We start from the raw sequence: 55,873 nt of genomic DNA, 5'->3' as shown, positions 1-55,873 counted from the left end.
CTGACATGCACGGGCGTGCGCTTGGACGAGTCCGAGGCCCGTAAGGCAAGAATTCTGGAAAGAGGGGACAAGGCCAATACGCCCTTTGTCTACAACCAAGAAGCTTGCATCAGCCCATTACTGCATTTCACCGAAGAAGACATTTTCACTTTCATTGCCACGGCCTCCCGGTTCGATGTGTACTCCGATATGCAGGATGTGTTTTCGCTTTACGCAGAAGCCTCTGGCAGCGGTTGCGCGGTCGTGGGTGACATCGTATTGGAACAAGACTCAAAGACCCGCCAAGGCTGTGGTGCGCGCTTCGGATGTGCATTTTGCACTCGAACGGGGCACAGTGACAAATCCATGGAGGAGATGATCAAGCTACCTGAAAACGGATTCATGGCTGAACTCAATGCTTTTAGAAACTACCTCCATGCAATTCGCTTTGACCCAACCAAGCGTCGTTACCTCGGCCGCACCATCGCGCCTGACGGCACCGTGAACATCGCCCCTGATACCTTCTCATCACAGACCCTTGAAGACCTCTGGCGTATGCTTTGCTCAATCCAGCATCAGGAGAACTTGCAATCTGATTCGCTTGGCATTGCCCCACGTTTCCAATACGTCACCGAAGAAATCGTGGCTGCAGTGTCACTTCAATGGGCACGCTATGGGTTTCACCCGGCCTACCATGGCTGGGTTGTTTACAAGGACGTCGTGGAAAATGGCAACACCTTGTTCCCCTCTGAGGTTCAAGCGCCCGTTCATCCGAGAGCCGCAGGCTTTGGCAAGTCCCTTGGTCGCTTGCCAGTAGGCATCCCTGAAGACGAGTTTTCGCCACTTCGAAATGTCATGGCCGAGGCCTTGTCCGAACTCAGCTGCGCTGAAATGGCTCCCATGCGGATCGGTAAAACCGACACCGTTGTGACCCAAATGGACATTGCTGACACCTACGAAATCAATCCCGAAGGCTTGGCCATGTTCATTGATTACGAGCTTGATCGTCACATTGGGATGTACCACGGTGCTTCATCCAGTCCAACCGCTGAGCTGAAAACAGCATTCCAGTTCGGTTACCTCAAGGCTTCAGCGCCTGGTGTTTTGGCAACCGACCGCATCGTGGCCACGACCGATCACTTCCACCGCCATGGATTGCTTACACAGGGTCTGGATCAGCTGCTAAGCGCCTGCATTCAACCTGAACAGTCCTACAGCCACATTCAGGAAGAATTTGCTTTTTAAAGCAGTCGGCTCACTCCACCTGACACAGGTACCAAAAGAATATATTCGGCCCACTGTACCCGGGCCACCCACGGCACGACCTACGCCGGTGACTTTCCAAATACTGTGCAAATAAACAGCACTCTGTTAAACTCCATTTCACTTATTTTCATTGTCTACAATGAGCGGGCTCATGCAGCCTGCAGGAGTCAGACAGATGTACTCTGCACCTACCCGAGTCGAAACAGTTTCACCCAAACCCGATCTGGAAAAGCTTTCTCAGGACTTTTCAGCCTGGTTTCACGAGTCTTTCACTCCCTACGTCATCGCTGACTACGCCAACGTGTGCCTGAAGGTGTTGCATGGGCAACCACCGGTCAATAGCATGCGGCCGGCCGGCGACGAAGAATCGCCGATCTCCGCCCAGAACCGCTTGCGCAATGTGCCACGAACCTACAAAAGGGAAATCCGCTTCAAGATCATTTCGCTGTACACCGAGCCCTTTTCTGTGCCCTGGACCCAGACCTTTGCACTTCACATGTTGCGCACCGTGTTCGGCACCTCTGGCTCAGCTGTATCACTGAACTCGGCATTCGCCAGCTCGTCGAGAACGAGCAAAGACAGGGTAGATTTCAAACCCGTACTGAACTCGCTGGACGAGGAGGGGATTCGCTTTCTCAATTCAATTTATGAGGAGGCCTGCCAAAGAATCGACACCGAGCTACTTCAAAAGGCAAGGGAGAAAGCACAAAGCATGGCCGGATCGAGCGCGTTGCGCGTTGGATCCAGAACTGCTCCAGAATCTCTGCCGCTCACCCAAAAGTCAGCACCCATTGCTGAATCTCAGTTTTCTTTGTTCTGATCAAATGCAGCTGGCGGTGGCTCAAGGAAGAAAGAATTTGCCAGCAATCAGGCCGCTTGAAAGCAGGGCGAATATATTCTTTAGGTATTTGCCATGAAACCCGCACTTGACGAAATCTACACCGTGAAGAAAAAACGCGCCGGTGGCCAGCCAATCGATCTTCGAAAGCTGTCTGTGGATCCGGGCATGCCTGGTCACCTGCGCCTGGCTGCCAAAACCATGCCCAATGGCAACAGCATCAAGAGTCTTGACCTTGTACACCCATCCGTCGTCAATGGCTGCGAACCGGGCAGCATACTGGGCACGCTTTTAAAGCCTGAACTCACCCAGATCGCCGCGGGCAAGCTGGTGTTTTGTGGCTTGGAGAAAGCGGGCAGAAGTGCCCTTGTGTTTCAGGAGTGGGAGTGCATTCGGCTGGAGAAGTAAGGCGCTGGTTTTGCCCAAGCCAGATTGGGTAATGTCATAAATCCACCCACACCAACAGACCTGCTGCTTGGTGCCGCTCGCCAACTCTGACTACTGCAAAAAACCGAGCGTAGCCAAACCGCTTGGATGAATCATCAAATCTGCTTTGTGACGCGACTATTCAACTTCTTGATTCCATCCTCCAACTCTGTACACGCGCATTGATAGTCATCGTTGTGGCAACGATCCCAGCCCATCTGAAATGCTAGTTGTGCGGACTGTCGATAGGCCTCACTCATGGCAATCAAAATCAGCTTTTTGATTTCATCGTAGCTACCCTGAAAAAGGGCATCATCCATCCCGCCGCTCTCGGTAATTCCCGCCTCATCACAAAACCTGATCAACCGTTCTCGATTAACGTCCATTACTCAACTCCCTCGCACTTTTCACAATAACTTCAGGAACAAAAAAATAATCCACCAAATTACTTTTTACTCAAGTTTTACGTCATCACACCGCCCCACATCCCGCTTTTTCAAAAGCGCCTGGCGGAATGAACCAGGGGTTCGCTGCATCGGCGGCAACCGGCAAGAAGTAATCACTTCGACTGGCTTGCTCAAGGGCCAAGGCATCATTCACACTCAATGCTTTTCCACGCTGTGCCCGCTGATCTACCCCAATTCTCTCCCGAGAAATGGTGGTTCCAAATTGTTTTTCGTAGCCACTGATCTTTGAAAGCGATTTAGGAAAATGCACCGCAATCGTGGCCCAGATATTGTCGTCGTTGTAGATGCACTGGCGGCACGAGCTGCGGCTCCAGCCCAAGCGATATGGAACTGGCGCAAGTATGTTGTGACGCTGCAGGATTTCCCAAACCTGCTGCTCATTCCAACCCAGCACCGCTCGCCAAGCATCGACGTGTCTGGCCAGCTTCCCATCGCGTCGGTCGCACGCGTGTCTCTCCATCTGAAAGTACTTCGAGCGATTTGCGCTTTCCTCCCGGCGCTCCCCAGTGACGAACAGCACCTTTTTCCCATTGAAGCGCGGTTGGTTGTTTAATGCCCGTCTGGCAACATCGATTTTCAGTGAGGAGCACCAACGGGTTGAAAGTGATGCAGATTGCTGTGGGAAACGCATCCGGGTGCCGGGCTTGGCCCGGGTGACATCGCGCTCAAGCTTAACCAGACCGTCCGGAGTCTCCATGTAATGCGCACGGCTATACGAATTGTTTTTCAGCATCTCTGCTTCAAACCCGCCATCGATCCATGAAAAGTACACCGGCAACCCAAAGTGGCGGCCAAGCGCCAGATTATAGGCGTGTGTAAAAGGCCAATCCATCAAATCACTTTGACCTGGTGCGCCATCAATGCACTGGTGCCACAGCTCGACCCGTGAAGTGTCCACGCCCAGTTCAAGCAGATAGAGCAAACAAGCAATGCTGTCCTTGCCACCTGACATGCAGACAATCACTCGGTCATAGGTATTTGGATCGACACTGTCCAAATTGAACCAGCGTCCGTCTTGGTTCAAACCAGATTCAAGTTCTGAAGATTCAAACAACCCCAACTGCTCGCCAAGAGAGGGGATCACAACCAGGTCATCAAAGCCGTCTCGATCGGCTATCAGTGGGCTTGATTCGAACATCTCAATTCACTCCAAAACTGGGTCATGAATTCATTGTCCAACACAAGCCCAATCACGCAAGTTTGCGAAATTCCTGCTTGGATATTTCCTATTGATGCGAAATTCCAACAGAACAATAATGATTTTTTATTAAAAATTGAGTTTTGAACACACAAGTCGAATTATCTTGCAAGCCGTGCTTAATTGTGCAAAATTGGTGTCGTGAAGGCCGCCAACTGCTTCCAGACCGATCTGTAAAAGGATCATATCGCGTCGGTCTTCACGTCTTGATCTCCATCTCAGGTACACCCACTCAGCCAGCCTTCACAAGCGGGTATCTTTTTCTCCAGACCTGCCCCATTCAATAAATTTACTTACTCAGTACTGTCTAAGCAAAAATGCAAATTTAATCCCAACAGATACCCAAATTTGCACCAAACAGAGCATCGTTGTAGAAGAATGAATTCACACAGTACAAAGGAGTGAAAACATGAGTCTGCAACTAATCCGCAAAATCAGTGAAGAATTCCAAGGGTTCGTGAAGTTGACTGGCCAGTCCACAACACCAACAAAAGATATTCACTTCATTGAACCCTTGCTTAAAATGCCTGGGGCCTATGGCTACATGGTCGAGGGAAAGTCTCCTACAACTCCCTGGATGGAAAACGACAAACATTACCCAACATTTGTGGCTGCGTTTGACTCAGGTAACCCCGCTGCCCGGGGCCTACCCAGCACGGCTGAGCACATCCTTGCGACTGGCTTTGTGAATACGAGATATGTCAACCAGTCTGGAGTCGATCTCTGCAAGAAGGTATTGATCGAGCACTTGGCCAAGAATCCCGCAAGCCTCAGATTGAACACCGCTGACCAACAAACCAAGTTGATGGAAATCGCCCAGCTCAAACCGCGTAACCTCAGACAAATGCTCAGCACAGAGCAGGGCGTTCGAACGTGGATGCCGCTTTTGCTCAAACTCATGCCCATTTATGGCATTCGTTGTGAGTTTAGTCTGGATGGCAATGAGCCCATCCGAAGCAGAACACAGTTTCTATTCTTGAATGAAATGGGAATGAAGGAAATGCGGGGATTTGTGATCTAGCCGATGGAACTGGATTACCGCTTAAAAATTATCTCTATCCAATAAAAAAAGGTGGGAACCTGCTACAAATTGGATCGCCATGCAGAACTCCGTACTCACCCCATCGACGTGCCTGGTTAATGTAAAACTCAACCAGTTTCGGGACGCTTCCAAATCCCAATGAACGAGCAAAAGCCTCAGCTTGGTCGTTCCATGTCAACAAACGATCTTCTTCAAGCGGACTACAAGGATGAAAAGCGACACCTAAAGTCGATACCTCCCCACTTTTTCTAATTGGGAGATTAACGATATAGGTGCTTTCGTCGTGGAATTGATTAAACAGCAGAATCCATGGAGAATCTGACTCCTTGGACTGCTCTAATGGATCAATGACAACATCCAATTCAACTTTCATCTTGCCGATTCCTACTCGGTTCTATACAAACAGATCATCATCCACTGACATTTTACCCGATGAATAAGAACAATGAAATCTGGCTGCGACAACACAATTAATCGGATCTTTTCGTGTCAGCGCTAGACGATCGACGGCGGTGGTCGTCACTCAAATATCGCGCCATTCGGCTCAGCGCGTTGATGCGCATGGTGAGGATTCGTTTCTCAACCCGACTGGAAGCCGAGGCCGCATCGATCACTTTGTCGGCCATCTCGATGATCTCGGCGCACCGTTTTTTGTAGTTTAGGGCTCTCATTGCTGTTCGCCCTCAATACTTGCTTCTCGGTTCAAAAACAATGCCGACCGATACAGTAGCCCAGCACACACTAAAAGCTCCCAGCCTAAGCCCACAAAGCTCACCACTTCTGTCATGAAAATTTCCTTGGTTGTTTCACTAGAACCATTGAAACAAAGAAATCGATTTGCGCAAGTTTAGTCACCGATCCTTCATATAGATGAGCTTGATCGATTGATCTATCTGATCCAGGAACATCGGGTTGATCTCAATTTCATAGCCACGCAATTCACTGAGAATGGGATTCATGCCTGTGAATGTATTCCCAACGCCACTGGACTTGATCCCTCCAGCAAATTTTCCGAGCCTTTGACCAAACCAATTCTTTCTCTGGGCATCAAGGCCATACAAGAAGACATCGAATTCGGCGAAATCACAAAACTCCATGGCTCTAGCAATTGCGCACAAATAAATCCCTGGATCCTTCTTACGGTCTGTAAACACCACAAACAGAACAAGCTTCTTGGCCTTCTCGTTCACGAGAATATTCACCACAGCGTCAGCTTCCTCGGCCGACCTGGCTGCTACCCACTGGCCATCGTTCATTTTCAATGAGCGTCTAAGCTCTTTCATACCAAAAATCCCTTCAGGTTCCGCTATTTACACCAGTTTGACTATTGACGAATCAACCCGGTCGAATTATCCTTTCATCGTGCTTAACGCACCTAGCCTCTCAGGCCCGCCGCAAGGCTCTCAACTCCACGTCCGGTTACACCCAGATCGTCAATCCATCAAAACCAATTGCTTCTGCTCTGGTCAAGACCACTTAACTGTCTTTTCTTATTTCCTATCAATAGGAAATATATACCACTGAACTAGATCTCAGCACGGTTTTCCAATCACGCAAGACCCTGGTCTGCAAATAATTTCAAAGATCTCGTCCGAAAGCAGGTCCACAACACGCATCTACAAAATTGACGTGTTCTCGATCGCTACAGATCTCCAGATTCACTACAACGCGTGCATTGGCGTTATGTACCTATATACCCAAAAACCAAGTCCATCGACCAATGCGGATGGACAACAATTAATGATTACGACCTTGACAGAGGTCACAGAGGTGAAGAAATGAACAAATTGAGCGTAATGCAGCGATTTAATCGAAGCATGAAAAAGCGAATTGCCGGTTTCACGCTTATTGAACTCGCTTTGGCAGGAACAATTGCCACAATTGGAACCAGCGCGGCACTTTACTCGCAGCAACAAACACTACGAAGCGACATAGGTCGTGCTCAGGGTGAACAGCTTGTCAGGCTTGCAAATGCATTAGATATTTACATGCATGAGTATTACACTCAGATCTCAAACAACGTTGCAATCCCATACAACAATGGTACAGGTGCGGTAGCCAATCGACTCGCCCCTACCTTCGCAGATCTACAAGGACTTTCATTAGCCGATGCATCAAGCTCTCCAGTCAGCATGTTTGGCTCAAACTACGTCTTCTCAGTTCAAAGATCCCCGGCCGGTTGTGTAGCTGGAACTTGTATTCTCACCGCCACCGTTCACATCCCAACCCCAATCCTTGAACCAGTGAGTGGCGGAATAGATGGCGTTGTAATCGGTGAAGCTGTGATCACAGGCCAAGGTTTAATCGGAACTAATGACCCTAGTGACCCCACGACAATCCGCGGCTTTAGAAATGGTTGGACAATGCCAAATCCCGTCGCTGGTACTCCTGAAGGCCTTTTGATGGCACAAGTTTCCTATGGCGCTACCTTTGATGCATATCTACGTCGCGACGGATCCAACCGAATGATCGGGCAACTCGACATGAACGGTAACGAGATTCTTGGTGCTTCCACAATCACAGCAACAGGCACTGTCTCAGGAAGTCAACTAACAACCACAGGACAAGTCTCTGGAACAACCGGAGCTTTCTCCGGCGCGTTGACGGCAGGTTCTGCTCAAATCTCTGGAAATCTCTCAATGGCATCTGCGACTGTTGCAGGCAGCTTAGTTGTTTCAGGAAACATTACTGGCACCAACATCACTGCAACAGGTGGTAACGGCGTTGTTCGCGCCGCCAATCTTGTAGTGGATGGAGTAGCTAGCTCTGGTCAAGGATGTTCAACGCCCGGTCAAATCCGAAGAACAAGTACCGGAGACATTCTCGCATGTGAGTCCGGCACTTATAAAAAACAAGAAGCTGAACTTCCTCAAGGATCAATGTGCGGCATGCGCGTAACGGGCGATGGCCGAGGACCTGCCATGCGACCATGCATGGGTTCTGACCCTATTGTCAGCTGTCCTTCAGGATTCTCAAGGCACAGTTTTCCTGGGTTCGACTATGTATACCACCACACATGCATGAAACTCTAAGATTGAAAATCTCAATCAATACTAATCTTCAACCCGCGCCCAAGCCGGTAATCTGGCTTGGCGCACCAAAAACGGATAGTTCGGGTACTCATTCGTTTCTTGTGCCTTCTGCAATCTGCGAAGGTTTCTCCGGTACACCTCATTGCCATACTCCAGCGCGGGGCCATCGACCACATAGGGCAAAACCCCGTGCGGTGGTTCCAGCTCGGCAGCAACCAAGACAAACGGCAAGTCTTGACCAAGGAACTGGGACACACCATCCTTGTACATGGCAGCCGATACGTAGTAGCCCTTGTTGTAAGCGTCCTTGGTGAACGACTCCTCGCGGGCATCTCTCGTTGATTTCACGTCGTAGATGCCGTATTCCATGTTGAGCACATCTGGACGGACTTTGCACCAAATCCCGGTTTCCTGATCGCGCCAGAAAATCGAAAGCTCTTTTTCTGCCCCGTCGATGATCTCGCCAATAATCCCATTGCCTACGCTGCGGATTGCTTGGGCGCAACCCGTGATCTTCTTGTAGTCAGCAACTTTGAAGATGTTTTTGCCTTCTGCTGCTTTCACCAAGTCCTTGTAGCCGTCTTTCAGCAAAGTTTTGCTCTTTCCCAGCCACACCACTGACTCCGCATCAAAAAGATGTGGCTCAAGCGTGCAGGAATGAACACCCGTTCCAAGCCTCATGCACTCTTTCTCGGATTTGTCATCCTCATCGCTTTCGGCCTCTTCCTCGCCGATCAAGTAATGCGCTAGTGAACGCGAGATTGTCTTCAGGCGCGAGCTGGAGATGGCACTGGTGTTCGCGTGGTACATCTCCGCCGGAAGGCGAATGGCGAATGATTCGCTGCTCACACCCTGACGGAACTCAAAAGAAGGGTCTGCTTTCAAGAATTCAATTACTTCTTGGTCGATCACTTTCATGGCAATTTTTCTCCGCAAACAGTCTCAAGGGCATGATTCCAAGTTATCAGAGAAGCCCATTTGCGCAAGTTTTGACTCATTCACCCTCGAATACGAAAACACCAGCCAAACCCCCTTTTTTTGCCACTTTCGACAAACGGGGAAAATTTCCACACCACTTAATATGTCGTATGGAGATCAATTACAACAATGAATAGCAGCCCAATTTATTTAAACCATCTGGAAGACTTTATTGCTGCCATGCCGCCTTTGTGGGACAAGGGCCCAGACAATGGCCAGGCACAAATCTTCCTTTTCGGCGAGGTTGTTTGGGTTCTTTCATGCAAACAGATCAAACACAATGAATTCACTGGGGTTTTAGACAGTGACTCAAAGCATTATTCGCAACTTGGTCTGGTCAGTGGAGCAACTGTGTCTTTCCAGACCACGGGTTGAAAGCCCTTAAAAATGCCACTTTGAACTGATACGTTCAATGCGCGTTTTTAATAAAATGAATTGACTTCACAGCCTTGCGCAAAATCGGTTCACAGGCAGACTTTCCTTGTCCATTAAACGAAAAGGAATTGCCATGATCCGGTTCATCATAAAAATGCTTGTACGACGATACCTGCTCACCAAAGTCTTCACGCTGCTAGTGCTGGCCACCGGCCTGCATGAGGCTAGAGCAGATTTCTCCAAATGCGCTGAGCACTTCGCACCAAAGGCTGTTCCCAGTTTCCAAGCTCCCGAATTGTTCGAACTCTGTTTTGATGAATTCGCGGTGTTGTACTCCGGCTCAACCAAGACGCCACTGTTTACCGCGCAACGCTACACGCCACAGTCGCTTGGTCGGGCACAGGCCGTACCACGATCGGATCAGTTCTATGAAGAGGCTCGCCTGCCAAGGGCTGCCAGAGCCACACTGGACGATTATCGGGGATCGGGCTATCACCGCGGTCATCTTGGCCCATCGGCATCCATGCCCACTTATGCCTCTGAAGCTCAGAGCTTCAGCCTGGCCAACATCGTTCCACAAGCCGGTGAAATGAACAGTGGCGTTTGGGCCAAAAGCGTTGAGTCAGCCACACGGAAATATGTGTTTCGCACTCGCTCTACAGTTTTCGTGGTGACTGGTACCTTGTATGAAACCGCAAGAAAACCCAACTTCATTGGCAACCGCGTGCGCGTGCCCGATGCGCTTTACAAGCTGGTTTACGACCAAACCCTTAATAGATCATGGGTTTTCATTGTCCCCAACAACGACTATGAAACCAGACCCACACGAATTTCCTATTCTGAGTTCAAGACCAGATTCGGTCTGGACCTTTTGCCCGGATTAAATCCGCCCATTAAGTAGCACCTGATTTTCATCACGGATTGAGCCATGATTGCAAAGCTGTTTAAAAGAGCCCCCAAACAACCCGACCCAGCGCTGATTCAATTGGCTCAATCAAACCCTGTTTTGTACATGATGCAGCTTGACCGAGAAGAGAAAGCTCGATCAAAGCGACTTCGCTGGATTCTCGTCTCCTCCATCATCATCTTGTACATTCTGGTTCTTTTCGTCTCCACTGGGCACCCACGCGCGGCACTTCAGCGAGCCACACAGGGGTTTGGTAATCTTTTCGAAGAAAAGCCATACGCCTCCATGGTCAAGATCACGGGTCAGATTACGCCCGACGGACCGGCATCCTTCGCATCTCTGTTGCCCTCACTGGAAGGCGCGTTTGCCGATGCAAATGCAAAAGCGGTCGTTATTCAAATCAATTCGCCTGGTGGATCTGCCGTGCAGTCGATGATGATTCATGACCGGGTGCTGGCATTGAAATCGAAGTATGGAAAACCCGTGTACGCCGTGGCTGAAGATTCGATGACTTCTGGCGCCTATTTGATCGCACTGGCCGCCGATGAAATCTATGCCAATTCCTCAAGCCTTGTGGGCTCCATCGGCGTGGTGGCAAGCTCGTTTGGCTTCATCGATCTCATGGACAAGGTGGGCGTTGAGCGTCGTCTCTACACGTCAGGGCAATCCAAGGGCATGCTGGATCCTTTCTCGCCTGAATCACCGGAAAGCCGAAAACAAATGCTCTCCACCCTGTCAAACGTACACACCAACTTCATTGCTGCCGTGATTCAAAATCGGGCTGGCAAGTTGAACCCTGCTGAAGAACAGATCTTTGATGGCCGGTTCTGGGATGGGCAAACCGCCATGAAACTCGGTCTTGTTGATGGCTTGTCTGATTACCAAAGTCTTTTATTGAACAAACATGAAGTCGAGCGCGTGCGTTTATACCAGTCACAACAGCCTTTCTTGCAAAACTTGCTTGGCCTGGGGGTTCAATCCTTCAAAGACCAGGTCTCGATCAATACTTTTGGCTTGAGCATGCTGCCTCCCCAATCAACACCCACAATTCAGGCGCAATAAACACCATGCCCAAAAGAAAAACACATCTTAATTTAAAGCAACTCTCCAGCGAAAAGCTCACCGCACTTTTAATGGAGGTTGAGCAACAACTACATCAAAGGCGGCTCAAGGAACAAGCATTCAATGAATTTCTACGAGAAGCAAAGCAACGTGGATATGATCTACACTCTTTGATCGAAATCATGAGGCTAAATCAATAGCGAAATTCCAAGGCTGAAATCAATTGAGTATTCAGTGGCCCAAGCCGTTATTCTTCAATAAATCAAGTTAGTGTTAGAATCCACGCCATTGTTAAATGGATTTTCATGGTGTAGGAATAAAACAAGCCTTCAGATTCAAGGCTCAGCTTGATTTTTCCGTTTACCTACCACATTATAAAACGTCAACTTATATAATACTCGGGCGTTAATTATTCAGAATATTCAATTATTAGTCCTTTGAAAACTTCAGTTGTACCGGAGATTGGAACCAGATCATGGATGAAAGCGAAAAGAAAAAGTTCAAGCTGGAAAAGCTAAGAAAAAAGCACATGCATGAACTGGACAATGCCATTGAAAATTTGTCGGAGATTTTATCCATGTCCGACAAAGAACTTGAAGAGCAAAGACTTGAAGCGCTGAAACATCAAACCAAATCTGATTTAACTACCTCAAAAGCCGAGAACTGATTATTTAAAAACAGTGATGCTGTAGCTGCGGTCAACCTGGTCTTTGCAAACCCCTCTTGCGGAATTGTCCAAAGGGTTTTCGCTCAAAACCTGAGTAATCAACAAATTACAATTCACCGCTACCTTTTTAAAAGCAATTTCTCCCTGAACCCTGTAGGTTTCAATGCAATCCGAAGCGCCCTTGCAATCGGGCTCAAAGATGTAGAGTCGGTATTTTTCCGACTCCCCTTTGAATTTCACATCCCACATTGTTCCTGGCGTGACGAATTCGACTTCACCACGAACCCGCTCGCCGGTCCCAATTGAGATCACATCGACAAACCGGTATTGATCAAGGCCAGCCTGATGTTTTGCTTGCGATGGTGCCGCCGAGTTTTGTGCGGTCGTGGCACATCCTGATATGGCGATTGCCAAGGCGCTCAAAGCAATCTTCCGCGCAAAATTCTTGCTGTTTTTCATTTTGAATCCCGAAAATGACGACTTCCACAATTGGAACACGTAACCGACTCGGGCACTTTGGCTCAAAACCCCAAAAAAGGGCTGTTTTAAAGGACTCTTCACATTCCCAAAAAGCACACAATTAAGGCTGATAAACCCCTTCCGATCACCATGGCCATGCTCCTTCGATCACTTAGTCTGTTCCTTGCGCTTCTCACTATCGGCTGCACACCGGTCACAATCTACACAGGCGCACTGAACCCCAAACCAGAGCATCTTGCGAGCAAACCCTTGTGTACCCGCTACATCGAGCTTTCTGGCCAAGCATGGACGCGCTACTATCAATCCCTGCACGAAGAGCTGATCCGCCGCGGCCTAAATCGAGACGACTGCCGTTTAATTCTCCAAGATGCGCATCCTGAGTACTTGGGATCGCAATAAAGCGCTATGAACGAAATTTTTAATCCCGATCAGACCAACCAGCTTCCAAATCCGTTTGAGCTTGAGTCCGCTTACCTTCGCTCACCCATCTCACCCAGCAAACAAGAGATCGAGCTGTGCCGAGCCTGGCTATCCCGGCACCCGGATTATTTAAAACCCATTTATGCACGGGCAAGAATCCTTGCAAATGCCGGTAAGCACTTGGCCGCACGCGATGTGCTTGTTCACACGCTAAGAACCTGCAGGCAAGATTTCGGCGCGCTGTGGACCGCCACTCATTTGGCAAAACTTCTTTTTCAGAACAATAAATCAGCCCAATTAAGCTGGGTTTTGGATTTTGCCGAACAGATTAAAGACGACATTGACCCGGTGAAACATTCCTCACCCGGAGCCATGCTTGATGCGATTGCTGCACTGGCCAATCTGAGGGCAGGGCGCACCGACTCCGAAACTGCTCAATTGGCGATCCGAACAAGCTTGTCCAGAATCCGTGACCACGATCATGACAATGCTGAGCTTCACAGCTTACAAATTCTTCATCTCATCCTGTCTACGCCCGAGATGCGCAATTACCCTGCGATGGTTCAAGCCAATGATTACCGTTTGATCGATTACGTCGCACAGGCTGCAGCAATGCCGCCAGCCGCCCAGCACCTTTTTCTGGCATGCCTTCAGGTGCGGCTTTCTCATCCTTGCCAGCCAAGTTCCAGTTTTCTCAAATCACTGTTTCTTCATATTGAGAAAACGCCGATCTGGCCGGCAATTGACTGGTCACCTCGTTCATTGGGCCACGCCTGCAGCCTGGTGCTGTGGGCTGTTGCAAACCCACAAGCTGCACCGCAAGCCACCACACAATTTCGCCAGCCTTTCATGCGCGTGGCGGCCAAGGTCTATCAAGCCCAGAGCATGGTGGTCAATTACGAGCTGCTGGAAACAAAACAGATTCAGGAAAAAACCGAGTTTCACATTTACAAAGGGATGTCTTTGGGGCCTAACATTCAGCCCTTCTATGAAGCAAGATCTACGCTACTCAATGACTTGATCGTGAACCTGAAAAGTGAGATTTACCCCGATCGGACTCACGCTCTGGTACCGCTAAAATCACTGCTGTTGGCCAATGCTTTTTCAATCGACACCTACCCCTACATTGAAGAGGCATCGACCGAGATCCGCCAATTCCTGGATTCCATCAAATCGTCGAATTTTCGACTCTGGACTGAAGTTCTGCACAACTATGCTCACTATCAACACAGGACAGGCTCCGGCGATCTCGACACTTTGATTCTTGAACTCGTTGAGCACAAAGAGTTTAAAAAAACTGACCCAAGTATATTGGGCCGCCTGTCAAGAATCTGTCTGGACCAAGGGGTTTTCTCACTGGCCTTAACGCTCAAAATCACCGAACTACAGTCATTTAAGCAGTCCATCGATTCAAGCTCTGAATTGGCCGCGCACACCCTGTTCATTGGCTACGCCATGACCAATCAATTCGAGCAGGCTGCAACACAGCTGCTGCGCATCCAACAACCGAACCATCAGCCATACCTGATTGAAGCCATCACCAGGTTACTTAGCGACCCTGGGCAGCCGGATGAAGTCCGGGAGCATGCCGCTAAACTGCTTGAATCTCTACCAGCCCAAGGCCGCTTTGGTGACCTTCGCTTGAAAGACAAAGGGCCAGAGGTCGTCGAGGAGGTGCTAAAGAAGCTCAAAAATGACGAAAACCGTTTTCTACTAGATCCAAAGTACTGGCTCTCACAATCCGATCTCGACCTGGCTGTTCAAGCCTTTTCAGAGTTGTTTTCCCAAACACACGCAAAGACCCAGTTCATTTTGAACATGGTGAGTGACACCGCCCGCACACTGGACAACCCACTGAAAGCCGAGGTGCTTCGGCGAATAATTTGGCAATCACTGGAGATGGTGAGACTCGACCCGAAAAAAGAATCGATTAGCCAGATTCAAAATGTCCTGGTTCGCCTTCGTTTCCATCGCTTGTTTTTTGGCAACCCGCCACGCCGCCTCACAGCCGTTGCCGGGATGAAATACATTCAAGGCACACTGAACGACTCAAAACAGCCCTTGCCACCCAATTTCGAAGAGGTAGTCAGTGAAGTGTCTGCGCTTTGGCACGATCTCAGTGACATGGATTGGAGCGCCTTAAAACAGTTGTTTAGCAAATCGCTGACATTTAACCAATCACACCCATGTCTGCCCAGCATGCCGGAGCTTCGAGAACTCTTTCACTTCGCAAACGAAGGCATCAGCGAGCCTCGATCACCCAAGAAAAAAGCGCCCAAAAAGGGCGCTTTCGAGACTACTGCCGACAAAGCATCATGACATTAAACTTCCCAGTGTTTGACTGCGGCGAATGGAATGTCATCATCCATGAGTCCGCCGCCTGCCATGGCGGGTTGGCGTTGCTGGTTTGGCTTGTTTTGTGCCCGTGGGGCAGGGGCCTGTGCGCTACTTGCCGGGGCTTGACGACCAGACGCCGCTTGGCCGCCGCCACTGCTTGACTGACCCTCATTGCCATCGTCTGAGGCTTGGTCTGCCGACCTGCCGCCGTTGGAGCCCAGCAATTGCAGTGAATCGGCGATGATTTCGGTCGTGTATCGGTCTGCACCGGATTGATCCTGCCACTTGCGTGTTTTCAAGCGACCTTCGACGTAAACCAATCGGCTTTTTTTGACGTATTCACCGGCAATCTCGGCCAATTTCCCATAGACCACAACACGGTGCCATTCCGTGTCCTCACGACGCTCACCTGTGTTTTTATCCTTCCACGACGAATTGGTTGCAAGGCTGATGTTTGCTACACAGCCGCCGTCGGGCATGTATCGAACCTCTGGGTCTTTCCCAACCGAACCTACCAAAATTACCTTGTTGACTGAACTCATGATTTACCCCATTCATTGGAGGTTAAAAAAGACCGCGTCACCTAACAATTCATGACAGAAAACTGCGCTGAATCCAGAACCTCACCAAAATTCGATTGAAGCTCCAGAACCACTACTGGCCTGTCTTGTGGCGCGATACCCAATGAATTCATCCTCTCACAAAACCATTTTTGCGCAACTTTTTGCGCGGGCTCCATCTGTGTCCCCGGCAAGGGCTGTTTCAACACCACAAAAATACTTCTACCCCCTGTCTGTTCGTTTACAACGTAGCGATCCAACACATACGGAGCAAAGCCTCCCTGATCCAACCCTTGTTCCATAGTCAAAAGCGCCCGCCAGTCGATCTCAGAAACAACAGGGGTATTAGGTACTCCCGGATTTACATCTGCGGTCGGCCTGGCTGATTCAGAAGGTGTCTTCATTTCACTTTTCTTGCTCTCGTAGATGGTTTTCGCCTCGGTGACAATTTGCTGCGAAGTATCGACGATTCGACTCACCACTGGAGCAAACGCTGCGTTCGTCTCAGCCCGATTGACCCAGACACTGTGACCGATCCCTGCAAGGCTTATCAATCCACATAGAATGAAAACGTATTTCAATCGAGATCTCCACATTCAGGCGACAAAGGGGCAGCTACGCAATATTTTTTGTGAAATTGGGTAGCCCATTCAGAAGAACCGCACCGTACTTTGAGTTTACAAGCCTACTGTCCAAAATACTGATCTGACCCTGATCCGACTCTGTTCGAATCAATCGACCTGCATACTGATTCAGCTTGATTCCCGCCTTGGGTACTGTAATTTCCATGAACGGGTTTCTTTGTTGGGTTTGAAGCCATTCACTCAACGCTTCTTCAATGGGTGAGTCTGGTGGATCAAAAGGGACTTTGGCAATAATCACATGCTCACAATCCTGGCCAGCCAAATCCAACCCCTCCCCAAAACCCTGCAGGCCAAACAATGTACTTGCGTTTCCACGTTTGACCGAATCACGATGGGCATCCAAAATCTTGTGCCTGGGCATACAGCCCTGCACAAGCACCTGATGTCTAAACTTTGTCGGTAACCCGGCGTAAACCGCTTCCATTTGTTTTCGGCTTGCAAAAAGCACAAGCATCCCGTGTTGATTTTGCGCAATAGCCTTGCCACAAAACTCGATCACTTCAGCGGTGTGCGTAGACACCTCTTTGGGATTGAACCCTTTGGATGGCACAGTGCATGTGCCCTGTGAAGGGTAATCAAATGGGCTTTGTACACTTGTGAAATTCACATTGGGAAGGCGCATCAAACCGCTTAGTTTTGCAAAGTAATCGAAGCTTCCGCAGCTGGTGATCGTTGCTGAGCAAACCACGCCAGCACCGACTTTTCGCCACAACAATTTGTTCAAAATTGACGATGCTGTCATTGGGCTGCCGTGCAATACAAAATCGACATGGCCGGACTGCCCCTTGGTGGTGACCTTAAGCACCCATTTTGCATTCGGAATCTGCGATTCATGTGTCCAAATTGAGGCCAATTGCTCAAACTGTTCCAGTCTGTCTACATGCCCACCCAAAGCCATCAAAATTGTCTGAGCAAGCTCCTGGTCAGTCACAGACTCCATGACTTCATTAAAGCCCTCGATCGCTGTGTTTAACGCCTTTAACAAATCGCTGGTGATGTCCTTTGCCTTTTTGATGCAATCAAGCAATGGAGCAGGTACCACACCATGCTGGAAACGCCACAAACCGCGCTCACTTTCATTGAGTTCGCGTTGCTTGGCCAGTATTGAATACACTGTTCTTAGCTCGTCTCCCAACTGGCTTGTGTAACCGTCAATGGGCTGCTTGAGTTCTTTCATCACACCAAACAGGTTCATTGCGCTCGTATAAGGGCCCAACAATTTGGGAACGTCTGCTCTGAGCGCATCAACATGGCTTTTTTTCACACCATGGTTCAAAGCCCGATCGGGCAAGTGATGCCCCTCATCAAAAACCACCAGGCAGTTATCAAGGTCGGGCAAGGCATTGGACTCATTTTCTGACGTGCTCAAAATCAGATCGTGATTCGACACGATGATCTTGCAGCTCTTGGCCTCTGCTCTGGCGGTATAAAACGCGCACTTGCCAAATTCCTTACATGTGCGTCCAGTGCACATATTGCGATCCGCGTTCATACGCCTCCAAACCACGGGTGAAATTTTGGTGGTCATGCTGTCTTCATCGCCCGCCCACTTGCCTTTGGTGAAAAGCGTGAGCGAATCACGGACCAATTCGATTTCCTCAGTCTTAATCGCTGCATTGTTGTCCATGTCTTCAAGAAAGCTGGTCTGGGAAATATCACCGAGTAAACGCTTGGCGCGGGCCAAACACATGTACCGGCCACGCCCTTTAATCAGTCCGTAGTCCAGATCCAACCCAAGCGCCTTCTCAAGCATGGGAATGTCACGATTCACAAGCTGCTCCTGAAGTGCAACAGTGCCGGTACTTAGCACCAATGGCTTGTCAAGCTCAGAGGACACCGCAATACCGGGAATCAGGTATCCCAAGGTTTTGCCTACGCCGGTGGGCGCATCAATTACAGCGATATTTTTCCCTGTCCGTTCAGCACCTCGCGTCTCGGGCGAATAGTGGTCGAGCATTGCCTTGGCCACGCAAAACATCATTTCCTGTTGTCCAGAACGGACCTTGTAACCTGGCCAGCTTGTTTCAAGTTGCTTGATCATCCCTTTGATTGAATCAAAGACTTTCTGCTCTAGTTGATTGTTGTTCATTGTTTATGCCATGCCAGAGATCAAATTTTGGTACCGCATTCGGCGATGAAAATCGCCATTGCAGCACACCCTCCCACAGGCTAAAACAAAACTCGGATTGCGCAACTTTAGCCAAATTTATGCACTTCTCAGATTCAAGCATTGAACTCACTCGTTCACATCTCAAATCCACACCACCACTACCCGGCACGTACACACAAACTTGCAATTTTTCGGAAGTCTGGATAATCAAACGCTCCACTCACAGTCATTCGGAGCAGCACGATGAAATACGTCGCCAACATGCCATTGAAGCAAATCGTCTCAGGCCAAAACCCTAGAACATTTTTCTGTCCAACCAAGCTGGAGGAGCTTTGTTCAACCATCAAGGCGCATGGTGTTTTCCAGCCCATCTTGGTCAAACCAATTGGCAGCGTAGACAATCCCCAATACCAAATCATTGCCGGAGAAAGACGCTGGCGTGCAAGCATCTTGGCTTTCGGGCTGGAGTCAGGCTCAATTCCTGTGTTGATCAAAGAGGAGGAGAACGAAGAAGAATCTCGAAGAATCGCACTGATCGAGAACATTCAGCGTGAACAAATGAGTCCCACCGAGGAAAGCGATGCAGCCCTGAAGATTCTTAACGATGTCAACGGCGACAAGGCCGAGGCGATGCGCCTTCTTGGCTGGAAGCCTTCGCTGTTCGATGCACGAATGGCGCTTCAACATCTGGAGCCTGTAGTCAAAGTGGCATTAAACGAGCGCCGTATCTTGCTTGGTCATGCCGAATTGATTGCTGTCATCGCACGAACAAACCAAGAAATCGCACTGCGAAATGTCATAGAAAACAAGCTCACCGTCCAACAAACCAAAGAGCTTCTTACACGCGTGAGCCAAAAGCTACAAACCGCGATTTTTGACAAGTCAGATTGCCAAAACTGCGTGAGCAATTCAGAGGTCCAGGCCACCCTTCTGGAAAACTGTGTAGGGGAGGGCTATTGCACAAACCGCGAATGCTTCACTGCGAAAACAGAGCAGAAGATTCAAGAAATCGCCTCAGAGCTACAAGAAGAATTGCCCAAGGTTGAAATAGTACGTGACTTGCACAGCATCAAGGTTGTGTTGGTCAATGAACAATCGGTGGGTTCAAACCAGTTCAATTCATGTAAAGGCTGTGCAAACTATGGTGCCACGGTTTCCACGCTTGCCGACTCCGTTGGCCTTGTATCCAAGAACCAGTGCTTTGATACGCAATGCAACTCGGAAATGGTGACGAACCACGCATTAGAAATTGCAAAAAAAGCACAAGCCAACACCCAATCCGAGTCTGAATCAGAAGGCAATTCAGTTGAATCGCTGTCACAGGCCAAAACCACGGCCAGCGCAAAACCAACTTCGCCAGCGATAAAAAAGATCAAGGTCACCGAAACCACGGCTCGCAAGACCAACAACGTCCGTGCCGATGAATTCAAACAAAAAACATGGCGCAAGGTCGTCGCCAATGAATTGTTCGCTGACACGCACAAGGCATCCACCATATTGCTTTCGCTGATGTACACGGGATCAATGCGTCATTACCAGTCGAGCAACGTGAAAAAGCTGTCCACAAAGCTCTTTGGTTTTGACAGAGGCAATGACGAAATTAAGGACATCACCCTGTCTGACTTCACAACACTGCCCAAGGAGCAGCGCGAAAGCGGGACGAACGCTGCCATTGCCTCGCTGATGCTGACCATCCCAATTTCAGAGGTATTTGAGATCGCGCAGTTTTATCAATTTGACCTGATGAAACATTGGAAAATAACGAAAGAATACCTGGAGTTGTTCACCAAATCAGAACTCGAATCCATGTGCAACGAGACTGGACTGGACACCTTCTTCGAGTCGCAATCGGCATTCAAGAAAGCCCTTTCAGGAAAAAAGCCCGAATTCATCGACTCGATTCTTTCGCTGACTGTCGATTGGGACACCGTGGTTCCCTCGGCAATTGCCCTGCCACACACCTCTGTGTTGCAGCAGCGCAAGCTACCAAAACAAGATGCGACAACGGTTCCAGCTTGTACTGAATCAGCCGAGAAACAAGAAAGTTGACTTCGTCTAATTAGCAAAGTTGTACTGATCTGTTGCGTTACTCACAACAACTTGTGGGTGACGCATCACCCCGGATTGGCAGGGCTTTCGGCCTTTTGCGCCTAACTTGCCAAAACCGAAAACGGTGAAACAATGATTTCAAGATTAACCAAACAAACAAGGAACAACGATCATGTTTTTTCAAGCACTGACCCCAATTCTTGCCCACGCAAAACTCAACCTGATGATCACCGCCATGAAAGACGAGAAGATCAACATTGTGTTGATTCCCACGCCAAATACACCGGATTCATTGCTCACCAAGGCCATGACATTCACCGGCACCGCCGCCGAACTTGATGCGCAGCTCTTGGATCAATTGTTCGAAATGTCCAATGACTACGCAGACCTCGCCACCCTGATTGCCCAGCAAAAGGAGGAGCTTAAACAGGCCAAGGTCACTGCCGCCAAGGTCACCGTGAAAGCATCCGCACCCAAGGCCGAAACACCACCCAAAGCTCAAAAACAGGCAGTGAGTGCTCCCAGCGAAACCCAACAGTCGCCCATCGAAAAGGATGCGGATTTAGACGATGAATCTGATTCAGCGACCTCGCCAGTTGTTGATACCCACACACTGAGCTTGTTCTAAACAACGCACCCAAACGGAGACACTACACCATGATGGTTACCGCCGAACTCACCGTTGTCTACGATTACAACGGAGTACTTTTGCCAAGCCCAAGCCCTGACATGCCACCGAGCATGGTCAAAGACTTTTACTCGACCATGTACCCTGATCTGCTCAACGCCTCTATCGGGCCAGCCAACCATGTTGGTGACCAGCTTATCTACAAGTTTGAGCGAAGTGTTGGTACGAAGGGTTAAGAGCAATGAGCGCACACTCGAAACCCCAAGGCACGGTCAAGGAATACACCTTGTCGGAAATTTTGGAACACGGTTCCACGACAACCATGACGAAAAAGCAGATTAAAGGAGCAAGCAAATGCGCTCAGATCATTTCTCAGGCTATCCAAAACTCCGGTCACCAACAAAGCCCTCTGGAGCCTCCAAGCGCGGCGATTCTGCTGTTCTGAACCAGCATGGATTCGACCCGCTTGGGTTGATTCCTAGTCTGACGCACGAAGTTCCGGCACAGCTACAGTTCCTCCCCTCTGGCCTTACCAACAGGGACTTCGAAGTTTTCCAGTGGCTTGACCCCGGCATATTGGCTGAAAAGCATGAGTCGCTGGAATCTCTATCATCTTCGCTAACTGGCGTACTACTCTCCAATATACCTTCCGAGATAGTATCTGCTCAATACAAGCACATCCAAGCCTTCCTTGATGTACAGGCCACTGGCAATAGCTTTTTGCTGAACCTTTGCTTCGACCCAACTCTGTACGAGTTGCCACTACTGAACTCTGAAACACTGCCAGCGCCAATCCTCAAATATGTCATCGATTCTTTGGGAAAGTTGCCCTTTGTCGCTCACCTCGTTACCACCCCTGCTGAAATGGTTTATCACGCCAACGGATTCCTGTTCTTTGGCATGGAAGATGACGCTGAATACATCGATGAACGCTGCTACGGCATGGGAGAAGATGAAATGCAGGAATGGCTTGAATCAAACCCCTCGCTGCCAAGCCATTTGAAGGAGAATTTCTCAAGCTACATTGGTATTACCAAGTCCTCGCGTAAACAGGCGATCAATGCGTCTACCAGTTCACTACACGAACAGTTAATTGCCTGGAGCGATGAAGCTCGAAAATTAAAACTCACCAAAACGATTGAATCACGTTGCCAGTCTTTGCTAGATGCCAATTATTCCCAACTTGCCGACGAGGACTGCCACGATGTTTTTCCAGCCCTGTTTCTGGACATGAACGGCCACGCCATGTTTGAACAAACAATGGACGAATTGCACCAACAAGTCATGCAAGGCGACTGTGCGTCTTACTTCCAACTCAATCTGGTAGCCCAGTCCAAACCAGAACTAAATGATGCCTTCGCCTTGCTTCAAGCCATTGCCACAACCTTGCGCAAAATCGATTCTCTGATTGAATTAACCAAGTGACTCAACTTCGGAATACGACCATGAATATCTCGGCAAACCATGCACTGAATACCAACGAAAGTTACTTTTCAATCAGAAAAGCAATCTTGCTGTACTCAGACAACAAAGAACAGTCCAGCTTTGCAACCGTTCACAACGTCCAAATGGACGAACAAAATCGCCCCATCATTGGCGCAGGAAAACCACTGACCCAAAGAACGATGCGCAGTATTTGCAAGATCCAGTCACGCAAGGCGGACTCAGGCGCAGAAGTACTCCCAGCCAATGTGCTTTTTAACGACAACGGAGTGCTAATCTGGTCATGCAAAGGCCAAGTTCGCAAGACCTTTTTCAAGTCACCGTCTGTGACTGGCGTATTCGAAGTGCCTTACCCGGACCTGATCTTTTGTGTGCACAAGTCCAATTTGAGCGTCTACGCCATTCAAACCAAGGATTGCACCAAAGAGCGCCCAAGCGCGGAAACCGTGTTGTGCCACGCGCCACTGATGAATATCTTTTCCAACAACTCCCTTTGCATGGGCAATAACACGGTTCCAAAGCACCACTCCATTTCTCAAGCGATCAAGGGCTGGGAAACCGTGCTGTTTGACTCGACATACACCCACCCCAATGCCGGTACACAAAGCTTCACAAGCGCAAAAGGGGGTATTGGTGGCCTGTGGGCAAGGCTGAGTAAGAAGCCTCGAAAAACCTTTCCTACGCGCGTTTTAAACCAGATTATGGTCAAAGATGATGGCAACCCACTACCCATGACCTTGGGCGATTTGATCAACAAGAAATTGAAGGGATAAGCATGAATTTTCAAAACCTCTCGCCCACCAATATCAAAGCGTTTGACACAATCGCAATTGACCGAGTTCCACTGCATGCGCAGTCCTACTCAGGACAAGCAATTTCCACGGATTTTGCATCCGTTCAGGCTGGTGAAGATAAGATAGTCGTAGCCAGCAATGGGGTGTTTCTCAATCATTCAAATACCTGGATCTCAACACAATTCAAGATTGCCCAACTCTGTGCGAATTTCAGCCCACCATACGGCAAGGCCCATGAATTCGTGAAAATCAATCTCCCAAAGGTGCCCGGCGAAATATGCCGCGCTGTGCTTGACCATTTCCGCAGCGCCTGCCCTTTGGAAGCGGCTTGCCTGATCTCGTTTAATCAACAGACTAAAGAGTACTCTTTGCACTTTCCACACGTTATTCGTGCCACTGGCGCACACATCTCGTACCGTTACCCCGATCTTGACCGATTCGAGTCCTTGGTCATTGACATCCACAGCCATGGGGTTCACAAGGCTTTCTTTTCTCCTACCGACAAAACCGACGACCACGGATCAACCAAGATAAGCATGGTGATTGGGAACCTGAACCAAGATGAAGTCTCAATTGCTTCAAAGATCATGGTCAGGGGCGTAGAACTTGCGCAAATCGAAGTCTGCGAGATACTAAGTGAACTCATTACTTTCCAGTGAACACGCGCCATGACAAGCCCTGAAACCAATCAAACTCACTACATCAGTCAACAGGCATTGCAGTGCAAAGAACTGAACTTCATTGTCGTTGGGGCAGGGGGCACGGGTTCTCAAATCATCACCGGCCTTGCAAGCATGGCTCACGCAATTCATGCCATGACGGACAAGCGGTTTCGCGTAACAGCCTACGACCCAGACACCGTATCTGCCAACAACATAGGCCGACAACCATACTTTCCAGCCGATATTGGCCGACACAAAACAGACTGCCTGATCAGTCGAATCAATATGGCCTACGGCTTGGACTTTCAATCAATGCCTGTTCGCTTTGACGGATCAATCAGAACCCGTCATTTCAGGTCATCAATGGATGTGTTGATTAGTTGCGTTGACAGCGTGGCCTCTCGTCAAATCATCGCCACCAAAGCACAGGATTACGACTACTGGCTTGATTTGGGTAACTCCTCGCACACCGGACAATGGGTTCTTGGTTCAACATCAGGAAAGCCTGAGTTGCCCATGCCCAATGAATTGTTGCCAGAACTGACAGACCCGTCCAAAGAGGCTCCCGATGAACCAAGTTGCTCGATGGCTGTATCGCTCTCAAAGCAGTCGCTTTTTATCAACAAGGCGCTGACTTCTCAAGCCTTGGCTTGCTTGTGGGACTTGATTTTCCACGGTCAGATCTCCATTCACGGTCAGTTCATGGATTTAAAATCAGGTCGTGCAAACCCGATCAATATCAACCCTACAGTCTGGAAATCAATGGGCTACAAGCCACAGGCAACGTCTTGATCAAGAGAACAAGGCCTAGCACTGGTCTGACAATGATTGAATTTCTCGTTTTTTGATGATGTAGCGACCCACCATCGCCCTTGATTTGGGAAAATCCTTTGGATGCTTCTCAGCAAACATCAAACGCTGGCGATCATCCATCGTTTCAAGCAATTCGCGCCAGCACAGCTCCAGCTCCTCGTTCGAACATGAATCAGCCACTGCAATCTGCCTATCCTCGTCTTGGCGCTCTTTCTCGAACTGAGCGCGTTCAAAACTTGAAATGCGGTCTTCACTGATCCAGTCCAGTTGCCCAGCAGACATTTTCTTGGCCAAGGTCTGTTCTTCATCAAACCGGCTGATCAATGCGCGGAAGTATGCCTTTGCGCTGGTGGTGAACTTCTTGCCTTTTTTCAATATCATCCCAAATTCGTCCAAGGCCAGTCGAACCCTCTCAGTTCTGTGCGCGGCCAGGATCAAATTGCTTTCCTTGGCTGAGAAACCAATTTCGTTCAATCGAGCCTGAAGTTCCTTTGCTTCCAGCGCCTGGTCGATGCTTCTCACGGGCTCCTGAATGACTTCGTCGATCCTGGGTAGGACTTCAAAATAAACCTCATCGATACGCCTGCTTTTGCGTTTTTCCTTCACTTTGATCGTCACATTGGTCTGCGTGTTGATCTCAGCGATTGCTTTCTTCAGATAATCGTTTTTGAACTCACGGTAGCTGATTTTCCGTTGGTCTTTACTGGATTCCTGCGCCCTTAGAAACATGATCAGGTTATCGACCTGATGATTCATCGTTCTACCAAGCTTGAGAAAGGAGAGGCAGTGTTCATACAGGATAATTGCCGAGACTGTGCTCAGCCGGTTCTGATACATCAGCTCGATCGGCGTGTATCGAGTCATGGGGTCTTTGATGTGGTCAATCACTTTGGGGTGCAAGAAAAAACCCACCCAGCTTGAGCCTTTGGCCCAGTCATGCACGGCACTTCTCTCGACGATCGAATGCCCGATCAAGAGGTTCGAGTACACCCATTGATCATCACTTAAGCCGCTGACCTCGACGCTGTGCAATTGCTTCAAAGAATTGACCAGGTACGGTTTGTTACGCCTGTCCATGTTCAATGCAGCCTGAAAATCAGGCATTGACATCCAGTAATGGCCCTCAAGGGTCTTGTCCTTGCACGGAATCAACCTAGTGCCGCGCATTGTTTCGTTCTGAACCAGCGCGATAATCACATTGAAAATACGGATGCCATTGACTGTCAGGCGCGAACGGTTGACACGAAGGTGGATCGAGTCATTGGGCTTCCTTAGTCTGGAGATGTTTTGGCCTGGCTGTTGGTCCGACATGACAACTTTTTTTAACCGAGAGAAATTAATCTGCCACGGTCGCTTTCAGTCGTCACTCAAGATCCAGCTAATTTCGTTGAAACGGCACTTTTTTGGCACTTTCAGTTTTCGACTTTAATAATTTGTTTTCGACTTTAATAATTTGTTTTCGACTTTTATATCCCGGCAAACCAAAAGAACCTCGTTCGCTTGCCATTCCATAGGCACCGGCATGTCATAAAAAATCCCACACTTCGGCAGTCACAGTCACCGATTGCTCAACCAATCGAGTCGAAAACTGGCGATTAAAGTCGAAAACACCCGCCGGCACTCACAACGCGGCTCACTTCGGTTCAGCTCACTCAGCCTTTTCCTGTGAAGCAAGCCAGATCAGGGCTCCCAAGCGTCTGGAAACGTGATTAGACTCCAGTAATCGTTCTCCAGCAGCCTCAACAGTTTTCGACTTTAATACGCGTGTACCCTTGATCCGCCCTTCGCTTTCAAATGTAGGAGGATTTATGACATTGCACCCCTTCAATAATCCAAAAAACATCATCTACTCGCATGTCATAAAAATTCCCACATTTGGGCTTCGGCAAAAAGTCGAAAATGGCTGTTGTATGCGATCAGGTAAGCGTAAAACGCACAACCTGGTACGGAACTACCTCGCCCAAGCACCGAAACCTGGATCCCGCAGGTATAAACCCTGCATCGCATGCATACAAAACATTAACTTTGTTAACGAATGTTCACTTATGCATATCAGTTTGTTGGCTTCCTCATCGTTGTCATAAAAACTCCCACATTAAGACCAAGGAGTCATGTTTTCCACACACAAGAAAATCATTTCACCGATTCTCAGTGCGTAGAGATACTTATCCGTCATAAAAAATCCCTCATTAAAACGAGAGTGTCATATATCCCCCCTCAATTGCGGGGGGATATGTCATAAACGCTCCTACATTTGGGCTCACAATGTCATAAATCCTCCCACGGAAGTTCCCGCAAACCCGCACCAGTAAACAGATTGAAGGGTCTTAAAGTTTTAACCAATAAATTGTTAATCAAAATACTGTTTGTTTTTTCGTTTTTGTAACATCCATTTCTAGGACAACTGAGTACGAAATGAACAGACACGGATATGCATGCATACCCATTTTTGAGTAAAGTCGAGAAACGGCCGAAATGTTATTGTTTTCCTATCTTTAGTAAATTACCATTTAGCCGGAAGAGGGCACAGGAACAATCAAATGCAAGTAGACGCGCACTTAGGGCAGAAACTGCTGCAAGGACATATTGCTGAGTTAAATGAACTTTATCTCGACACACTTCGCGCGGCGTACGATCAGAGGCACTACCTGATCATTGAAGAGAGGTTTTTGGTTGAGCCCAAATTCTGCGCACAGCTTTTTGCGCATTGCCCACATCCAAGTATGGCTGCCCGGACGTATGACCAAATCCTTCGCTCTGGATCAACTGAACTGATCTACACAGTGCATCCACTGCTTCTTTCAGAACAAACACCTGGCTCAGATCCCGCCTACCTGACCAACTTTTTCCAATCAGTGCTGACGTACATCTGCCTTGGCTCAGACTTTGCGCTTGCAAGAGATGCAGGGATCAAAATCCCCGATCTACTTAAATTGAAATCATTGACCTTGGCCAAGCGAAACAGCCTGGCCAAAAGCATCGACATCAGCACCCGACCACGTTTCACCATTGAGCAGTTGTACATCCACGCAGAACAGCCGAATTATCCAATTAAGTTGTCTAGCTAACTATCAACCTACAAACTTACGAGACACCCAGCAATGCACACACTGGAAAATCTTATATACGGCGGTAGCACAAGCCATGACATCGAAAAAATCGTCGATAGAACACTCATTGACGTGTTGATTGCCCTTCACATGCGTAAAAATGAAACGCTAAGCATAATCACTGGCTTGATGGGTGAAGACAAGGAGCTTATCAAGTATGCGAGCAAGGCATGCGCTCAAACTCAGATTGGCAGTGGCCCCACAGTCAGCAAATCACCAATTTCAGAAAACCGATTATTGCCCGCCAACATCATCGCAATCCATCTCATCGGCCAGGCAGTCAGGATGGAACAGGACACCAAGCGCGAATTGGACATGCGTCACTTCGCAAAGGGGCATAAACTGCTGCTCGCTTTCACACTAATCAACATTCAGCGCTTTCTTGTCCACCCGGTCTATGGCCGCAATTTCAACATTCCCTCCGTACTTCACCATCTACGCTTTATGGTCAGCGGTCACTGGCGCCTCACGCTATGCGACAAATGTGGAAACTGGAATGCCGAGGTCTTTGCGGGTGACGAATATGAAATTGCGGACTGTCCAAGTTGCAAACTACTGTCCAAACATCGCCACAGGATTAAGCAACGTGTGTTGACCGAGATCGCAGAAGCTCCCGGTACAGGTACATAAATCTGCAGCTTTATGCAGTCAATTGCTCCAAAGCCTGAAAAAAGTCCGTTTTCAACCAATACGCCAAATTTCGTATCGTTCAAAATAAGACTTCATCTCTGAGGTGCTGAATGCAACAAGTAAAAAAGGTCATTAGAAATCCAGAACCCGGGTTGCAATTCGATTCCAATGAACGGCTTCTCAAGGCAGCCCTAAACCGAATCGGGGAAGAAGCCTCGTTCGACACTTTTCAATGCAACACTCCAATCATGCGGTTTTTGGCCAGAGCACACTCAAGATTTGGGCTGATGATGCCGTCACACCGACCAGGATTTGAGAGCGCATTTGACTCAGCACTGAAAATAGCCGTGCATTTCTTCAAAACGCATTCCTGCAGCAACGCAGAAACCCGGCGTGGTGGTTTCATCTACACATTCATCACGGAACTGGCCAGTGCCACTATTTTTTGGCAGATGTCATACGAACATGACAACCAAAGAAAGTCGCTGGATTTGGCCAAACGGAACCCATTTGCTGAGATTGCCGGTTCTATTGCGTTTCACCATGCACCAACCGACGTGTTGCAAACCCACTTTTTTTACAATGCCTACCTCCAACTGCTCAACAGCATTTCCAGCAATTTGGACGTGTTGGCTGTTAAAAACTACCTAGTGTTCGATAGACACTGAGCACACAACACAATACAGCCTCTAATTAAACGGCTTTGGCAATTTCTTGCTTCTGAAGCGGGTAGTTCAAGCGGTTTCCATCGCGTATCTTCCCATCCACGAAAATGCTCAGAACGCTCCCATTCATTCGTTTGATCCACGCAGCTGGTCGAGATGGGTCGCCTATGTGGTCTGCGTTAACCGTGAACACACACCCAATGCTGCAAAGAAATTCAAACAAATCCGATTCGATAGAACTTTCAGTCACCAGATGATCCTCGGTCAACGACAACCATGCTGTGTTGTCCACCTCATAGTGACCTTTCGCACCAGTCTTGATGGATGCCATGACAAGCGATCCTACCGGCGGTAGCTTCGCGCCACCGACACACTTGAAGGCACCTCTAAATTGCTCGAACCTGAAGGAGGGGGGTTCATCAACGCCGATCTGTGCTTTCACCTTGCCAATGATGAAACAGGTTTTGGCACGTACACCTGTTTTTGCCAATCTTTTGTCCAGCGAGCGTTCAAATTCCTCCGAAACAGCCTTATCGAATTTCGGAATCACCACAACCTGCTCGCATAGTTTCTCAGCCCACGTGCCTGGTATTTTCGCAACCGCGGCTCTAACTTTGCTCTCCAGTATCCTGTACCCCCTCACCAGATGCCACTCCGGCCGCATGTAACCCAGACCACTTTCCTTGTAGTACCGGGTTATGACCTCTTGCATCGTGATGATTTTGGTGTGAGTTGAGGTGGACGTGTTTTGAGATTGACGGTCCCGCTTCAAACCAGAATCCGTGATTTGATTCACAAACCGACTCAAAGCGAATCCCAGTTTTACAATTGCTTCCTCATCGCCATCGTCACTTTCTTCTGAGAAAGACGGGCACTCTGGTTTATGTAAAGAGCCAGATTTCGGCAATCTGTAGACGAAGTAACGACTTCTTTTGTGTATTGCCATGCCCACATTGCTGCACAGGCACTTGACCTGTTCACCATGCCCATGCATTTGACCCAGTAGTTCTTGGTGGTTTGCTTCGAGTTGAGAAAGCTCAAGCGTTCGATCCCGAGCCTGTACCAATTGACTTTCTACTTGGTCGTCCATGGCAACTCCTAAGTTTTTGACCTCGACGAAAGGTCTTGCAAACGAAACTTCTTTTCCTCTTCGAACCGGGTCAAGAAAACGACAAGGATCACAACAGTGAATACTCCCAGTCCAATTCCAATGGCCCAGGCCCAAAAAGAATCCATCAATTCTTCTTTCTCGCGTTCAACCTTTGATTTCCTGTCCGCCAACTGTGTCACAGCGTCATTCGAGAAGCCAACGCCTTTCGCTTTTTGCTCGTTCAATGACTCTTCGAACTTTTCAAGCTGAAATCCCTGTTGATTCAGCCCATCAAGTCGCCTGTCAAGATTCTCCGACATCAAGAAAACGTACCCTCCAACCGACAAAATTGACACGAGCAGGGCAAGTCCCATGGCTCTAATAAATCTCGCTTTCAAAAAAGTTCTCCATTTTGTAGTTCACACCCGATCTGTTTGGAATCGCTCATCAAGCTCTTAACCAGCCTTGGTGCTTGTCTTTTCTTTTTCAATTCATACCAGTCAAAGTGGTTGCGCGAAACGACACCAACTCGCTGCGTCGTGGCGACCTCATCGACAAAGGACTTCATCCGATCCGTTTTTGGTTCGCCAAATACAATCACAGCCTGGGTATTTTCAGACGCGGATCTCAGCTCCGCATTCAAGATTCGTTCTCCGTTGCCATGGTGATAGCAGCAAACGATCCGCCTGCTTAACGCCCAGTTCGTGATGTCTTGAGCATGGAAGTCTTTGCTAAGAACGTGCACAAAACCGATTTCATTGAAATTCAACTGCTTTGACGCATTGACCAGGTGTTGAACATCGAATTTACTATTGCCCAGAATTAATACTCCATTGCCCGGTGAAAACCCGTTGATTACACGAACCAGGCAGTCCCTGACTGCGGCGAAATGCATTCCGAGTATTGTGCTGTGGCTGCCATGACTCTTTTTGTCGATTTCATTGACAGCATCTTCAAGCTCTGAGAGCTCAAGGGCTCCATCGCGAATCGCAGCCAGAAGGCAGCATTCCAAAACACGGGAGTCAGGCGCAATCTTTTGTTCATCACAAAATGCGCTACTAATTTTCAGCGCGTTCTTTGTAGAAGGGCATGAAGCGACCACGGCTGCCAGTTCGGGGTTTTTAATTTGAACAAGGCCAGCATAGTAAGCGCGCGCAATGGAGCTCATCTCCGCACCCATGACCAAGCTCTTTTTGTTGCTCCAAACCATCGGCTCAATTGACCATGATTTAAACAACCTTGTTTTCTCAAATGTAGCGATTCGCATCACGAAACCTTGAAAAACTAACCTCCCCATTTTCTACGAGAACTGGGCCACCCTATGTTATTGAAAGTGCTGATTTTTATGGCTTTTAACCACATTTCTCACGAATACTTGCCAAATTACTGCCTTGCAAATAATATGGAGCTTCCAAAACGCTTTATGCGTCTTCAGACTTAGCGTCTATCATCTAACCACCGGGTTATCCAGCCTGGTGGCTCGGGTAACCCGATTTTCTCAGGGTGCCCACCATGGAAATTCTCGAAATATTAGGCTGCCTTACCGGGTTGGCCGGTGCATTTTTGCTTTCTTCCAATTCAAAGAACTCAGGTTACGGCTTTGTTTTATTCCTGCTGTCCAACTTTTGCTGGATTGCTTTTGGGGTCATCAACAACGTGCCGGCACTTGTCGTGATGCAAATTGGATTTACCTACACATCCCTTCGGGGAATACACCGTTGGAAACTGATCTCTAAACATCAGCCAGAGGTGAACTGACAAAAGTCAGGTTTCGAAACACCATTGAGTGTTTCGAAAGATGATTTTTCTCGGCTATGCCGAAAAAAGGTGGGACCAGACCACTGAAAAAATCTGGGATTTCAGCTCTCTCTTGAAGGGGTCACGCAACACGACCTCGAAAGAGAATTCTTGATGTGTGTACTCCTGCTTGAGGGTTTATCAACCCAAAAATAAGAAGGAGGTCACATCATGACCAAAAAATCTTTTCCAAAAAAGAACCTCCCATACGTAATTTTGATTCTCACCCTGGTCTTCAAACTCGCAAAGTTTGTCGCCATGTGCTTTGAACCATCTGTTACCGCCTCGGAGATTATTGACTCGCTTGAAAACATCGTCCTGACCGTGCTGCAACTGCTTGCATTGGTTTTGACTGATTCTCGTCGAAAACTATGGTGGAAAAAACTCAAGCTGCTAATCAACAAGTTAGCGGACTGATTCCACATCTCAACCCACTCAAAGCAGGCTACTCAATGTGGCCTGCCTCGGTGATTTCAAAGGAGAACAACATGTCCCTTCGGAAAATTTTTGAGGATCAACTTGAGCAACTGGGCTTCTCAGATGCTGAGGTTTCTTACTCTTTAAATTCCTGCCAAGGCGATGGAGTTTCGTTCACTGGGAAATTTGATCTACGAACCATTCTCGAAAGGCTTCATGCCCAAGGAAATCGTGATCAAGGCTTGCTTTATTTCTATGAGCAAGACCTCAGTGATTGCAAGCTTGTCGTTACACGCGGCAATGGTCACTATTGTCATGAAAGGTCAACCAACCTTGATTTTTGTGACGACTTTTACCATCTCACGGAAACGCTAAATACCCCATATTTCGCAGTTTCTCTTCTCGACGAAATCGTCACAAACGACTACATCGCACAATGTAAAAAACTGGAAAGCCAAGGCTACGACGCTTTGCTTGCCAGCTTGTTCGATGGAGAAACCGTGTTCGAGTTCAACGGGCCAAACCTGCAGATTGAAGTCAAAGCAAAACATTGTGATGACGACATCTCAGACTACCTGTCAGGCGACTCCGAGTGTGACCAAGAAGACATTGATTCTTACCTCCGAGGTGAAATAGCAATCAACGCCTTTGAGCTAACTATTCAAGTCGATGGTCAGGAAATTTACGAAGAAACTCGCGCTGAGTGCTACCCCACAGGGAAAGCAAGATCGATGGCATTTAACTTTCTAAAAGATGTGCTACCGGGCGTTCGGCAAGAGATCAAACAGGCTCTCAAAGAGCTAGAGGGGGAATTCGCATGATTTCCATCCTCGATATGTTCAACACAGCATTGGTCTTACTAATGCTGCTGCACTCGCGCAAGCAAATTCGCAAGCGCATTTCATCAACGACCCATCATTTCATTCGGGTCTTATCTCATCGGAGAAAATCATGACCATCTACGCCGCTCAGTTTCAACTTGAAAGGCTTCACAACCTGGTTGAGGCATCAAAGGACAAGGCAAAACTGTCTCAAGAAGCTCAATCATTTGCAAATCTAGCAATTTCACAGCTCCTGCTGTTGGTACTTGCTGATAACCCTGACGTTCAGAACATCACTGTTCGATATGAACGAAGTTCCAACTCAAGCTGGGTTCCGGTTTGTGGGATCAAAGTCACCTATCCGCCAGTCTTCTTCACACTGGCCAACCAAGTCCATGACTTGCGCGGCAAGTTCGACGAAACCAAAGATTTGAGGCTTTTGAACTTTGAGGTTTGTTTGTTGCTAAAACAATTGCTCGAAGCTCACTTGCAAGACCAAATGGTTCCATTGCACGGAATTACCTTTACCGCAAATCGATCGGAGTTAAACGATCTGATCGGATCACCTTGTCCCGAGATTGGCACCGCCAGTCAACGGATGACCAGCCTGGCACCAATGTTTCATTGAGTGCTTTTCATCTATGTGGCCTTTGTGGCCACTTCTTTTGGAGATCATCATGATTAAACCAAACATCAATGTATCCGAGGTGCTTTCCAAGTACCCACGGATTCACAGAGCCATCACCAACTTGGTGGGAAATCAATCCGACGCAACCTCTGCCCTTTATTCGTGGGTAGCAATGGGAGATCAGAAACTGCCTTCGGGCTATCTGAACCTAAGCGTCATCCGGACAGCATTGCGTGTTCGGCATCTTCTGAACAACGACTAGGAGACTGAAATGATTGATCAACTCATCGACAAAATGGTGGACCTTGTGAAGCAAAAGGGTCTTGAACTGATGTCTCGTTACCCCGCTGACCTTCTGGTACATGATCGCCGCTTTTTACAAGAAAATCTTGTGGAGGGCGTGACCATCGCCTGGGTAGTAGGGAACAGCCACACGCATTGCGCCTTGGTCGGTATTTCCGAGGAGCAAAGCGATTTGATTTGGCACCTAAGCTCTTTGAACGAGAGCGATGTTTATTGTCGAATCGATGTGCGAAACGGCAAGGCAGCAGTCAAGGAACTAAGCAGGCAACAATTTACGGATCTTTCGAAAATTAAGCCTGCATACTCCGCAAGATTTGATTGGCAGTTTGATGTACGCCACGGTAATGATTGTGTTGGCCACGTTCGAATTGAACCCAAGGGTTCACTTGAGAACAGGGCCTATGACATCACTGTGTTTCCCGAATCCAATGCCTCCGCAAAGGATTTGGTCGGACTTCAACAAATGGCAAAACGAGGCGCAGCTCGTCAGCACGGTTCTCTATTCTGGCGAGGCGAAATAATCGTCAAGTCTGATAAGGAGCTTTGTTATGAGCACTAAGTTCATTGACGGCAGCCAAATAGATCCACTCTATGAGGCTCAAATCACGCGACTCGTCAGCCAGGCTGCAACAGCACTTGAGTATTTTTCCGAGGATGAATTGGAACGGTACGCAGATGCTCTAAATCACAATCAACTCTCAGGAGATTCCAAATGATGACCATCGTAATCATCGGGAAAATCATCTGCTCAATCCTTGTGATTGCCGCAGGTTTTTTCAGCACGTCGAAAATGGTAAGTGAGCTATTTGTCACCTATCCAACCTACTACTGGAATTGCATCGCAGGGCCAGGTGAAAAATTTATGGTTATCGTCGCTGCTTTATTCAACATAGCGTGGGTTTCTGTTCTGGTCTGGAACGTCTGGTTCTGAACCAACGCTGTTTTGGCCGGGCCCTTTGGGGCTCGGCTTTTTCTTAGGAGATCATCATGTCGTTTAATAACGAAGATTTTTCATTTGACCTTTCCCAAGATACGGAAAATGCCACCTGGAGTTGTTTCGGGGTGGATTTTCATTACTGTATTCGGGGGGTAAGTCAAAACGAACCCAGGATAGTGCTTGCTTACCTGGAAAAGCAGCCAGTGGTTCTGCCTTTTTTTGTCGAAGAAGCCATGCAGCAGTTTACAGCTGCGGCCGATCGTCAGAATTTGGAGATCACCCTAAGTTGTGTCCCCGTCCAGCGCAAAAACAAACCCACATTGACTCCAAAATCAATGGTACTTGCAATGCGCAAACTGGTCAGTCGATATCGTCAATTTGGCTTTGAAGTAGAAGTCATTGACGAGGGAGATGGTTTCGATCTTGAAGATATTCGAGCGGAATTGATTCGTTACCCAGAAAAGTTTCTGAGCCGCGTTTAATTCCAATCCAAAATTTCAGGAGATTCATCATGCCCTATCAACCAGTAAACACAGTTGAAGATGCACACAACATTGATCCAGCTCTTATGGCGAAAATCGATGAAGTCACCAAACGAGCAACTTTTGGATGCGGACTGTCCGACATCCTTTATGAAAAAATGCTCCAAGATGGTTTGCAACTGATACTTGATCGAACACCAACCGATCAGAGAGACACGGTTTTAGCTGCGCTCACATGGCACGGTTATGACCCTCACTACTCACCGTATGAACCCGAAGAAGGGGAGTGCGCATCAACAGGCATCGACATTTACTGCTGCCCATGTGGCCGTCACGAGTAAGCCTGCCTTGACTAAACCCCATCCTCAAAAGGATGGGGTTTTTATTTTTCATCGACGATTTCAACCAAGTATCCTCGGCCACTTGAATCGCGATCAATATTAATTCGTTTACCTAATGCCAACATGATCCGCGAGAGTCCAGCGATCACCAAATCGTCATGGTATTCCGATTGGTAATTCTCCATAAGCTTGTCCAAGTGTTTTTGAATCACTCTTTCAAGCACTGTGAGATCATGCTTACTCACGGTTAACTCTTTAAAATGCAGCTCATCATCGTTGTTCACGTTCATGCTCTTTCCAGATTATTTTCGAACTAATTCTCAATTGCCCCATCGGGACACAACACCTTTAAATTCCTCTTCGTATCCAACTGCGTCTGGATAACTGCCCAACCTTCGAATCATTTCGAGACAAGTCAGCATGTCCTGAGCGATTTCCTGATCAACAGACCACAATGTTGCTGGGTCAAATCCGCCAAATTCCTCTGCGTTCCACCATGCCAATAGAAATTTTGCAGCCTTGGCTGCTTGGCCTGAATCACTTTTAGTCGTCGCAATTAGCCTATCTAGGGCCAGTCGCTCAGAATCAGTTAGTCTTAGCCTTCGGAGTTTGTCGATCTTGTCCAAATTTACTCACTCACATTCTTATTAATACCAATACCCGTAAACCATTCGCTTTTCGTCTCGCTGGGGGTCGTGATTGTCATAAATCACCCCATCGATTACCGCCACGACATGCCTGGTCACCCTGCAAATGATTCGACCGCTTGGAAGCTCAGATTCACTTAAATGAATCCGTTGTTTACTTCCCGGCGCACACAGCGCCTTCCATTCAAAACCCATGCGCTTCATTATTTCAAACATCACGACTTTTGGGAGTCCTTTCCGCGCGGTTAGTCCCTTGTATCCCATCTCACGACAAATCAAATTGATCTCTGAGTAAACATTTTCGTAAGGCTGCGCTTTCACGATTGCAATCGCCCTACAAACACAGTCATCTGCCAGCCCCTTAAAGCCAGCTTTGAATCTACCACCGTCTGTTAAAACAACACGCATTAAGCACTCCTGAAGTCTTATTTAACTGATCCTCCCACATAGAAGTGTCCTGTCAAATTTCGCTGGAGTTATCAATTGTTCAACAGCCCATGACTCGATTCACTCTTTCTCAAGAAAATCCTCTGGTCCTTCATTTGGCTCATGCTTCATGCGAATTTCCGAGTATTTTTCAAACCATTTATTTTTCAGTTGTGTTTCAGCATAAAGCCTAGTTTCCAAATCACTGATTCTTTTGTTGAGCAAATCCTCCCTTCCGGCCTGAGAATTTCGAATTCTATCTACCTCCTGATACAAGAAAGACCTCAAGCCCTTCCATTGATCTTCTGCTGCAGCTCTATCAGCCCGAGACTGCATTAAAACCTCTTGAATTTCCGACAAGGATTTTTCCCCTAGATCAATGAAGTCTTTGCTCATTGCCTGGAACCGGGTGATGTATTCGTTTTGGAGTGCTTTGTAATCTGAGGAGAGTTCCTGCAGGAGCGATTTCAACTGGGCATTTTGTTGCATGGCCAGCTCAAGCTTTGATTTCAAGCCCAATCTTTCCATTTCCGCCAAGACCCTCGAATCGACATGGAAATCTTCAGAAGTAGCCACTTCGGTTCCAGTGTTTCCTTCGCCCAGAAGTGCTTCATCATCATTTTTCGAGAAATCAGCAAGAATTGAGCGCACCACCGGCTGGCTACCATCCATGTACTGCTGAAGCGTTGAGAAGCTGGGTGAAACCCCAAAAAGCTCAGAAATTTTAGAATGCAGCGCACGCTGACTTGGTTGAGGACCGTCAGATGGAAAACTTTGTAACGCAGCAACCACCATTGATAGATTGAGAGTTTTCTTGGCCATGAACGCCTCATCGCTTTAAATTTTTCACAGAGTAGCACAATTTGAAGCAAACAGTAACGCGATACGCTACCTGTTATCGTGTATTATGCCGATTAGTTATATAATCGGCATAATAAAAAACAATGCATCTGTAAGCTGTTTATAAAACGCTTTAGCCAAGATGATTCATACTTATAATAATAATAATCGGCTTGTAAGTACCAAGTAGCCTAACGATAGCCAAGAGCACTGAAATATGAGAATTTCGTGAAACAGCCTTTTTTATGTGACTCCGAAGTTAAAAAAACCAAGTTGATTTTCAAGTCATATGTCTTTTTATTCAATTTGTGTCATTAAATGAGAGCCGTTCTCAATAACATCAAGCACAAACGCTGAAAGTAATCTGAGATGATCATGCGCCTCGGTTTGTACTGCCTCGAAGCACCCTTTTAAGTGACATTCTTGCGTAAGACCAAGCAATTTATCCCTACCCATTAGGTTCATGTATGAGTATTAAACCAATTAAACCAACAGAACTTATCAACAGGAAATCCAGTCGAGCAGCTGCCGTGCGGGATCTCTCAAACTTCGTTAACCCGCCACGAACATCTGCGAAAAGTGATCTGGAACTTTTGGTGGAATGGATTCGCCTTGCCAACACTAAGTCACTTGAACTTCAGCGAATCAGGGAATCCAGGCGTTTGCTAATCTGGATGGATATTAACGACCTCACACTGCCTGAATTAACAATTACTGAGGTGCAGGCTTATTTCAAGTTTATGGAAAACCCGCCGCCTGACCTGGTAGGACCTTCCCGTCCCTACCAAATTGACGGCTCCACCAACCCTGCTTGGCGCCCATTCACCGGCCCAATCACCAAATCCAGTACCTACAATCAGGCTCGTGTGATTCTAAATAGCCTCTTGGAGTATGCAGCCAACACCAATTGGATTTTAACCAACCCCATTCGCCTCCTTCCGGCAAAGCGATTTAAGACATTACACGCCAGTCGCACCAAGGTCCTCTCCGACAAGACCGTGATTTTTATTCAACGATCTCTCATACTGATGCCCGATCAAACCCTTTACCATCGACAACTTCGTTCAAGGGCCCTATTGATTTTTAATTTGCTCTTGCTAAGCGGTTTGAGACGCGAGGAACTAACGACCTTGAAAATGGGAAATTTCATTAGAAAGGATGGGGCCTGGTGGGTAAATGTCACAGGAAAGGGCTCAAAAGAAGGACGCGTTCCTCTTCCCTCCTCTGCCATTCCTTACATATCAGAATATCGAGAAAGCTTTGGCTTCGGCTTTACAATGCCCTCCCCCGATGAGAAATCACCACTTCTTTTCACAGTAAAGGGCAAGACGATTGCCCCTATGAGTTATTCGGCCTTGTACGCTGAAATAAAAGGAAGGCTTGCGCAGTTCGCCAAACAAACCGTCGATCCGGAAATTCTGCAAGACTTACACCAAGCATCCACTCACTGGCTACGCCACACCTATGCCACCACCGCGCTCAAGAAAGGTATGCCGCTGAAACACCTGCAAGATAACATGCGCCACGCGAGCATCAGCACCACTGAAGGTTACATTCACCTTCTCGATTCGGAGAGGGCCGCCAGCACGTCAGTCTTAGACGATTAAAGCTGCCGCGATAAGCTCAATATGTTCAAAGCGGAAAACTTTGTCAGCAAAAATTAAGTGAATTATGAGATAGCTTTCCATGTTCCCCCCATCCGGAAAACTTTGTCAGAACAATTAAAGCAATTCTTTCAAATATCTCTCAAACGACCCAGAAATGCGCCTCGTAACGGAAAAACAAGTCCTGTTCACTTTCCAAAAGAAGCAATAACGCTCAGAAATCGCCAATTCGCCGCCAAGATCATCTTTACGCCTGACAAAGTTTTCCGCTTTGATCAATTACCTTTGAACAATGATCATCAATCAACCTAGAGAACACTTTCATAAGGCACCAGTAACCTTTCCGGAAAACTTTGTCAGCAAAAATAACCCTTAAAATGCAAAATTGCGGGCATATCTGCAGTTCTTGGAAAATGGCAACTGATCTTCTTTCCAAAAAACCGGTTTTTTGTGACTGGGAAAGTGATTTTCATGCTTAAATCTTCCTAACAGACATATTGAGAAGTGCGTACCGGAAAGTTATCCACATATCTAGCGACAAACTTTTCCGGTTAGCCGACAAAGTTTTCCAAAGCGCTGCCAAAGTTTTCCACTTGGTGACAAAGTTTTCCGCTTGTGAATAAGTTATCCACAGGCTAACTCTTTGTAAAAAATCAAGAAAACTGCGGATTCCGGGTAGCGAGCGCCCTACCCTATTTAAGTCTTGTTTTATGTCTTATAAATAGACTATGGAGTGCTGTGATGAATTCAACAACAAAGCTCGATCCCAATGAGCTGGTCTTTGAAGAGATCGATTCGAAGTTCTTCCAGGACAACCCACAATACGCCAAAGAGTCTGGTCTTATTTTTCTCGGGTACGGTGATGACACGAAGCCTTGGGCCGACGTATCAGTAAAGGCTACTCAGCTCATTGAAACCCTCATATATATTTCAAAAGATTTACAACAACGACGTGGCACTGATAAACCAAGTGACTACGTCACCGTGGAAGTAGGTTCTCTCATGACGATGTTAAATATCCAGCACATCGATCGCATGGAAAAACTGCTCGATACGATCAATCTATTACCAGTACAACTCGATGTACTGGGCGACAGAATCAAAGAATTTTTCAACCACTTCCCAGTTGACGACCAGGTTATAAACCAACCAAAGAATAAAGTTTATGCCGCACGAATGAAGGGTGTAATGATAAATGGGTACACAAGGTTTCTAAGAGAAGAAAGCAAAGAATCCGAATTTGAGCTGCGCCCACAAAACGGTACCATTGAAGTGCTCGATAAACAAAGAAGCCTTCAAAAGTGGTCCCGTTCAGACATATTGCAGATTGAATGGGGTAGCCCGGTAAAGGCCTGTTTCGCCTTTACAAAGTCCTTATATGCTGTCTTGGATCTTAACGTAAGACTTCAGATCAAAACCAAATACGGGCAAGCTCTTTATGGCATTTTGAAACAGGAGTTTTATCTAAGAACAGGTCAACAACTAGCGCCCATCGAACCTGGTCAAAGGCTTTTCACACGTCAATTTACTGCAATTGAGTTTCACAACTTAGTTTGTTCTAACGCAAAGGACGAGAAAACATACTGGATGTACCACCCAGAGTTCGACAAAGACAAAGACCCTTGGAAAAATCTTGAGATCAAAGATGGTGGCTGGAGAGTCTTCTTAAAAGCTGTTCTTCGCAGAGCTCAAAACGACATCAATGAAAATACTGACCTTTTCATTGAAGAATTCAAGTTAACCAGGAAACATCGAAAAGTCACCGGCGTTTATGTAATCTTCAGCTACAAACCATACAAAAAAGACTTAGAGTGGCTGGCCATCGAGAAAGACTCAATTGCAAAGCGAATAGGAATTGCCCCTGCGAAGGTAGACGCTCTATCTAGAGAATTCGACCTTGAACTAATGACTGCGTGCGTTGAGATGTTCGAAGCGAGCAAGGCCAGGTTTGAGAAAAATGGTGACACGGTAAAAAGTAACTTTGCGCTATACAAGAAAATTCTCAAAAACCAAAAAGAAGAACACTTGATGAAAACCCAACCTGGACTATTCAACGAAAAAGAAATCAAAGAAAAGCAAAATTTTATTCAAGAGCGCGCAAATAAGAATTCATCGCCTAACGACCTAGGAATGGTGCGTATTAAAACTTTGGCACAGCATACCTTCAGTGAACCAGTAAATTACAAAATCATCGTGAATGAACTGCGAAAGTACTTAAGCATAAATACTGAGATCAATCACAAGCCTATGACCATGGAAGACCTGGAAAAGCTTCTAGAATCCGACGCTGGACTGCGTCTAGAATTCACAAACTGGCTGAGGCTATCAAAAGACAGTTCGTCAACCCCTGAATCAGAGTAATAAACACTCTTAATACTCCGCAGGGGCCTTTCCTAAAGGCCCCCTCCCCTACCCTCGCTATGCTTCTCATTTAACCTTCTTTGGCCCTTTTCTTGCCATTTTGCGCGGCTTTAGAAGTTCAGAATCCTTTGAGGTGAAAACAAAGCTACTAGGCTCAGCAACATAGCTGTTAATAAGCTCCATATGTTCAGCAGCCTTTTCAGGGATCGGCAAACCTACAGCTTGTAAATCAATCAGCAAACTGCGGTACATCAACGACCTCATCACGCTGTTTCTGTTTGCTTTTTTCAGCCCTTTCTTTTGCAGGTAATCCACTAACGAATCAACCATGGAAACATACGGCCCTACATGAACCAGTGAAATCATCTCACTAATCGCCTGCTCGTCGAATGTCTGCATGCTCTGCAACGGCGATGTAGCTGACAAAGCTGCACTGCCAAAACCTTTGCCCTTTTCACCCCCACCGGTTCTATCTGCCACGGCGGGATTCGACGAAGCCCCCTCCTCTCTTTTCTCATTGAGCAATGAGAAGTCTATTTTTGAAAGATCAACTGCAGTAGCGTCACCCGTTTCAGGCGGATTGTGCGATGTCAGCCCGGACAGTAATGAATTGCGTCTTTTGTTGGAACTCATGCTCTTACACTCCTACGTTATCTTTACTTTTTGACTTCAAAACAACCTTGAACTTCCCATCCAGCAACTCGTTCACCAAGCTGACAAACCAGTTCTTTTCCTCTTGCACATCTGCACCGTCATAATCAGTGACAGCTCCACCATCCGACGCTTTACGACTGTATTGAACCCTGTCGAAAATAATCGTTTCGGCATACCGAAAGATCTGTTTTGACTTGTCATCTGTAGCCAAAAACTCAAGCATGTCGGAGAGCTCGGGAGATCTTGGCTTTGCCATATTGATATACAGCAATGGCCTTACAACTGGCAAACCAAGCTTCACTCTTGTCTCGTTAGCTTGCGCAATGATGTTCGCTGTTTGATAAATAGACCATGTATCAAATGCTCTAGGAGGCAAAGGTGTTATTGCGTAGTGACAAGCGTAGATCGAGTTTCCGATGGCGGTATTGTTTTGTCCTTGCGTGTCAATAATGATGAAGTCGTAGTCATTGACAAGGTTCCTGACAACTTCAGAAAGTCCATGATCTAGTACATGGCTAAACATATACACCTGTTCATAAATCTTGCTTTCTTTCCGGGCCTGGCCCCATTTGAATGCAGTTCCTTGAGGATCAGTATCAATCACGGCAACCTTGTAGCCTGCTCTCGCAAGCAGCGCAGAAACAATGACGGCGGTCGAGGTTTTCCCTACTCCGCCCTTCACGCCTACCACAGAAATTACACGGCCTAAAGGCTTCTTTGCCATTAAAAATCTCCTGTTTCAAATCCATTGTGAGCGTTTACCAAAGCTATTCTACGCCCTTCTCTGCCTTGTCAAATAACATTACACATACTATGTGGAAAACTATACAGAAAAGTAGTCTAAAGAACAAATAAAAGAGTATTTATAAATGTAGTTGTAAGTGTATAAACACAACATTGTGCGAAGGTATAAAAAAATCTATAGGTTAAGACATAGCACAATGTATTTTCTAGTGTAGGCAGCATGTTATAAGCGGAGGCTTATTGCAGTACATATCACCTACTACTGAATGTACGCCATTGGATAGATTATATAATCGTATGCTTGGTAACATGCAACAAGGTAGGCGTAGAGGTAGATGAAATGTTACAGAGAACAACCTCCCGAATGGTATAAAGCAATATAGTATGCATAGCAGGCCAAAAGGTATAAACAATACTTGTAACGATACATCCAAAAAAGGTAAATTCAAGTGTACAAGCGATAGTAGATGACGGTCTATGTTGTAAGGTTTATTGAATGGTAGATGGACTGTTAGGTCGCAGTGTGGCCTAGTGAGTATCTGCAATGGATCATTACAAAGTACAAGTTATGGTATACAGAATACATCGATCGATACCATCCTCGGCAACACGGCCAAAAGTAGAACGGGGTGTAGGTGCCCGTGTATTTCCAAGTGTACATAGTAATATAGTATCAATGTCATAAAAGATACATCGGCAACTAACATATCACAATGTATTCAATAATACATACGAAATAGTATTCCAAATGGCATGCGCTGAAAACCATATTTCCAACGATTTGTCCAAAGTTACCTAAAAAACGCCATTTGGTGAAACTAAACTCCCAGCAAACCCGCGTCAGATCTTGCTTTGCGGACAGGCCTTCGAGAATCTTCTTGATTGGGTTTCTTCGAGCTACGGTATACCCAGATAAGGCCGTCGCCAATAAACGCAATCTGAGCTGTTTTAAGCCGTCTTCGCGGTTTAACTTGATTTGGCCTAACCATTCTTTCAAGCAATTTCTCGTTTTGAAGAGATATGCTATTAAATGGGGTGAGCCGATGGAGTAAACCTATAGACATGTCATGCACTTTGCATTACAAGCAAAAGTGTGGGGTAGGGCGCAGTCGCTCTCTCACTTCCCCACGACAAATTTCATATCGCCCAAACGTTTTAAAATGGTCAATAACTCGATATGCATCTCTCTTGGTTCGGACTTAATGACTGAAAGTCCTAAAAAATAAGGCTTTCAGCGAACTTACTATTTTCCTTGGTGAGCAATAATTGTTTCGTCAACAATTAAAGTGATCGATATGTATCTGACTCATTTCAACTTGGAAGCCGATCCTTTCGCCCTTAATCCGACCAAGACTCACGAATTTTGGTCCGATCAACGGGAAGAGGCGCTAAAAGTTGCATTGAAAGCAACTCGATCCGGCCTTGGTCCAATCGTTATTACTGGGCCAAGCGGGATGGGGAAGACTTTCCTCGCCAACCGGGTACGCGAAACTTACTCCAGCATGACCTGGGTTAGACTCGTCGCAACTCACTTGAATCGTGCTCAGTTCATACAAAGCATTGCAAAGAGTGTAGGGATGCAATGCTATGACTCTGAATCTCCAATCACGCAGCAACGCCGATTGTTCTCCCATCTTCTTTCAATGACAAGAACCCATGGGCCGGTGCTGGTTGAGATTGAAGAGACTCACCGATTTGATCCAGACCTTCTCTTGGAAATAGCCAATCTCGCAAAGTGGAACATCCACGGCCAAACCCTAATCACTTTTGTACTTGTTGGGCAAGAGCGACTTGCCCACCTTTTGAGCCTCCCCCCATTGGCACATCTGAAAGCACAACTAAGTGCGCATATCCGATTTGAGCCATTAAACGTCACAGAAATCTACCAATACGTGTCTCACCGAGTCTTTGCTTCTTCTGGCGATCCGGCCATTTTCCATCAAAGCGCCATATTGGCTTTGCAGGAATATACCGGCGGGGTGCTGTTCAGGATCAATACGTTGGCCAAGGCTTCGCTCATTGAAGCTGCTCTCGATCAAGAAACTTCCATCACTGAGTCAACTGTCATCAAGGCAGCCACAAAACTGGGAATGATTCGGTTTCAGGCACAAACCCACTCCCCACCGGGCAAACTGCGAAATTTCCTAGACCGCCTGCTAAGAGTCAACGGCTCATCGCATCTTGATGTCATTCACTCAGAAACAATTTGGAAGGCCACTGATCCGTCACTCGACATGGCCAGATTAAATGCCGGCCGAAAGGAGAGGATTTGATGTTCACCAGAAAGGCTTATTATTTACTCGACGAGAATATCCAATCGTTGATTCCAGTCAGCCTGGATGTCACCCGTGACATTGGCCTTTCTGTTCCTGTAATACCCCGCCAACTGTTGCTTGGCCCTGCCGCCCTAAAAGTCACTGATCCAAACGGAAAAACGAATATCGAGGCTTTGTTCATCGTTAAGAATTTTCAACAAGGCCTTTCAAAATCAGTTTCGGATCAAATTCCTTTCGTATATGCAGTGGACAGAAAAAGCGCCGCTTTTCTCCAACTTACTGATCTGGATTTCATCAACAATTTTTCAAACCTGCTGTTCTGCGAAAACGGTGAGCCTTCGGCCCAATTCGATCAGATAGTCAGTGACTTGATGAACCACTCAGAGCTTTACTCTGTGTCAACCAGTTGGTACCGACGCGTCAACTCAGTCAATCCAAGCCCATTTGATCTTGGTATGGACCAAATGGCGGAGTTCACTCACCGCACATTTGCACAGCAGAACGAGAATCCTCAAATCAACTGGCTGATGAAGTATTTGCCCCAAGAGGGCAGGGCGCTTTTGTCAGCGTCGATGAACTACTCCAACCTTGCCAAGCTGTCACGCGCTTTGAGAAATGACGCTTACATGCATTTGAACAAAGAAAAGCTGGCACTTGCTTTGCGAACGACACAACCTGGAATTGTCTACCCTTGGTTATTGGCAAATACTAGCCCTGAACAGTTCGAAAACAAGCATCTTCTGCTCACTAATTTCCCGGCACTAACCATTGCCTCAATCGATCCGTCCTACCTTGTAGAACCGTTGCCGTCATTTAGTCTTCTCGATCACATGATCGAATTTTTGTCGGAGAAACTAGACATCAACAGGGATGTGGTGAAAAAACTCGCTGGTTATTCAGATTTCGATCACAAGATGCCATTTAGCGATGTTGGCAAGGTTCAAATCATCAATGCCATCGGAACCCACAAACTTCCAGAATCCCCAGAGCAGTGGGAACACCTTCTTTTGACAATCGAACTTCTCGATTCTTTGGCTGCGAATTTTTACCGGCTTGAGCAATTCGATATTCGCAAGTGGGTGAGTTCAATCTTTTCACCGTTCATGAACACGTTTGATGGTGGCCCACCTGATTACAGCGACATCAATGCCAGTTTGAGATCTGAAATTAGTTCAATCAATGGTTCAATTTTGGATCTTGGTTATGCCACGACGCGCCTTAACACGCTCGCTCCAAATGCACTTCTTGTTCCTTACGTCGAGAAGCTTGTTCATTCAAATTTTAGCAAGCAGCTTGCATACGTGGCCATGATCAATAAAGCCTATAGAGCCATCGCAGATTTGAAAGCCACTTCGCATCTCAAATTATTGCCGCCTTTCGATGTGTTTCAACACGCTCACTTTCTGTTGATTCCAGCAATTACCAAAGACGGGTTCAATCACAAGTACATGGCGCTTAATTTCTCCACCTACCATTTGAGTCAGGTGTGCGCCACTCTCAATATGCAAGGCATGGTGGCTTGGTCATTCATCGAGACTGAAGACCCTCAAATCGATATGCTCATCGACCATCTCAACACAACATATAGTGTTCACAAAACTCACGATAAATATTTCCAGCAATTAAGAGTTCTTGAACACCAGTCTTGTGAAGTACAAGACAATCAGGCCATTCAAAGGCCCCAATGGTTTGAAAATTGGATGGTCACTATCGGAGCGACCAATTTCGACGAGGCTGTTGAATCGACCGCAGTTGTGGGCCAGTCTTTTGTTAATTCTGCCTTCAGAAAAATTCGCTACAGACTTGGCTTATGATCAACAGGAGGCAGTTCTTATTCGCTGGGTTTCTCGCAGGCGTTGCGCCAACCTCAATCGGAGCCGCCGATTTCTGGAGTCAACCCCGTTGGCTTTGGCTCTACCGGCCGTCAACCAAAGAAGAGGTCAGAGAATACTACTGGATCAATGGTCAGCTACATTGGCCGGGTTATGAGAAGATTTGCCGGCTTTTGCGTGATGTACGCGGGAAAGAAGCAGTTCAAATCGACGTTGTGCTGTTGGATATTCTTCGTGGTATGCAAGGCTGGTACGAGGCACATGGCCAGTACAAGCCCATTTATGTGAATAGCGGGTACCGCAACAAGGCAACCAACGCTGAAACCAAAGGCTCGGCCAAAAACTCATTTCACACCAAGGGCAGAGCCGCCGACATCTATATGCCTGGTGTAAGCACCAAAGACCTTGAAAAGCTTGCCAAGTACTTAAGAGGAGGGGGTGTGGGCGTTTATCATTCTCGCGGATTCATCCACATCGACACCGGCGGTCTGCGAACCTGGAGAGGGTAGGGCGGACAATACCGCCCTTGATAATTTATTCCCCCTTGGCTAAGTCCTGTGTGTCTACTGAATCCACCGGAACGGATTGCATGGAAGAATTAAGCTTGATGTTTGATAAAAACTGGTTCCCATCCACCGGAGCTGGTGGGGGTGAACGCTTTGGCTTTCCTGAATTGGATTTTACGCCTTGATCAATCGCACCAGTCATGGGTTGCGCCGTGGGCGTGAGTCGAGAATAAAACTCCACAACCTCAACTGGATGATCTTCCGAGAAACCGTCTTCGTTTTTCATCAACCGATCGAAACGATTGTCGTCCATGCGAACAAAGGCCTCTTCTGAACCAAACTTTGAGCGCCATTCGTCACGACGTTTTTGTGCTGTTGCGAAATCATCAGCCAAGGCCGCGCGCACAATGAAGTATTCAGCCTGTTGAGACGTTTCCACACAACGCTGAAGCCTTAACTTGATGTGCAAGCCACCAATTTTTTCAAATTGCGCATGGATCTGCTCGAAAAATTCGCCCAAAAAATCAGACGACTGGGTGCTTGCAGTCCTCAACACAAAAAGCTCGTGTGGCATTGGGTGCTCGGACAATGAGAAAAACAAGCGACTCATCAATTTGCAACCGTTGTTCATGCCAAATTCGCACTTACTACAGGATGGGCAGTTCTCTGCAGCGGTGATTGAGCCGGTCCTTCGTTGTGCCTTCTCACCATCCCCAATGCAAACACGAACAGGAATGCGTTGATTGAATGCATTACTTTCCAAGCCCCAAACTTCGTAGTTACTTTGCATGAAAAAATCGATGTGATCAGAAGGAATAACAACCTCCAATTCGACCAAAGACTTTGGATCGCTGGCACCATCTTTGGCTTGCCGCTTCACAACAGACTGAAAAACAGGGTGGGGCAGGGCTCGGCCAACGCCATCAGTCTCGCGCCCGGTGATGCTGAAATAGTCACTGCTGAAAGGTGTAATCCGGCCTTCACTGTCCACTTCCTTGCCACCGATCTTGATTTGACCCACGACCAGATGTGCGGCCTTCATGTTTTCACGTTTGATTCTCATGGTTGATCTCCAACAAAAGATAAACCCATGATCTAACAAAATCGAATTCACGCAAGTTTAAGCACCTCAAGCTGCAAAGGCCCGCCAAAATTTGCCCAAACCTACCTCTCGTGATATTTCTATAAAAAAAAGGAACCACATTGAGCTTATGAGCAAAGACTTCGAGATCACATTACTGAATAACACCCTGGCCAATCATCACAAGCCATACCTTGATGCTCGCCTGCATCTGATTGACCATGATCGCTTGATGAATCAATTTCAAGCCATGTTTATTCAGGGCTTCAAAACTCCAAGCGGACTCCATCGGGTAAGCCTGAGAATGCACACCATGGCCATTTCCAAGGCGCATCTCGATTTGCATGATTTTCGGTATATTCCCGATGTTCAGCGTTTAAATGATGCATTCATGACGACCTCCGACAACCAATCGGGCGTTAGAAGTTTCGCATTTCCGCAAATATTCACACTTCGCGAACTGTTGGCCTTTGGCCCTCACCAAATTAACTACATCTATCGTTGCTTGACAGAGACTTGGCTCACCGAAAAGCCCATCATGCGTGATGAGATTATTCAAACCGGCTTCCCCTCACAGCCCGAAGGCTATATGAGTGCAGTGTTTTCAATTGAGTGTGTTCCGATTAGCAGCCAAGCCGAATTGTCTGAAACGGGCAACGTATTGAAACCAGCCAAAACACCGGTCGAGGCCTTTCTGAATACACATTTTCCGTCAGGTCACACGGGATCATGGCCCGTACAAGTATTGATGTACTCCACTTTTGCGTCGGGCATGGCCGCGTTAATTGCCGATACAGCCATTGAGATTTCACGAAATTTCAAATCCGGCCGTTCGGTTGGGCCGGTGAAGATTGATCGGTTCGAGAATCCAGTTTCAGCCAGCATCGGGTTCTTGGACAGCCAAGGCAAGGTTTTCAAGCAACTCAAGATTTCTGGCTGGATTTGTGCCCCGATGATCTTGGGCAAAATTAAGCACTTCTTTGAGCAGCGGTTTCACTCAAATCCTGTCTACCAGAAGGCCATTGCAGAACAACCAAAAAACGAAGATACAACTGATCAGTCCGATACTTCAATTCAGAACGGTACAACAAAGCAACGTGGCCACCTGAAAATCGTCTGAACTTGCGCGAATTGACTTTCCCTGTAAAAAGGATGGAAAGGAGAACTTTCCATCATGTCACTCACCAAACAACAGCTCGCCGCAGTCCAAGCCAGAGAACAGTGTGTGCTTGTGCAAGCCTGCCCTGGTTCGGGCAAAACAACTTTGCTAGTTGCTAGGATTCAACACCTCATTGAATCCGGCGCGCAACCATCGCGAATCATTGCCTTGATGTTTAACCGCACCGTCAGGCAACAATTCATTGAGCGACTATCCAAAACCGAATCCGTAGACTGCACCGCAGTCCATATCCATACTTTTCACAGCTTTGCGTACGCGATGCTTGTTGCTCGTGACCCCAAACGCGTGTCCGCGATAGGCACAGCAGACCAATTTATGCAGGTCTGTCATGAGATCTCATGCGATCAAACCGTTCAGAAGTTCAAAGGCGCTCAGAATCTAACTTCGACGCTTGTGGCAGACATCATCGGTCGCTTATCCAATGGATTGTTTGGGTTGGGCTCTCAACAAGACCCGGCTCTTAACGTGAGTCAGCTCGACAAGGCTGCATTTGAGCTTTATCAGCAACGCTGTCGCAAATACAACCTGATATTTGAGGCTGATCTTTTGTACTGCTTGGTGTCGCTGACTGAGAACGACACGGAGCTATCTAATGAGATGAGCCAGTACTTTGATCACATCATGATCGATGAAGCTCAGGACATGAACTGGGCTCAAATTACATTGGCCATGTGCTTAAAGGCTCCAGAGTCAAACTTCACTGTGGTCTACGACTACGACCAGAGTATTTACGGTTTCTTGGGGGCAAAGCCTCAGTTCGTGACGGAGCAATTGGCCAAGCACTTTCAGAACGCCAAACTTTATCCGCTGAGTACCACATTTCGTTACGGCCCCGTGGTTGCTGCTTTGTCCTCAAAGCTTATGCACAGTTCCCCAAATTGGAGCGGTCAGCACACCATCGCAGCGCCCGGACTCGAATCTCACGTCAAGCTTTATTCACCAACATCAAATCCCGCTGATGTGGCAGGGCAGTGCATTCAATCCCATTTGGAAACAGGGGTAGGGCTCAATGACATCGCAGTGTTGGTGCGCTCTTACGGGCAAACCCACGAGCTGTGCATGAATCTCATGTTGCGCGGTATTCCATTTCGAGTTGATGGTGGGCAGGTGTATTTCGACAACCTTGCTGTGAAAGGTTTGTGCGCACTCCTTCGCGTTTGGTCAGAAGACTCAGAACACTGCGACCTTACTGATCTCGCTAGTGCCCTCGGCTTTATGTTGCCATTCTTGCACCCCCATCAAATTAAGGCCAATGCTGATGAGACACTGGCTCAGTTTGCCAATCCATCTCCCACTTGGTCCAGAAGAATTCATTACGCATTTCAGGCTGTTCAAAAGCGAAGAGCGCCGGGATTCAAGCCACTCTCTTTGATTCGAGATGTCACTAAAAGCATGGGGATTTGGGGTGCCATAGACCCGCAAACGCCCTTATCAAGCTGTGTGGATTCCATGCGCGCGCTACGCGCATTCATCCAGCTGATCGACTCGCTAGACCTGTCAATCGACCAGGCTGTGACATTCATCAACATGTCGGCAGAAAAAGGGCTCACACCCAAAGATCAACCAGCCGTCATATTCACCAGCATTCACAAGGCCAAAGGGCTTGAGTGGGATGTTGTACTTCTCCCGGAAATCCAGAAGGGTGCCTATTCGGACCCTCTGACTCAGTCCACAACAGCTTATGAAGAGGAGCGCCGACTGCTTTATGTCGCAATGACACGGGCCAGGGCACACCTCATTTTGCTTTTCCCCAATGATGGACAACTCATGCGCGAGCTGGGCCTGAAAACCAATTTGCCGCCAATTGCCTCGCAATCCACATCACCCTATTTGCGAGAACTGAATCTCTTGAATACTTTGCGTTTCGGTGCGGCCTTGCAATCCAACAAACCCAGTTCCGAATTCGCAAGCCTTGATGAATTTGAGCAGTCCTATTTACAAGCTTCTTTACAGGCAAGCCTGTAGTGTTGGCTCAAACGGCCAAAAAACGGCACTTTCGCTCGATGCATGCATATCGAACCTGATTTATTGTATTTACTCCAGCCAATGATATGAATTAAAAGTGTCCAATCATCGTCCTTCAAAGCCAATATACATTCCGCTTGATCGGGTGATCGTCTATGTGCCGCCCTACTCAGTGGAGTCAATGCAGGCTACCCAAGCAAAAATCGAGATCAAGTCGAGGATCAAAGCTATCTTCTCAAAGGCTGAGAGGGCGGCCCGTGCCAATCGGGTTTTTCATTTGTACACTGAGAACCCCCACGTCGTTCAAGGCACCCTTGCCGCCACACGTCAGATTGGAAATGGCTCCATCACTGCTCTTTTCGTCAAACGTATTCTGAAGCCCGAAAACTTTCAAGGCCATGTCCACCTAAACCAAGATCAATCCACAGCACAAAAGTGGAAACGCGCCAGGCGTTCACGCTCGAACCTGTTTGCGTTAATCAAAGCAATACCCGCTACTTTGCAAGTATTTACTTCATGGCTTACTCAACCGAGAAATCTCGCAGTGGGAACCCTTGCCGGAATCGTTTTCATTGCGGTCAAACTGATTGATAGCAATACGCACAGCGGTCAAGCCATGGCACCATTGCAGCTGGCAACCGTTCAGGATCCGGTCAGTTCACCCGAACCCGCCGCTGCGGTCGTTGAAACTGTACCTTCAGAAAAACCAACAGAGCCTCAAGAGAAATCACCGGTAGCTCAGAACAAAGAACCAAACAACCAGCCGGTACCACCTTTGCCAATTGCTGGGCTCCCATTGCCGGAAGAGGGCGAATTCACTCCCAATGTAGAGCCTCCTCGCAATTCACAACCCACTAAAAGCGTGGCCGCCGACGCACGTCCCCCGTCAAAGGAAAAAGCCCCAGTTAAAGAGCCAACCTCCATTGCACTCAAAGGTGAACTTGCTGACCCCGTGGAAGTTCAGCCAAAAATTGCTATCCCCTTAAGCGAAACACAGGCCGTCGCTCAAGTCGAACCTGGTTACGAGTTGGCGCGCTGGGGTGACCAATCCCAATTGTTGGCATTCAGCAGCAATGGACTTGTGGCAATGATGAACGGTAGGCCAGTTGAAATCGAGACAGGCCAACCTTTGCCCAACGGGGAAGTTCTCAAGTCGATCGACAAATCACGCAGTCTCGTGGTGACCAATCGCCGAACAATTCAGCTAACCGAGTAAGACATGAAAAGAAAACATCACCGGAATTCAAACCACTCACGCCATAAAACCAGCGAGGTTTACATGAACACAGAAACAGTTGATCAACCCAACCCAATCACCGAAGAGTTGACGCTCGTGCAAACTAATCGGGACGATCAGTTTGATCATGCCTCTGAAACACAGCACGAGCAAAAGGCCGTTACACCAATTCAAGACGAGGTCAGCAAGCCCGTCAATGCAGTCACATCCAATCTGTACACCCCACTGTCCAAACTTCACAAAGAGGATCCAAAAATGAATCAGCCAGTACTCAAAACCATTCCCATCGACACTACTGATCTGGAAGAGTCTAAATCAGAGGAAATGATCGCCCTGGAGCAGTTGATCTGCAAGATCGACCCTACTGAAGATCGCATTGCCACTTCGATTTCACGCGCATCCACTAACGAAGGCAACACCAAGACCCCCGATGGTATGAAAATCGATGGTACATTCATCGGCAATATCGACATCATCAACGCCGAGGGCTACGAAAACAAGCACGGGACCGTTTTTGTTAACGAGACTGGCAAGGTCATTGGCAACATCACTGGGAAGCGTGTAGTTATCGCTGGCGAAGTGCGCGGCAATGTGACTTCCTCAACTCAGCTCATCATCGCGCCAACAGGAAAAGTAGTAGGTGACCTGAATTACAACCAACTGATTGTTCTTGAGAATGCCGAGCATGAGGGTGCAAACCGCCGCTTGACTCGCGAAGAAATCTTGAAGTTGCTCGAACCAGTTACGCAATAAGCCTGGCATCTGCGCAAAAAGAAAACCCTCCAAGCGGAGGGTTTTTATGGCCATCGAGCAATCAAAAATCAAGTCTCTGTTATTCCTTGCTCTCACCTTCGACAACACTTTTTTTCGATAACGCTTCATGTAGCAGCTTGACGCTGATTCTAAAACCTTCAGTGTGATTGTTCGAACCAATGTCCCCGGCCATCTTCCAAACTTCATCATCGATAATCATCGTTCTCCGACGCGATCCGCGCGGAATAACTGCATCGTCGTTTTTTGATTTTGTCTTGTTCATGATTTCTTAAATCTTCTGAATGGCAAACCCAGCATCAAGCAGAGTTTTAATTTGTGACTCGTCTTCCGGCCAAACCGTGTGTAGTTTGTATTCACCACCATTGGCTCGATTCGACACACTGGAACCCCGGTTCAGTTTCCCCCTGACATTCCACATCGCCGGATCCTTGCAGCTCACTACTCGAATGCTGATCTCTTGTTTATTACCGCCATTAAACAGCCCATCAATTACGCACACATCGACATTGACGTGTTCTATTACCTCGCAGTCCATGACTACCGAGTCCACTTCAAATCCACCTTGACCAACAAACCTGACTTTGGCCCGACCCAAAGGCTTATGCATACATGTAGCTCCAAAAGATAATGATTAAAGTCTACACATGCATAACAAAATAGTTTTCAGCAAAAGGCCCGTTTTTAAAGCGTTTCAACCCATGCCCCGTGTTTCGATCAGCTGCACAATGGTTAACTTGCGCAAAACGCAAAGTACGAGACAATCATTAAATCAATCATTTAATGAGGCCACATCATGAGCAACGATCAAACAACTTCTGAGATGCAATCGCTGTTGGACTTGGGCTTTTCCACCATCACTCAAAACAAAGCCAAAGCGATCTCTGACGCACTTGGTAGCCGGTTCGCTGAGTTGGTCGATTCCGCCATAGATGGTGAGCCAGAGTCCATCGACACAATAACCGCCGCAGTATCAAGCCTGTCTGATTTTGTTTCCAAAAAGCTCTCACAGGCACGCGTAACCGTGCCCTTTACTACTCGCGTGTTGGTAGCCACCAAGAATCCGGGCAACTTCCTGCACTGTGTCGCCTCCGCGAACAAGGGCGATGACCAATCTTGCGCTGACCTTGTTTCTTCAATGCGTGAGGGCATCCAAAACCTGCGCACAGCCTCTTCAAACAGTTCAAAGCCACAAGACAGCAAACCCACCGACCAGAGTCCTCGCCAAGCCCCCAATGAGTCAACACAGGGCAATACAAACAACCAAGGCAATCAATCCGAGCATGGTCGAAGCATTCATTTCTATGGCGGCAAGGGCGCATTTTGTCTTGCAGAAGATTCTGTTCGTGCA

General features: G+C 47.5%; 62 protein-coding genes (2 of these 62 only partly in view). 39 read left to right on the top strand and 23 right to left on the bottom strand.

What is annotated here, in order from left to right; all coding sequences use genetic code 11:
* The 3 genes from FCS97_RS15000 to FCS97_RS14990 all read left to right on the top strand — a co-directional run.
* A protein-coding gene (locus tag FCS97_RS15000) for an adenine nucleotide alpha hydrolase family protein (RefSeq protein WP_138519253.1) crosses the window boundary here: on the top strand, positions 1-1,224 show its 3' portion. Its footprint begins 510 nt before the window's first position; only the last 1,224 of its 1,734 coding nucleotides appear in the window; its start codon lies beyond the left edge, outside the window; the stop codon is at positions 1,222-1,224.
* Between the two features lie 196 nt (positions 1,225-1,420).
* Positions 1,421-2,065: a hypothetical protein gene (locus FCS97_RS14995; protein WP_138519252.1), complete on the top strand. Its 645-nt coding sequence runs from the start codon at positions 1,421-1,423 to the stop codon at positions 2,063-2,065.
* A gap of 93 nt (positions 2,066-2,158) precedes the next feature.
* Positions 2,159-2,491, top strand: coding sequence for a hypothetical protein (locus tag FCS97_RS14990; RefSeq protein ID WP_138519251.1), 333 nt, complete (start codon positions 2,159-2,161; stop codon positions 2,489-2,491).
* Positions 2,492-2,625: 134 nt separating this feature from the next.
* Here FCS97_RS14990 and FCS97_RS14985 read toward each other — a convergent pair whose 3' ends face one another.
* A complete protein-coding gene (locus FCS97_RS14985) occupies positions 2,626-2,895 on the bottom strand; it encodes a hypothetical protein (RefSeq protein WP_138519250.1) in 270 nt (89 codons plus the stop codon).
* Positions 2,896-2,980: 85 nt separating this feature from the next.
* The gene (locus FCS97_RS14980) at positions 2,981-4,114 is read right to left on the bottom strand and encodes a phosphoadenosine phosphosulfate reductase domain-containing protein (RefSeq protein WP_138519249.1); all 1,134 of its coding nucleotides are present in this window, start codon (positions 4,112-4,114) and stop codon (positions 2,981-2,983) included.
* 469 nt (positions 4,115-4,583) lie between these two features.
* Between FCS97_RS14980 and FCS97_RS14975 the strand changes: the two genes are divergently transcribed.
* A complete protein-coding gene (locus tag FCS97_RS14975) occupies positions 4,584-5,195 on the top strand; it encodes a hypothetical protein (RefSeq protein WP_138519248.1) in 612 nt (203 codons plus the stop codon).
* A gap of 34 nt (positions 5,196-5,229) precedes the next feature.
* On the opposite strand, the gene FCS97_RS14970 is transcribed toward FCS97_RS14975, so the two are convergent.
* From FCS97_RS14970 to FCS97_RS14960, 3 genes are all read right to left on the bottom strand, one after another.
* Positions 5,230-5,589, bottom strand: coding sequence for a hypothetical protein (locus FCS97_RS14970; RefSeq protein ID WP_138519247.1), 360 nt, complete (start codon positions 5,587-5,589; stop codon positions 5,230-5,232).
* A gap of 97 nt (positions 5,590-5,686) precedes the next feature.
* A complete protein-coding gene (locus FCS97_RS14965) occupies positions 5,687-5,887 on the bottom strand; it encodes a hypothetical protein (protein ID WP_138519246.1) in 201 nt (66 codons plus the stop codon).
* Positions 5,888-6,067: 180 nt separating this feature from the next.
* Complete coding sequence (locus FCS97_RS14960; protein WP_138519245.1) at positions 6,068-6,499, bottom strand: hypothetical protein; 432 nt, start codon at positions 6,497-6,499, stop codon at positions 6,068-6,070.
* A gap of 495 nt (positions 6,500-6,994) precedes the next feature.
* Here FCS97_RS14960 and FCS97_RS14955 point away from each other — a divergent pair, with 495 nt between their 5' ends.
* Positions 6,995-8,248 carry a hypothetical protein gene (locus FCS97_RS14955; protein WP_138519244.1) on the top strand — a complete coding sequence of 418 codons (1,254 nt, stop codon included), beginning with the start codon at positions 6,995-6,997 and terminating at the stop codon, positions 8,246-8,248.
* Between the two features lie 21 nt (positions 8,249-8,269).
* Here FCS97_RS14955 and FCS97_RS14950 read toward each other — a convergent pair whose 3' ends face one another.
* Complete coding sequence (locus tag FCS97_RS14950; RefSeq protein ID WP_138519243.1) at positions 8,270-9,166, bottom strand: PD-(D/E)XK nuclease-like domain-containing protein; 897 nt, start codon at positions 9,164-9,166, stop codon at positions 8,270-8,272.
* Between the two features lie 568 nt (positions 9,167-9,734).
* Between FCS97_RS14950 and FCS97_RS14945 the strand changes: the two genes are divergently transcribed.
* The 3 genes from FCS97_RS14945 to FCS97_RS14935 all read left to right on the top strand — a co-directional run bounded on the left by FCS97_RS14945 (position 9,735) and on the right by FCS97_RS14935 (position 12,237).
* Complete coding sequence (locus tag FCS97_RS14945; protein WP_246066394.1) at positions 9,735-10,502, top strand: DNA/RNA non-specific endonuclease; 768 nt, start codon at positions 9,735-9,737, stop codon at positions 10,500-10,502.
* 27 nt (positions 10,503-10,529) lie between these two features.
* Positions 10,530-11,570 carry a S49 family peptidase gene (locus tag FCS97_RS14940; RefSeq protein WP_138519242.1) on the top strand — a complete coding sequence of 347 codons (1,041 nt, stop codon included), beginning with the start codon at positions 10,530-10,532 and terminating at the stop codon, positions 11,568-11,570.
* Positions 11,571-12,045: 475 nt separating this feature from the next.
* The gene (locus FCS97_RS14935; RefSeq protein WP_138519241.1) at positions 12,046-12,237 is read left to right on the top strand and encodes a hypothetical protein; all 192 of its coding nucleotides are present in this window, start codon (positions 12,046-12,048) and stop codon (positions 12,235-12,237) included.
* On the opposite strand, the gene FCS97_RS14930 is transcribed toward FCS97_RS14935, so the two are convergent.
* On the bottom strand, positions 12,238-12,696 hold the full coding sequence (locus FCS97_RS14930) for a hypothetical protein (protein WP_138519240.1): 459 nt from the start codon (positions 12,694-12,696) through the stop codon (positions 12,238-12,240).
* A 426-nt stretch (positions 12,697-13,122) separates the two neighbouring features.
* Between FCS97_RS14930 and FCS97_RS14925 the strand changes: the two genes are divergently transcribed.
* The gene (locus FCS97_RS14925; protein ID WP_138519239.1) at positions 13,123-15,456 is read left to right on the top strand and encodes a hypothetical protein; all 2,334 of its coding nucleotides are present in this window, start codon (positions 13,123-13,125) and stop codon (positions 15,454-15,456) included.
* Positions 15,457-15,458: 2 nt separating this feature from the next.
* Here FCS97_RS14925 and ssb read toward each other — a convergent pair whose 3' ends face one another.
* The 3 genes from ssb to dinG are packed head-to-tail and all read right to left on the bottom strand — an operon-like array spanning position 15,459 to position 18,767.
* Complete coding sequence (gene ssb / locus FCS97_RS14920) at positions 15,459-16,016, bottom strand: single-stranded DNA-binding protein (RefSeq protein WP_138519238.1); 558 nt, start codon at positions 16,014-16,016, stop codon at positions 15,459-15,461.
* Between the two features lie 41 nt (positions 16,017-16,057).
* Entirely contained in the window at positions 16,058-16,615 is a 558-nt protein-coding gene (locus FCS97_RS14915) for a hypothetical protein (RefSeq protein WP_138519237.1), read from the bottom strand.
* Positions 16,616-16,649: 34 nt separating this feature from the next.
* Complete coding sequence (gene dinG / locus FCS97_RS14910) at positions 16,650-18,767, bottom strand: ATP-dependent DNA helicase DinG (RefSeq protein ID WP_138519236.1); 2,118 nt, start codon at positions 18,765-18,767, stop codon at positions 16,650-16,652.
* Between the two features lie 264 nt (positions 18,768-19,031).
* Here dinG and FCS97_RS14905 point away from each other — a divergent pair, with 264 nt between their 5' ends.
* The 7 genes from FCS97_RS14905 (at position 19,032) to FCS97_RS14875 (ending at position 25,156) form a co-directional block, all read left to right on the top strand.
* Positions 19,032-20,837 (top strand): PRTRC system ParB family protein, encoded by a 1,806-nt coding sequence (locus FCS97_RS14905; RefSeq protein WP_138519235.1) that lies wholly within the window; start codon positions 19,032-19,034, stop codon positions 20,835-20,837.
* Positions 20,838-21,009: 172 nt separating this feature from the next.
* Positions 21,010-21,465, top strand: coding sequence for a PRTRC system protein E (locus FCS97_RS14900; RefSeq protein WP_138519234.1), 456 nt, complete (start codon positions 21,010-21,012; stop codon positions 21,463-21,465).
* Between the two features lie 29 nt (positions 21,466-21,494).
* Entirely contained in the window at positions 21,495-21,701 is a 207-nt protein-coding gene (locus FCS97_RS14895; RefSeq protein WP_138519233.1) for a PRTRC system protein C, read from the top strand.
* A gap of 118 nt (positions 21,702-21,819) precedes the next feature.
* Positions 21,820-22,890 carry a hypothetical protein gene (locus FCS97_RS14890; protein ID WP_138519232.1) on the top strand — a complete coding sequence of 357 codons (1,071 nt, stop codon included), beginning with the start codon at positions 21,820-21,822 and terminating at the stop codon, positions 22,888-22,890.
* Positions 22,891-22,910: 20 nt separating this feature from the next.
* Positions 22,911-23,681 (top strand): PRTRC system protein B, encoded by a 771-nt coding sequence (locus FCS97_RS14885; protein WP_138519231.1) that lies wholly within the window; start codon positions 22,911-22,913, stop codon positions 23,679-23,681.
* Positions 23,682-23,683: 2 nt separating this feature from the next.
* Entirely contained in the window at positions 23,684-24,361 is a 678-nt protein-coding gene (locus tag FCS97_RS14880) for a PRTRC system protein A (protein WP_138519230.1), read from the top strand.
* A 9-nt stretch (positions 24,362-24,370) separates the two neighbouring features.
* The gene (locus FCS97_RS14875; protein WP_138519229.1) at positions 24,371-25,156 is read left to right on the top strand and encodes a PRTRC system ThiF family protein; all 786 of its coding nucleotides are present in this window, start codon (positions 24,371-24,373) and stop codon (positions 25,154-25,156) included.
* A 15-nt stretch (positions 25,157-25,171) separates the two neighbouring features.
* Here the strand turns inward: FCS97_RS14875 and FCS97_RS14870 are convergent, their stop codons facing one another.
* Positions 25,172-26,488, bottom strand: a complete 1,317-nt coding sequence (locus FCS97_RS14870; protein ID WP_138519228.1) for a replication initiation protein — start codon at positions 26,486-26,488, stop codon at positions 25,172-25,174.
* Positions 26,489-27,717: 1,229 nt separating this feature from the next.
* Here FCS97_RS14870 and FCS97_RS14865 point away from each other — a divergent pair.
* The 3 genes from FCS97_RS14865 to FCS97_RS14855 all read left to right on the top strand — a co-directional run bounded on the left by FCS97_RS14865 (position 27,718) and on the right by FCS97_RS14855 (position 29,585).
* Positions 27,718-28,245, top strand: a complete 528-nt coding sequence (locus tag FCS97_RS14865) for a hypothetical protein (protein ID WP_138519227.1) — start codon at positions 27,718-27,720, stop codon at positions 28,243-28,245.
* A gap of 33 nt (positions 28,246-28,278) precedes the next feature.
* Entirely contained in the window at positions 28,279-28,917 is a 639-nt protein-coding gene (locus FCS97_RS14860; RefSeq protein ID WP_138519226.1) for a hypothetical protein, read from the top strand.
* 110 nt (positions 28,918-29,027) lie between these two features.
* Positions 29,028-29,585 (top strand): hypothetical protein, encoded by a 558-nt coding sequence (locus FCS97_RS14855; RefSeq protein WP_138519225.1) that lies wholly within the window; start codon positions 29,028-29,030, stop codon positions 29,583-29,585.
* Between the two features lie 25 nt (positions 29,586-29,610).
* On the opposite strand, the gene FCS97_RS14850 is transcribed toward FCS97_RS14855, so the two are convergent.
* From FCS97_RS14850 to FCS97_RS14840, 3 genes are all read right to left on the bottom strand, one after another.
* Complete coding sequence (locus FCS97_RS14850) at positions 29,611-30,672, bottom strand: DUF1173 family protein (protein ID WP_138519224.1); 1,062 nt, start codon at positions 30,670-30,672, stop codon at positions 29,611-29,613.
* Between the two features lie 8 nt (positions 30,673-30,680).
* Positions 30,681-30,992, bottom strand: coding sequence for a hypothetical protein (locus FCS97_RS14845; protein WP_138519223.1), 312 nt, complete (start codon positions 30,990-30,992; stop codon positions 30,681-30,683).
* Positions 30,993-31,066: 74 nt separating this feature from the next.
* The gene (locus FCS97_RS14840) at positions 31,067-31,939 is read right to left on the bottom strand and encodes a hypothetical protein (protein WP_138519222.1); all 873 of its coding nucleotides are present in this window, start codon (positions 31,937-31,939) and stop codon (positions 31,067-31,069) included.
* A 245-nt stretch (positions 31,940-32,184) separates the two neighbouring features.
* Between FCS97_RS14840 and FCS97_RS14835 the strand changes: the two genes are divergently transcribed.
* From FCS97_RS14835 to FCS97_RS14795, 10 genes are all read left to right on the top strand, one after another.
* Complete coding sequence (locus FCS97_RS14835) at positions 32,185-32,430, top strand: nicotinamide mononucleotide transporter (RefSeq protein WP_138519221.1); 246 nt, start codon at positions 32,185-32,187, stop codon at positions 32,428-32,430.
* Between the two features lie 210 nt (positions 32,431-32,640).
* Complete coding sequence (locus FCS97_RS14830) at positions 32,641-32,886, top strand: hypothetical protein (protein ID WP_138519220.1); 246 nt, start codon at positions 32,641-32,643, stop codon at positions 32,884-32,886.
* A gap of 71 nt (positions 32,887-32,957) precedes the next feature.
* On the top strand, positions 32,958-33,707 hold the full coding sequence (locus tag FCS97_RS14825; protein ID WP_138519219.1) for a hypothetical protein: 750 nt from the start codon (positions 32,958-32,960) through the stop codon (positions 33,705-33,707).
* A 130-nt stretch (positions 33,708-33,837) separates the two neighbouring features.
* A complete protein-coding gene (locus tag FCS97_RS14820) occupies positions 33,838-34,335 on the top strand; it encodes a hypothetical protein (protein ID WP_138519218.1) in 498 nt (165 codons plus the stop codon).
* Positions 34,336-34,384: 49 nt separating this feature from the next.
* Complete coding sequence (locus tag FCS97_RS14815; protein WP_138519217.1) at positions 34,385-34,597, top strand: hypothetical protein; 213 nt, start codon at positions 34,385-34,387, stop codon at positions 34,595-34,597.
* A 9-nt stretch (positions 34,598-34,606) separates the two neighbouring features.
* Positions 34,607-35,197, top strand: a complete 591-nt coding sequence (locus tag FCS97_RS14810; RefSeq protein WP_138519216.1) for a hypothetical protein — start codon at positions 34,607-34,609, stop codon at positions 35,195-35,197.
* Positions 35,187-35,354, top strand: a complete 168-nt coding sequence (locus tag FCS97_RS16575; protein ID WP_171035335.1) for a hypothetical protein — start codon at positions 35,187-35,189, stop codon at positions 35,352-35,354. The genes FCS97_RS14810 and FCS97_RS16575 overlap by 11 nt, the downstream gene beginning before the upstream one ends.
* Entirely contained in the window at positions 35,351-35,569 is a 219-nt protein-coding gene (locus FCS97_RS14805) for a hypothetical protein (protein WP_138519215.1), read from the top strand. The genes FCS97_RS16575 and FCS97_RS14805 overlap by 4 nt, the downstream gene beginning before the upstream one ends.
* Positions 35,570-35,625: 56 nt before the next feature.
* Positions 35,626-36,057 (top strand): hypothetical protein, encoded by a 432-nt coding sequence (locus tag FCS97_RS14800; protein ID WP_138519214.1) that lies wholly within the window; start codon positions 35,626-35,628, stop codon positions 36,055-36,057.
* Positions 36,058-36,086: 29 nt separating this feature from the next.
* Positions 36,087-36,398 (top strand): hypothetical protein, encoded by a 312-nt coding sequence (locus FCS97_RS14795; protein WP_138519213.1) that lies wholly within the window; start codon positions 36,087-36,089, stop codon positions 36,396-36,398.
* 41 nt (positions 36,399-36,439) lie between these two features.
* Here the strand turns inward: FCS97_RS14795 and FCS97_RS14790 are convergent, their stop codons facing one another.
* From FCS97_RS14790 to FCS97_RS14775, 4 genes are all read right to left on the bottom strand, one after another.
* Entirely contained in the window at positions 36,440-36,688 is a 249-nt protein-coding gene (locus FCS97_RS14790; RefSeq protein ID WP_138519212.1) for a hypothetical protein, read from the bottom strand.
* 30 nt (positions 36,689-36,718) lie between these two features.
* A complete protein-coding gene (locus FCS97_RS14785; RefSeq protein WP_138519211.1) occupies positions 36,719-37,024 on the bottom strand; it encodes a DUF7673 family protein in 306 nt (101 codons plus the stop codon).
* A gap of 21 nt (positions 37,025-37,045) precedes the next feature.
* Complete coding sequence (locus tag FCS97_RS14780; RefSeq protein ID WP_138519210.1) at positions 37,046-37,453, bottom strand: hypothetical protein; 408 nt, start codon at positions 37,451-37,453, stop codon at positions 37,046-37,048.
* 99 nt (positions 37,454-37,552) lie between these two features.
* Positions 37,553-38,293 carry a hypothetical protein gene (locus FCS97_RS14775; RefSeq protein ID WP_138519209.1) on the bottom strand — a complete coding sequence of 247 codons (741 nt, stop codon included), beginning with the start codon at positions 38,291-38,293 and terminating at the stop codon, positions 37,553-37,555.
* A 485-nt stretch (positions 38,294-38,778) separates the two neighbouring features.
* Here FCS97_RS14775 and FCS97_RS14770 point away from each other — a divergent pair, with 485 nt between their 5' ends.
* Entirely contained in the window at positions 38,779-39,918 is a 1,140-nt protein-coding gene (locus FCS97_RS14770; RefSeq protein WP_138519208.1) for a tyrosine-type recombinase/integrase, read from the top strand.
* 738 nt (positions 39,919-40,656) lie between these two features.
* Positions 40,657-42,276, top strand: a complete 1,620-nt coding sequence (locus FCS97_RS14765) for a hypothetical protein (protein WP_138519207.1) — start codon at positions 40,657-40,659, stop codon at positions 42,274-42,276.
* Between the two features lie 66 nt (positions 42,277-42,342).
* Here the strand turns inward: FCS97_RS14765 and FCS97_RS14760 are convergent, their stop codons facing one another.
* Positions 42,343-42,909, bottom strand: a complete 567-nt coding sequence (locus tag FCS97_RS14760; RefSeq protein WP_138519206.1) for a hypothetical protein — start codon at positions 42,907-42,909, stop codon at positions 42,343-42,345.
* A gap of 4 nt (positions 42,910-42,913) precedes the next feature.
* Positions 42,914-43,654 carry a ParA family protein gene (locus FCS97_RS14755; protein ID WP_138519205.1) on the bottom strand — a complete coding sequence of 247 codons (741 nt, stop codon included), beginning with the start codon at positions 43,652-43,654 and terminating at the stop codon, positions 42,914-42,916.
* 1,315 nt (positions 43,655-44,969) lie between these two features.
* On the opposite strand from FCS97_RS14755, the gene FCS97_RS14750 reads away from it, so the two are divergent.
* Genes FCS97_RS14750 through FCS97_RS14740 form a run of 3 tightly spaced genes read left to right on the top strand, consistent with a single transcriptional unit; the run spans position 44,970 to position 48,291 of the window.
* Positions 44,970-45,947, top strand: a complete 978-nt coding sequence (locus tag FCS97_RS14750) for an ExeA family protein (RefSeq protein ID WP_138519204.1) — start codon at positions 44,970-44,972, stop codon at positions 45,945-45,947.
* Positions 45,947-47,764: a hypothetical protein gene (locus FCS97_RS14745; RefSeq protein ID WP_138519203.1), complete on the top strand. Its 1,818-nt coding sequence runs from the start codon at positions 45,947-45,949 to the stop codon at positions 47,762-47,764. The genes FCS97_RS14750 and FCS97_RS14745 overlap by 1 nt, the downstream gene beginning before the upstream one ends.
* Positions 47,761-48,291, top strand: a complete 531-nt coding sequence (locus FCS97_RS14740) for a YcbK family protein (protein WP_138519202.1) — start codon at positions 47,761-47,763, stop codon at positions 48,289-48,291. Before FCS97_RS14745 ends, FCS97_RS14740 begins: the two co-directional genes overlap by 4 nt.
* A gap of 25 nt (positions 48,292-48,316) precedes the next feature.
* Here FCS97_RS14740 and FCS97_RS14735 read toward each other — a convergent pair whose 3' ends face one another.
* Positions 48,317-49,351: a recombination directionality factor gene (locus FCS97_RS14735; RefSeq protein WP_138519201.1), complete on the bottom strand. Its 1,035-nt coding sequence runs from the start codon at positions 49,349-49,351 to the stop codon at positions 48,317-48,319.
* Positions 49,352-49,442: 91 nt separating this feature from the next.
* Between FCS97_RS14735 and FCS97_RS14730 the strand changes: the two genes are divergently transcribed.
* The 4 genes from FCS97_RS14730 (at position 49,443) to FCS97_RS14715 (ending at position 54,504) form a co-directional block, all read left to right on the top strand.
* Entirely contained in the window at positions 49,443-50,489 is a 1,047-nt protein-coding gene (locus FCS97_RS14730) for a hypothetical protein (protein ID WP_138519200.1), read from the top strand.
* A 54-nt stretch (positions 50,490-50,543) separates the two neighbouring features.
* Positions 50,544-52,514, top strand: a complete 1,971-nt coding sequence (locus FCS97_RS14725; RefSeq protein ID WP_138519199.1) for an ATP-dependent helicase — start codon at positions 50,544-50,546, stop codon at positions 52,512-52,514.
* A 97-nt stretch (positions 52,515-52,611) separates the two neighbouring features.
* A complete protein-coding gene (locus tag FCS97_RS14720) occupies positions 52,612-53,730 on the top strand; it encodes a hypothetical protein (RefSeq protein ID WP_138519198.1) in 1,119 nt (372 codons plus the stop codon).
* A gap of 63 nt (positions 53,731-53,793) precedes the next feature.
* On the top strand, positions 53,794-54,504 hold the full coding sequence (locus FCS97_RS14715) for a polymer-forming cytoskeletal protein (protein ID WP_171035334.1): 711 nt from the start codon (positions 53,794-53,796) through the stop codon (positions 54,502-54,504).
* A gap of 79 nt (positions 54,505-54,583) precedes the next feature.
* Here FCS97_RS14715 and FCS97_RS14710 read toward each other — a convergent pair whose 3' ends face one another.
* On the bottom strand, positions 54,584-54,787 hold the full coding sequence (locus FCS97_RS14710; protein WP_138519196.1) for a hypothetical protein: 204 nt from the start codon (positions 54,785-54,787) through the stop codon (positions 54,584-54,586).
* 6 nt (positions 54,788-54,793) lie between these two features.
* Complete coding sequence (locus tag FCS97_RS14705; RefSeq protein ID WP_138519195.1) at positions 54,794-55,132, bottom strand: hypothetical protein; 339 nt, start codon at positions 55,130-55,132, stop codon at positions 54,794-54,796.
* A gap of 186 nt (positions 55,133-55,318) precedes the next feature.
* Here FCS97_RS14705 and FCS97_RS14700 point away from each other — a divergent pair, with 186 nt between their 5' ends.
* On the top strand, positions 55,319-55,873 hold the 5' portion of the coding sequence (locus FCS97_RS14700; RefSeq protein ID WP_138519194.1) for a hypothetical protein. 405 nt of this gene lie beyond the right edge of the window; only the first 555 of its 960 coding nucleotides appear in the window; its start codon is at positions 55,319-55,321; its stop codon lies off the right edge, out of view.

The organism is Limnobacter alexandrii (assembly GCF_005871185.1).
Taxonomy (GTDB): Bacteria; Pseudomonadota; Gammaproteobacteria; order Burkholderiales; family Burkholderiaceae_B; genus Limnobacter; species Limnobacter alexandrii.
Note: the sequence above shows the minus strand (reverse complement) of the source record. Positions and strands in the feature narration are given on the sequence as shown.

What these genes read in the sequence shown, in the direction of transcription:
- FCS97_RS14995 (WP_138519252.1), top strand. Translation starts at nt 1,421, where the DNA reads ATGTACTCTGCACCTACCCGAGTCGAAACAGTTTCACCCAAACCCGAT.
- FCS97_RS14990 (WP_138519251.1), top strand. Translation starts at nt 2,159, where the DNA reads ATGAAACCCGCACTTGACGAAATCTACACCGTGAAGAAAAAACGCGCC.
- FCS97_RS14985 (WP_138519250.1), bottom strand. Translation starts at nt 2,895, where the DNA reads ATGGACGTTAATCGAGAACGGTTGATCAGGTTTTGTGATGAGGCGGGA.
- FCS97_RS14980 (WP_138519249.1), bottom strand. Translation starts at nt 4,114, where the DNA reads ATGTTCGAATCAAGCCCACTGATAGCCGATCGAGACGGCTTTGATGAC.
- FCS97_RS14975 (WP_138519248.1), top strand. Translation starts at nt 4,584, where the DNA reads ATGAGTCTGCAACTAATCCGCAAAATCAGTGAAGAATTCCAAGGGTTC.
- FCS97_RS14970 (WP_138519247.1), bottom strand. Translation starts at nt 5,589, where the DNA reads ATGAAAGTTGAATTGGATGTTGTCATTGATCCATTAGAGCAGTCCAAG.
- FCS97_RS14965 (WP_138519246.1), bottom strand. Translation starts at nt 5,887, where the DNA reads ATGAGAGCCCTAAACTACAAAAAACGGTGCGCCGAGATCATCGAGATG.
- FCS97_RS14960 (WP_138519245.1), bottom strand. Translation starts at nt 6,499, where the DNA reads ATGAAAGAGCTTAGACGCTCATTGAAAATGAACGATGGCCAGTGGGTA.
- FCS97_RS14955 (WP_138519244.1), top strand. Translation starts at nt 6,995, where the DNA reads ATGAACAAATTGAGCGTAATGCAGCGATTTAATCGAAGCATGAAAAAG.
- FCS97_RS14950 (WP_138519243.1), bottom strand. Translation starts at nt 9,166, where the DNA reads ATGAAAGTGATCGACCAAGAAGTAATTGAATTCTTGAAAGCAGACCCT.
- FCS97_RS14945 (WP_246066394.1), top strand. Translation starts at nt 9,735, where the DNA reads ATGATCCGGTTCATCATAAAAATGCTTGTACGACGATACCTGCTCACC.
- FCS97_RS14940 (WP_138519242.1), top strand. Translation starts at nt 10,530, where the DNA reads ATGATTGCAAAGCTGTTTAAAAGAGCCCCCAAACAACCCGACCCAGCG.
- FCS97_RS14935 (WP_138519241.1), top strand. Translation starts at nt 12,046, where the DNA reads ATGGATGAAAGCGAAAAGAAAAAGTTCAAGCTGGAAAAGCTAAGAAAA.
- FCS97_RS14930 (WP_138519240.1), bottom strand. Translation starts at nt 12,696, where the DNA reads ATGAAAAACAGCAAGAATTTTGCGCGGAAGATTGCTTTGAGCGCCTTG.
- FCS97_RS14925 (WP_138519239.1), top strand. Translation starts at nt 13,123, where the DNA reads ATGAACGAAATTTTTAATCCCGATCAGACCAACCAGCTTCCAAATCCG.
- ssb (WP_138519238.1), bottom strand. Translation starts at nt 16,016, where the DNA reads ATGAGTTCAGTCAACAAGGTAATTTTGGTAGGTTCGGTTGGGAAAGAC.
- dinG (WP_138519236.1), bottom strand. Translation starts at nt 18,767, where the DNA reads ATGAACAACAATCAACTAGAGCAGAAAGTCTTTGATTCAATCAAAGGG.
- FCS97_RS14905 (WP_138519235.1), top strand. Translation starts at nt 19,032, where the DNA reads ATGAAATACGTCGCCAACATGCCATTGAAGCAAATCGTCTCAGGCCAA.
- FCS97_RS14900 (WP_138519234.1), top strand. Translation starts at nt 21,010, where the DNA reads ATGTTTTTTCAAGCACTGACCCCAATTCTTGCCCACGCAAAACTCAAC.
- FCS97_RS14895 (WP_138519233.1), top strand. Translation starts at nt 21,495, where the DNA reads ATGATGGTTACCGCCGAACTCACCGTTGTCTACGATTACAACGGAGTA.
- FCS97_RS14890 (WP_138519232.1), top strand. Translation starts at nt 21,820, where the DNA reads ATGCGCTCAGATCATTTCTCAGGCTATCCAAAACTCCGGTCACCAACA.
- FCS97_RS14885 (WP_138519231.1), top strand. Translation starts at nt 22,911, where the DNA reads ATGAATATCTCGGCAAACCATGCACTGAATACCAACGAAAGTTACTTT.
- FCS97_RS14880 (WP_138519230.1), top strand. Translation starts at nt 23,684, where the DNA reads ATGAATTTTCAAAACCTCTCGCCCACCAATATCAAAGCGTTTGACACA.
- FCS97_RS14875 (WP_138519229.1), top strand. Translation starts at nt 24,371, where the DNA reads ATGACAAGCCCTGAAACCAATCAAACTCACTACATCAGTCAACAGGCA.
- FCS97_RS14870 (WP_138519228.1), bottom strand. Translation starts at nt 26,488, where the DNA reads ATGTCGGACCAACAGCCAGGCCAAAACATCTCCAGACTAAGGAAGCCC.
- FCS97_RS14865 (WP_138519227.1), top strand. Translation starts at nt 27,718, where the DNA reads ATGCAAGTAGACGCGCACTTAGGGCAGAAACTGCTGCAAGGACATATT.
- FCS97_RS14860 (WP_138519226.1), top strand. Translation starts at nt 28,279, where the DNA reads ATGCACACACTGGAAAATCTTATATACGGCGGTAGCACAAGCCATGAC.
- FCS97_RS14855 (WP_138519225.1), top strand. Translation starts at nt 29,028, where the DNA reads ATGCAACAAGTAAAAAAGGTCATTAGAAATCCAGAACCCGGGTTGCAA.
- FCS97_RS14850 (WP_138519224.1), bottom strand. Translation starts at nt 30,672, where the DNA reads ATGGACGACCAAGTAGAAAGTCAATTGGTACAGGCTCGGGATCGAACG.
- FCS97_RS14845 (WP_138519223.1), bottom strand. Translation starts at nt 30,992, where the DNA reads ATGTCGGAGAATCTTGACAGGCGACTTGATGGGCTGAATCAACAGGGA.
- FCS97_RS14840 (WP_138519222.1), bottom strand. Translation starts at nt 31,939, where the DNA reads ATGCGAATCGCTACATTTGAGAAAACAAGGTTGTTTAAATCATGGTCA.
- FCS97_RS14835 (WP_138519221.1), top strand. Translation starts at nt 32,185, where the DNA reads ATGGAAATTCTCGAAATATTAGGCTGCCTTACCGGGTTGGCCGGTGCA.
- FCS97_RS14830 (WP_138519220.1), top strand. Translation starts at nt 32,641, where the DNA reads ATGACCAAAAAATCTTTTCCAAAAAAGAACCTCCCATACGTAATTTTG.
- FCS97_RS14825 (WP_138519219.1), top strand. Translation starts at nt 32,958, where the DNA reads ATGTCCCTTCGGAAAATTTTTGAGGATCAACTTGAGCAACTGGGCTTC.
- FCS97_RS14820 (WP_138519218.1), top strand. Translation starts at nt 33,838, where the DNA reads ATGACCATCTACGCCGCTCAGTTTCAACTTGAAAGGCTTCACAACCTG.
- FCS97_RS14815 (WP_138519217.1), top strand. Translation starts at nt 34,385, where the DNA reads ATGATTAAACCAAACATCAATGTATCCGAGGTGCTTTCCAAGTACCCA.
- FCS97_RS14810 (WP_138519216.1), top strand. Translation starts at nt 34,607, where the DNA reads ATGATTGATCAACTCATCGACAAAATGGTGGACCTTGTGAAGCAAAAG.
- FCS97_RS16575 (WP_171035335.1), top strand. Translation starts at nt 35,187, where the DNA reads ATGAGCACTAAGTTCATTGACGGCAGCCAAATAGATCCACTCTATGAG.
- FCS97_RS14805 (WP_138519215.1), top strand. Translation starts at nt 35,351, where the DNA reads ATGATGACCATCGTAATCATCGGGAAAATCATCTGCTCAATCCTTGTG.
- FCS97_RS14800 (WP_138519214.1), top strand. Translation starts at nt 35,626, where the DNA reads ATGTCGTTTAATAACGAAGATTTTTCATTTGACCTTTCCCAAGATACG.
- FCS97_RS14795 (WP_138519213.1), top strand. Translation starts at nt 36,087, where the DNA reads ATGCCCTATCAACCAGTAAACACAGTTGAAGATGCACACAACATTGAT.
- FCS97_RS14790 (WP_138519212.1), bottom strand. Translation starts at nt 36,688, where the DNA reads ATGAACGTGAACAACGATGATGAGCTGCATTTTAAAGAGTTAACCGTG.
- FCS97_RS14780 (WP_138519210.1), bottom strand. Translation starts at nt 37,453, where the DNA reads ATGCGTGTTGTTTTAACAGACGGTGGTAGATTCAAAGCTGGCTTTAAG.
- FCS97_RS14775 (WP_138519209.1), bottom strand. Translation starts at nt 38,293, where the DNA reads ATGGCCAAGAAAACTCTCAATCTATCAATGGTGGTTGCTGCGTTACAA.
- FCS97_RS14770 (WP_138519208.1), top strand. Translation starts at nt 38,779, where the DNA reads ATGAGTATTAAACCAATTAAACCAACAGAACTTATCAACAGGAAATCC.
- FCS97_RS14765 (WP_138519207.1), top strand. Translation starts at nt 40,657, where the DNA reads ATGAATTCAACAACAAAGCTCGATCCCAATGAGCTGGTCTTTGAAGAG.
- FCS97_RS14760 (WP_138519206.1), bottom strand. Translation starts at nt 42,909, where the DNA reads ATGAGTTCCAACAAAAGACGCAATTCATTACTGTCCGGGCTGACATCG.
- FCS97_RS14755 (WP_138519205.1), bottom strand. Translation starts at nt 43,654, where the DNA reads ATGGCAAAGAAGCCTTTAGGCCGTGTAATTTCTGTGGTAGGCGTGAAG.
- FCS97_RS14750 (WP_138519204.1), top strand. Translation starts at nt 44,970, where the DNA reads ATGTATCTGACTCATTTCAACTTGGAAGCCGATCCTTTCGCCCTTAAT.
- FCS97_RS14745 (WP_138519203.1), top strand. Translation starts at nt 45,947, where the DNA reads ATGTTCACCAGAAAGGCTTATTATTTACTCGACGAGAATATCCAATCG.
- FCS97_RS14740 (WP_138519202.1), top strand. Translation starts at nt 47,761, where the DNA reads ATGATCAACAGGAGGCAGTTCTTATTCGCTGGGTTTCTCGCAGGCGTT.
- FCS97_RS14735 (WP_138519201.1), bottom strand. Translation starts at nt 49,351, where the DNA reads ATGAGAATCAAACGTGAAAACATGAAGGCCGCACATCTGGTCGTGGGT.
- FCS97_RS14725 (WP_138519199.1), top strand. Translation starts at nt 50,544, where the DNA reads ATGTCACTCACCAAACAACAGCTCGCCGCAGTCCAAGCCAGAGAACAG.
- FCS97_RS14715 (WP_171035334.1), top strand. Translation starts at nt 53,794, where the DNA reads ATGAACACAGAAACAGTTGATCAACCCAACCCAATCACCGAAGAGTTG.
- FCS97_RS14710 (WP_138519196.1), bottom strand. Translation starts at nt 54,787, where the DNA reads ATGAACAAGACAAAATCAAAAAACGACGATGCAGTTATTCCGCGCGGA.
- FCS97_RS14705 (WP_138519195.1), bottom strand. Translation starts at nt 55,132, where the DNA reads ATGCATAAGCCTTTGGGTCGGGCCAAAGTCAGGTTTGTTGGTCAAGGT.